General features: G+C 36.5%; 51 protein-coding genes, 1 pseudogene and 1 other annotated feature (2 of these 53 cut by a window edge). Of the genes and pseudogenes, 51 read left to right on the top strand and 1 reads right to left on the bottom strand.

Annotation, left to right across the window (positions count from 1 at the left end; all coding sequences use genetic code 11):
• From KQI83_RS17130 to KQI83_RS13955, 4 genes are all read left to right on the top strand, one after another.
• A protein-coding gene (locus KQI83_RS17130) for a GGDEF domain-containing protein (RefSeq protein ID WP_216559352.1) crosses the window boundary here: on the top strand, positions 1-287 show its 3' end. The gene continues 886 nt to the left of window position 1, outside the view; only the last 287 of its 1,173 coding nucleotides appear in the window; its start codon lies beyond the left edge, outside the window; the stop codon is at positions 285-287.
• Between the two features lie 84 nt (positions 288-371).
• Positions 372-572 (top strand) — a binding site (T-box leader).
• Between the two features lie 76 nt (positions 573-648).
• The gene (gene proS, locus KQI83_RS13965; protein WP_216559350.1) at positions 649-2,091 is read left to right on the top strand and encodes a proline--tRNA ligase; all 1,443 of its coding nucleotides are present in this window, start codon (positions 649-651) and stop codon (positions 2,089-2,091) included.
• 642 nt (positions 2,092-2,733) lie between these two features.
• A complete protein-coding gene (locus KQI83_RS13960; RefSeq protein ID WP_216559348.1) occupies positions 2,734-4,098 on the top strand; it encodes an MBOAT family O-acyltransferase in 1,365 nt (454 codons plus the stop codon).
• A 29-nt stretch (positions 4,099-4,127) separates the two neighbouring features.
• Positions 4,128-5,042 (top strand): GDSL-type esterase/lipase family protein, encoded by a 915-nt coding sequence (locus KQI83_RS13955; protein WP_216559346.1) that lies wholly within the window; start codon positions 4,128-4,130, stop codon positions 5,040-5,042.
• Positions 5,043-5,126: 84 nt separating this feature from the next.
• Here KQI83_RS13955 and KQI83_RS13950 read toward each other — a convergent pair whose 3' ends face one another.
• Positions 5,127-5,381: a TIGR03905 family TSCPD domain-containing protein gene (locus tag KQI83_RS13950; RefSeq protein ID WP_216559344.1), complete on the bottom strand. Its 255-nt coding sequence runs from the start codon at positions 5,379-5,381 to the stop codon at positions 5,127-5,129.
• Positions 5,382-5,612: 231 nt separating this feature from the next.
• Between KQI83_RS13950 and secA the strand changes: the two genes are divergently transcribed.
• The 47 genes and pseudogenes from secA to KQI83_RS13720 form a co-directional block, all read left to right on the top strand.
• Positions 5,613-8,177, top strand: a complete 2,565-nt coding sequence (gene secA / locus KQI83_RS13945) for a preprotein translocase subunit SecA (RefSeq protein ID WP_216559342.1) — start codon at positions 5,613-5,615, stop codon at positions 8,175-8,177.
• Positions 8,178-8,496: 319 nt separating this feature from the next.
• Positions 8,497-8,823 carry a DUF4176 domain-containing protein gene (locus KQI83_RS13940; protein WP_216559340.1) on the top strand — a complete coding sequence of 109 codons (327 nt, stop codon included), beginning with the start codon at positions 8,497-8,499 and terminating at the stop codon, positions 8,821-8,823.
• A 1-nt stretch (position 8,824) separates the two neighbouring features.
• Positions 8,825-9,262 carry a YwqH-like family protein gene (locus tag KQI83_RS13935; protein WP_216559338.1) on the top strand — a complete coding sequence of 146 codons (438 nt, stop codon included), beginning with the start codon at positions 8,825-8,827 and terminating at the stop codon, positions 9,260-9,262.
• Positions 9,263-9,300: 38 nt separating this feature from the next.
• Entirely contained in the window at positions 9,301-9,600 is a 300-nt protein-coding gene (locus tag KQI83_RS13930) for a DUF5344 family protein (protein ID WP_216559336.1), read from the top strand.
• Positions 9,601-9,624: 24 nt separating this feature from the next.
• Positions 9,625-11,304, top strand: coding sequence for a T7SS effector LXG polymorphic toxin (locus KQI83_RS13925; protein ID WP_216559334.1), 1,680 nt, complete (start codon positions 9,625-9,627; stop codon positions 11,302-11,304).
• A 14-nt stretch (positions 11,305-11,318) separates the two neighbouring features.
• Positions 11,319-11,813 (top strand): hypothetical protein, encoded by a 495-nt coding sequence (locus KQI83_RS13920; RefSeq protein WP_216559332.1) that lies wholly within the window; start codon positions 11,319-11,321, stop codon positions 11,811-11,813.
• Positions 11,803-12,024: a hypothetical protein gene (locus tag KQI83_RS13915; RefSeq protein WP_253295639.1), complete on the top strand. Its 222-nt coding sequence runs from the start codon at positions 11,803-11,805 to the stop codon at positions 12,022-12,024. The genes KQI83_RS13920 and KQI83_RS13915 overlap by 11 nt, the downstream gene beginning before the upstream one ends.
• 448 nt (positions 12,025-12,472) lie before the next feature.
• Positions 12,473-13,369, top strand: coding sequence for a hypothetical protein (locus tag KQI83_RS13910; RefSeq protein ID WP_216559328.1), 897 nt, complete (start codon positions 12,473-12,475; stop codon positions 13,367-13,369).
• Between the two features lie 266 nt (positions 13,370-13,635).
• Positions 13,636-15,618 carry an excinuclease ABC subunit UvrB gene (gene uvrB / locus KQI83_RS13905; protein ID WP_216559326.1) on the top strand — a complete coding sequence of 661 codons (1,983 nt, stop codon included), beginning with the start codon at positions 13,636-13,638 and terminating at the stop codon, positions 15,616-15,618.
• 23 nt (positions 15,619-15,641) lie between these two features.
• Complete coding sequence (uvrA, locus tag KQI83_RS13900) at positions 15,642-18,473, top strand: excinuclease ABC subunit UvrA (protein WP_216559324.1); 2,832 nt, start codon at positions 15,642-15,644, stop codon at positions 18,471-18,473.
• 409 nt (positions 18,474-18,882) lie between these two features.
• On the top strand, positions 18,883-19,875 hold the full coding sequence (locus tag KQI83_RS13895; protein ID WP_216559322.1) for a rod shape-determining protein: 993 nt from the start codon (positions 18,883-18,885) through the stop codon (positions 19,873-19,875).
• Between the two features lie 29 nt (positions 19,876-19,904).
• Complete coding sequence (locus KQI83_RS13890; RefSeq protein WP_216559320.1) at positions 19,905-20,705, top strand: flagellar hook-basal body protein; 801 nt, start codon at positions 19,905-19,907, stop codon at positions 20,703-20,705.
• A 17-nt stretch (positions 20,706-20,722) separates the two neighbouring features.
• Positions 20,723-21,541, top strand: a complete 819-nt coding sequence (locus KQI83_RS13885) for a flagellar hook-basal body protein (RefSeq protein ID WP_216559318.1) — start codon at positions 20,723-20,725, stop codon at positions 21,539-21,541.
• 30 nt (positions 21,542-21,571) lie between these two features.
• Complete coding sequence (locus KQI83_RS13880) at positions 21,572-21,919, top strand: rod-binding protein (protein WP_216559316.1); 348 nt, start codon at positions 21,572-21,574, stop codon at positions 21,917-21,919.
• A 168-nt stretch (positions 21,920-22,087) separates the two neighbouring features.
• Positions 22,088-24,292, top strand: coding sequence for an SF1B family DNA helicase RecD2 (gene recD2, locus KQI83_RS13875; RefSeq protein ID WP_216559314.1), 2,205 nt, complete (start codon positions 22,088-22,090; stop codon positions 24,290-24,292).
• A 101-nt stretch (positions 24,293-24,393) separates the two neighbouring features.
• Positions 24,394-24,591: pseudogene (locus KQI83_RS17235) on the top strand (double zinc ribbon domain-containing protein); the annotation flags it as partial.
• Between the two features lie 78 nt (positions 24,592-24,669).
• The gene (locus KQI83_RS16855) at positions 24,670-25,122 is read left to right on the top strand and encodes a ComF family protein (RefSeq protein WP_253295655.1); all 453 of its coding nucleotides are present in this window, start codon (positions 24,670-24,672) and stop codon (positions 25,120-25,122) included.
• An 11-nt stretch (positions 25,123-25,133) separates the two neighbouring features.
• Positions 25,134-25,538 (top strand): class I tRNA ligase family protein, encoded by a 405-nt coding sequence (locus KQI83_RS13865; protein WP_216559310.1) that lies wholly within the window; start codon positions 25,134-25,136, stop codon positions 25,536-25,538.
• A 160-nt stretch (positions 25,539-25,698) separates the two neighbouring features.
• Positions 25,699-26,112: a hypothetical protein gene (locus KQI83_RS13860; RefSeq protein ID WP_216559308.1), complete on the top strand. Its 414-nt coding sequence runs from the start codon at positions 25,699-25,701 to the stop codon at positions 26,110-26,112.
• Positions 26,113-26,114: 2 nt separating this feature from the next.
• Entirely contained in the window at positions 26,115-27,104 is a 990-nt protein-coding gene (locus tag KQI83_RS13855; protein WP_216559306.1) for a hypothetical protein, read from the top strand.
• A gap of 35 nt (positions 27,105-27,139) precedes the next feature.
• A complete protein-coding gene (gene cdaA, locus KQI83_RS13850) occupies positions 27,140-28,045 on the top strand; it encodes a diadenylate cyclase CdaA (RefSeq protein ID WP_216559304.1) in 906 nt (301 codons plus the stop codon).
• Entirely contained in the window at positions 28,011-29,378 is a 1,368-nt protein-coding gene (locus KQI83_RS13845; protein ID WP_216559302.1) for a CdaR family protein, read from the top strand. Before cdaA ends, KQI83_RS13845 begins: the two co-directional genes overlap by 35 nt.
• A 17-nt stretch (positions 29,379-29,395) precedes the next feature.
• Entirely contained in the window at positions 29,396-30,745 is a 1,350-nt protein-coding gene (gene glmM, locus KQI83_RS13840) for a phosphoglucosamine mutase (protein ID WP_216559299.1), read from the top strand.
• A 34-nt stretch (positions 30,746-30,779) separates the two neighbouring features.
• Positions 30,780-31,043 (top strand): HPr family phosphocarrier protein, encoded by a 264-nt coding sequence (locus KQI83_RS13835; RefSeq protein WP_216559297.1) that lies wholly within the window; start codon positions 30,780-30,782, stop codon positions 31,041-31,043.
• Positions 31,044-31,046: 3 nt separating this feature from the next.
• Positions 31,047-31,916 carry a dTDP-4-dehydrorhamnose reductase gene (gene rfbD, locus KQI83_RS13830; RefSeq protein ID WP_216559295.1) on the top strand — a complete coding sequence of 290 codons (870 nt, stop codon included), beginning with the start codon at positions 31,047-31,049 and terminating at the stop codon, positions 31,914-31,916.
• A 9-nt stretch (positions 31,917-31,925) separates the two neighbouring features.
• Positions 31,926-32,747 (top strand): glycosyltransferase family 2 protein, encoded by an 822-nt coding sequence (locus tag KQI83_RS13825; protein ID WP_216559293.1) that lies wholly within the window; start codon positions 31,926-31,928, stop codon positions 32,745-32,747.
• 78 nt (positions 32,748-32,825) lie between these two features.
• Positions 32,826-33,911, top strand: a complete 1,086-nt coding sequence (gene rfbB, locus KQI83_RS13820) for a dTDP-glucose 4,6-dehydratase (RefSeq protein WP_216559291.1) — start codon at positions 32,826-32,828, stop codon at positions 33,909-33,911.
• 82 nt (positions 33,912-33,993) lie between these two features.
• On the top strand, positions 33,994-35,307 hold the full coding sequence (locus KQI83_RS13815; RefSeq protein WP_216559289.1) for a DUF2142 domain-containing protein: 1,314 nt from the start codon (positions 33,994-33,996) through the stop codon (positions 35,305-35,307).
• Positions 35,308-35,414: 107 nt separating this feature from the next.
• Entirely contained in the window at positions 35,415-36,293 is an 879-nt protein-coding gene (rfbA, locus tag KQI83_RS13810) for a glucose-1-phosphate thymidylyltransferase RfbA (RefSeq protein WP_216559287.1), read from the top strand.
• A 16-nt stretch (positions 36,294-36,309) separates the two neighbouring features.
• On the top strand, positions 36,310-37,146 hold the full coding sequence (locus KQI83_RS13805; protein WP_216559285.1) for an NAD-dependent epimerase/dehydratase family protein: 837 nt from the start codon (positions 36,310-36,312) through the stop codon (positions 37,144-37,146).
• An 18-nt stretch (positions 37,147-37,164) separates the two neighbouring features.
• Positions 37,165-37,731 carry a dTDP-4-dehydrorhamnose 3,5-epimerase gene (gene rfbC, locus KQI83_RS13800; protein ID WP_216559282.1) on the top strand — a complete coding sequence of 189 codons (567 nt, stop codon included), beginning with the start codon at positions 37,165-37,167 and terminating at the stop codon, positions 37,729-37,731.
• An 8-nt stretch (positions 37,732-37,739) separates the two neighbouring features.
• Positions 37,740-38,513: an ABC transporter permease gene (locus tag KQI83_RS13795; protein WP_216559279.1), complete on the top strand. Its 774-nt coding sequence runs from the start codon at positions 37,740-37,742 to the stop codon at positions 38,511-38,513.
• Between the two features lie 23 nt (positions 38,514-38,536).
• Positions 38,537-39,268, top strand: coding sequence for an ABC transporter ATP-binding protein (locus KQI83_RS13790; protein ID WP_216559276.1), 732 nt, complete (start codon positions 38,537-38,539; stop codon positions 39,266-39,268).
• Between the two features lie 11 nt (positions 39,269-39,279).
• Positions 39,280-41,559 carry a rhamnan synthesis F family protein gene (locus tag KQI83_RS13785; RefSeq protein ID WP_216559273.1) on the top strand — a complete coding sequence of 760 codons (2,280 nt, stop codon included), beginning with the start codon at positions 39,280-39,282 and terminating at the stop codon, positions 41,557-41,559.
• 18 nt (positions 41,560-41,577) lie between these two features.
• Positions 41,578-42,327, top strand: a complete 750-nt coding sequence (locus KQI83_RS13780; protein WP_216559270.1) for a hypothetical protein — start codon at positions 41,578-41,580, stop codon at positions 42,325-42,327.
• Between the two features lie 8 nt (positions 42,328-42,335).
• Positions 42,336-43,376 carry an acyltransferase family protein gene (locus tag KQI83_RS13775; protein WP_216559267.1) on the top strand — a complete coding sequence of 347 codons (1,041 nt, stop codon included), beginning with the start codon at positions 42,336-42,338 and terminating at the stop codon, positions 43,374-43,376.
• A gap of 18 nt (positions 43,377-43,394) precedes the next feature.
• Positions 43,395-45,659: a rhamnan synthesis F family protein gene (locus tag KQI83_RS13770; protein WP_216559264.1), complete on the top strand. Its 2,265-nt coding sequence runs from the start codon at positions 43,395-43,397 to the stop codon at positions 45,657-45,659.
• Positions 45,660-45,664: 5 nt separating this feature from the next.
• Positions 45,665-46,546, top strand: a complete 882-nt coding sequence (locus KQI83_RS13765; RefSeq protein ID WP_216559260.1) for a rhamnan synthesis F family protein — start codon at positions 45,665-45,667, stop codon at positions 46,544-46,546.
• Positions 46,547-46,554: 8 nt separating this feature from the next.
• Positions 46,555-47,808 (top strand): rhamnan synthesis F family protein, encoded by a 1,254-nt coding sequence (locus KQI83_RS13760; protein ID WP_216559257.1) that lies wholly within the window; start codon positions 46,555-46,557, stop codon positions 47,806-47,808.
• A 15-nt stretch (positions 47,809-47,823) separates the two neighbouring features.
• A complete protein-coding gene (locus KQI83_RS13755; protein ID WP_216559254.1) occupies positions 47,824-48,771 on the top strand; it encodes a glycosyltransferase family 2 protein in 948 nt (315 codons plus the stop codon).
• Complete coding sequence (locus KQI83_RS13750) at positions 48,772-49,902, top strand: glycosyltransferase family 4 protein (RefSeq protein ID WP_216559250.1); 1,131 nt, start codon at positions 48,772-48,774, stop codon at positions 49,900-49,902. It begins immediately after the preceding gene.
• Between the two features lie 10 nt (positions 49,903-49,912).
• The gene (gene asnB, locus KQI83_RS13745; protein WP_216559247.1) at positions 49,913-51,775 is read left to right on the top strand and encodes an asparagine synthase (glutamine-hydrolyzing); all 1,863 of its coding nucleotides are present in this window, start codon (positions 49,913-49,915) and stop codon (positions 51,773-51,775) included.
• 76 nt (positions 51,776-51,851) lie between these two features.
• Positions 51,852-53,036, top strand: a complete 1,185-nt coding sequence (locus tag KQI83_RS13740; RefSeq protein ID WP_216559244.1) for a glycosyltransferase — start codon at positions 51,852-51,854, stop codon at positions 53,034-53,036.
• A 29-nt stretch (positions 53,037-53,065) separates the two neighbouring features.
• Positions 53,066-54,259, top strand: coding sequence for a polysaccharide pyruvyl transferase family protein (locus KQI83_RS13735; RefSeq protein WP_216559241.1), 1,194 nt, complete (start codon positions 53,066-53,068; stop codon positions 54,257-54,259).
• A 17-nt stretch (positions 54,260-54,276) separates the two neighbouring features.
• A complete protein-coding gene (locus KQI83_RS13730; protein ID WP_330622456.1) occupies positions 54,277-55,680 on the top strand; it encodes a lipopolysaccharide biosynthesis protein in 1,404 nt (467 codons plus the stop codon).
• Positions 55,681-56,931, top strand: a complete 1,251-nt coding sequence (locus KQI83_RS13725) for a Coenzyme F420 hydrogenase/dehydrogenase, beta subunit C-terminal domain (protein WP_216559235.1) — start codon at positions 55,681-55,683, stop codon at positions 56,929-56,931.
• Between the two features lie 13 nt (positions 56,932-56,944).
• Positions 56,945-57,671, top strand: the 5' portion of a protein-coding gene (locus tag KQI83_RS13720) for an aldo/keto reductase (RefSeq protein WP_216559232.1). It continues 1,691 nt past the right edge of the window; the window shows 727 of its 2,418 coding nt (coding positions 1-727); the start codon lies at positions 56,945-56,947; its stop codon lies beyond the right edge, outside the window.

The raw sequence follows: 57,671 nt of genomic DNA, 5'->3' as shown, positions 1-57,671 counted from the left end.
CATTAAACTGGGCAATTAAATTAAAAGAAAATGTAGAAAAATTGTGTATACAACAAGCAGACAGTAATTTTCTTCCCATTGTATCCATAAGTGTAGGAGTCACCTGGGGATATGCCAGAAAAAATGGAAGTTTCGCACAGATGCAGGAACAGGCAGACGAAGCTCTTTATGGAGCTAAGAAAAGCGGACGTGCCTGTGTATATATGGAAGAGAACTGCTATGGGAAGACAAGAACAACAGGAAAGATACAAGGGTACTATGAAAAGGCATTTCGTTCTTTGGGATAGTGTAGGCTCTTTCGTGTAGACTCTTTAGGATAGGTTCTTGACAAGAGAAGAAAATTGGAATAGAATAGCAATTACTGAATTATGATAGAGGCGAAGAAGAGGAATAGTACAGATTGGAACATGAACAGAGAGAGAATCAATGGTGGAAGATTCTTCATGGGAATATTTGGAACCTGCCTTGGAGCTGCATATGAAAATATGCCGTACATCTGCGATAAAGAGTAAGAGAGAAGTAATGTAATATTACTTAATCAGGGTGGTACCGCCGGAATTCCGGTCCCTTATAGGGATTAGAGTTTCGGCGTTTTTTCGTGCTCACATTTGTTAGAAATAGAAAGTAGAAAGAAAGAGGAGAAAGAAAATGGCAAAGGACAAAAAATTAGTAGAAGCCATTACATCCATGGATACCGATTTTGCACAGTGGTATACCGATGTAGTAAAAAAGGCAGAATTAATTGCATACTCCAGCGTAAAAGGCTGTATGATTATCAAACCGGCAGGATATGCAATTTGGGAGAATATTCAGAAAGAATTGGATAAGCGATTCAAAGAAACTGGTGTGGAAAATGTATATATGCCATTATTTATACCTGAGAGTTTGCTGGAAAAAGAAAAAGATCATGTAGAAGGATTTGCACCGGAAGTTGCATGGGTAACACAGGGTGGATTAAACGAATTACCGGAAAAACTTTGTGTAAGACCTACTTCCGAAACTTTATTCTGTGATTTTTATGCAAATGAGATTCAGTCTTACCGTGATTTGCCAAAATGCTATAATCAGTGGTGCTCTGTAGTACGTTGGGAAAAAGAGACAAGACCATTCCTTCGTTCCAGAGAATTTTTATGGCAGGAAGGACATACTGCACATGCAACAGCAGAAGAATCAAAGGCCAGAACACTTCAGATGCTGAATCTTTATGCAGACTTTGCAGAAGAAGTTTTAGCAATACCGGTAATTCGTGGTAGAAAGACCGAAAAAGAAAAATTTGCAGGTGCAGAGGCAACTTACACCATTGAAGCAATGATGCATGATGGAAAGGCATTGCAGTCCGGTACCAGCCACAACTTCGGAGATGGATTTGCAAAAGCATTTGGTATTCAGTATACCGATAAAGAAAATAAACTTCAGTATGTACATCAGACCTCTTGGGGAATGACAACACGTTTAATCGGAGCAATCATCATGGTACACGGAGATGATTCCGGACTGGTATTGCCACCAAGAATTGCACCGGTACAGGTAATGGTAATTCCAATCCAGCAGCACAAAGAGGGCGTTTTGGAAAAGGCTGCCGAAGTAAAAGAGGCATTAGCAAAAGCTGATATTCGCGTAAAGACAGACGAAACAGATAAGAGCCCGGGATGGAAGTTCTCAGAACAGGAAATGCGTGGTATTCCGCTTCGTGTAGAATTAGGACCAAAGGATATTGAAGCCGGTAAATGCGTATTAGTTCGTCGTGATAATGGTGAAAAGATTGAATGTGCATTAGAAGATGTGACAAAAGTTGTTCCTGAATTATTAGAAAACATTCAGAAAGATATGTTTGAAAGAGCAAAGGCACATAGAGATTCTCACATTACCGATGCGAAATCCTATCCGGCATTCAAAGATGCAGTAGAAAATAAGCCGGGATTTATTCGTGCAATGTGGTGCGGAGATATGGCATGTGAAGATAAGATTAAGGAAGATACAACAGCAACATCACGTTGTATGCCATTAGAAGATCAGGAACCGATTTCCGATGTATGTGTTTGCTGTGGAAAACCTGCACATAAACTGGTATATTGGGGAAAAGCATACTAGAATAAAAAGAAATAAAACAATATATAAAGAAGGCGGCATCCGATTTACCATATCTGATGCCGCCTTCTAAACTATGTTGTCCATTGGACTAATACCTCAACTTTCTTGAGTTCTTGAAATCTCAATTCTTTTCTTTTGAAATTTTGCTACCTTTGAATTCTGTTGGCATGTATCCATATCTGAATAATTCATCTGGAACATCACACCTATTTTCTTTTCATATTTTGATTCAAGGCTTCTACGGAAAATCCTTTTGATTTCTTTGTTTCCCAGAATTTTATATCTGGAAGATTCTTTCTTGTACCTAAAGCTTCAATTTCTTGAATTCATTAGGGGAATAAATTTAAGTTTCTGGTGGACTGTACCTCTCTTTCTTTTGATGATTTAATTATATCTAACAAAGGGTGAAAAGTCAATATATATTTAGAAAAATATAGTTTAATAATACTTATAACTGAAACAAGATAAATAAGCTGTAGAATATTCTGAAAATATAAAAACTGTGAAAAGAAACTTCATATTAATGTAAAATAATTGTAATAACATTTTGGAAATTTGTTTCATCTAAATGGTAAAAGAGTGCTATAATAGGCAAGCGGCTCAAAGGCGCATAACCAAAAGAAAGTAGAAAAGGAACAAAAGATGCTGTTTTGTAGTGAAACATTTATATTTGGATTTTTACCAGTATTTTTACTGATTTATTATATAGTGCCGGAGCGTTTCCGAAATCTTACATTATTTTTGGGAAGTCTTTGGTTTTATATTGCAGGAGAACGAACCTGGTTTTTCTTAATTGTGCTTACGTTGGGATTGCATTTTGCGGGAACCACGTTGATGAAAGGAAAAACACAAAAGTTACGAAAAGGGATATTGATTCTCTTATTGCTATATGACTTTGGAACATTATTCGTATTTAAATATCTGCCGTTTTTCGTGGGAAAAGAACATTTAACATGGTCGCTTCCTTTGGGAATCAGTTTCTACACATTCCAGATAGCAGCTTATGCTATTGATGTATATCGAAGACCGGAAGAATATGAACAGAATTTTGTAAATCTGGGAACTTATTTATGTATGTTTCCCCAGTTGATAGCAGGGCCGATTGTATTATTTAAGGATGTGGCGGCACAGCTTAAGGAACGAAAAGTGAATATGCAGGGCTTAGAGGAAGGACTCAAGATTTTTACCGTAGGACTTGGATACAAAATGCTGATTGCCAATGTATTAGGAAAATTATGGAATGAGATTCAAGTAGTTGGAATTGAAAGTATTTCTACCAGTATGGCATGGATGGGAGCGTTTGCATACTCCTTACAGTTATATTTTGATTTTAACGGGTATTCCCTAATGGCAATCGGACTTGGGAAAATGTTAGGTTTTACCATTCCCAGAAACTTCAATCACCCATACATTTCCGTTTCCATTACAGATTTTTGGCGTAGATGGCACATAACATTAAGCACCTGGTTTCGGGATTATGTGTATATTCCGCTGGGAGGAAACAGAAAGGGAAAGTATCGTACCGTTTTGAATTTACTGATTGTATGGTCCTTAACCGGAATCTGGCACGGAGCCGGATGGAATTTCCTGTTGTGGGGAATTTATTATTTTCTATTGTTAGTGGTGGAAAAAATGTTATGGGGAAAGTTTATGGAGAAGCACCATGGCATAGGTAGGTTATATACAATCATACTGGTGGTTGCCGGATGGGTAATTTTTGCCTTAGAAGATATAACGAGCGTTGGAATTTACTTAAAGAAGATGTTTGGCTGGATAGGAACAAAGAGTGCCTGGACATTGAATTGGCATGTAACCATTAGTGCTGTGGAACGGTATGGTGTGTTTTTTCTGGTGGCAATGTTGTTGTGTACTTATTTGCCGGAGAAAATTTATAAAAGATGTGAACATCAGGTGTGGTTTTTAGGTATATTGTTAGTGATATTTTGGGCAAGTATTTACCAGATTGTCACTTCAGCCACCAATCCGTTCTTATATTTTCGATTTTAATCAATAATAAAATATTGGAGAATAGACAAATGAAAAAATGGAAAAAGTATCCGTTCTTTTTGATGATAATAATAAGTAGTGTTCTTTATGGCGGCGGTCAACTGTTGGCGATAGGTTCCAAAGCAGAAACAGAAATGGTGTCGGTGAGTCAGCCGGCAAAGGAAATGCCGATAGGAGAAAAAAGAAAAGAAACAAAAGCGGTGAAAAAGCAGGAATCTGAGAAGGTAAATCCCAATCAGGGAGAAGCCGGAACAGAAAGCCAATCCGAAATAATAAGTGAGGTAGACCAGACAGGGCAGCAGCTGGGACAGATGGAAGTAGTACAGCAAACAGAAACTGCGGAGGAACAGGTTACACCCCAAACAAGGGAATTTCAACGTGTGGAAATGGATTATCTGGATGATGCACTTTTTATTGGAGATTCCCGCACTTCTACTTTGTATGAATATGCCGGATGGGAAAATACGGATTTTTTTGTGAAGTACGGACAAAGTGTGTGGGATGTATTTGATAATGATATGGACGGGGTTACCTTAGAGCAGATGTTGACCGGGAAACAGTATGGAAAGATTTATATTATGCTGGGCGTGAATGAACTTGGAACAGGAACAGCGGAAAGCTTTGCCGCACAGTTTGAAAATGATGTAGAGCGTATACGTCAGTTGCAGCCCAATGCCATTATTTTTATTGAATCTATTATGCATGTGACACAGAGTAAGGATGAAGAACACTCTTACATTAACAATCAGGAAATCAATACAAGAAATGATAAATTAAAAGAATTGGCAGATGGTCAGACAATATTTTATATTGATGAAAATGAGGCAATGGACGAGCCGGGGACCGGTGCGTTGAATGGAGAATATTCCTTTGATGGCGTACATATTCAGGCGAAATACATTGAGGTCTGGAGAGAGTTTTTACTAGACCATGGAATAAAATAAAGATACGGTAACATACGAAAAAGGAAGCTTAACCTTATAAATGACAGGGAGCTTCCTTTTGAAATATACGGATTATATGCAAATTTATTTTTGTGCTTCATATGCCTCACGACAGGCTTTTGCAAGCTGGTCACCACAAGAAGTTGGGCGTCCGTTACAGCGAATACCGCCGATTTTTTGTTCTACCTGTTCTACGGTAAGACCTTCCACTAATTTAGGGATTGCCTGTAGGTTTCCGTTGCATCCACCGGTAAATTTTACGTTTTTTACAACGTTTCCATCCAATTCTACTTCAATCTGTGTAGAGCAAGTACCTTTTGTTTTATATAAGTAACTCATACGCAAACTCCTTTCTGAGAATTATATATTTTGTAGAGAAAAATATTTCCTAGATTGGCATTATAGCACAAAAATTATCAATAGGAAAGAGCAATTAATAAAAAATTCACAATTCGTTCATGGGATTAAGTATTGTTTCTGCTGGGATAAAGTGGTACAATAAACGAAGTTGTCCATATGGGCAGAATAGAGCGGTAATAAGTTTTGCCGGATAGAAATAGGAGCGAATATATGGGTATTGTAAGTAAGATGTTCGGAACACATAGTGAAAGGGAATTGAAAAGAGTTTATCCTATCGTAGATAAGATAGAAGCTTTGCGCCCATCTATGGTAGAGTTGACCGATGAACAGTTAAGAGACAAGACAAAAGAGTATAAGAAGAGACTAGAAGAAGGGGAAACCCTGGATCAGCTTTTGCCAGAAGCTTATGCAACCGTACGAGAGGCAGCAAGAAGAGCCATTGGAATGGAACACTATCGTGTACAGTTGATTGGTGGTGTTATTCTGCATCAGGGACGTATTGCAGAAATGAAAACTGGTGAAGGTAAAACATTGGTATCTACATTGCCGGCATATTTGAATGCATTGGAAGGAAAAGGTGTACACATCGTAACGGTAAATGATTATCTGGCACAGCGTGATGCTGAGTGGATGGGAAAAGTACATGAGTTTTTAGGACTTACCGTAGGTGTTGTTTTGAATTCCATGGACAATAAAGAACGTAGAGAAGCATATGCATGTGACATTACCTATGTTACAAATAATGAACTTGGATTCGATTATTTGCGTGATAACATGGTTATTTATAAAGAACAGTTGGTACAGCGTGAGTTGAACTTTGCGGTTATCGACGAGGTCGATTCTGTTTTGATTGATGAAGCAAGAACACCATTGATTATTTCAGGACAGAGTGGAAAATCCACCAGCTTATATGAAGCTTGTGATGTTTTGGCAAGACAGATGGAACGTGGGGAAGATTTACCTGAGTTTTCTAAAATGGATGCCATCATGGGTGTAGAACAGGAAGAAACAGGAGACTTTATTGTTAATGAAAAGGATAAAGTAATCAATCTGACAGAACAGGGTGTAAAAAAGGTAGAACAGTTCTTTAAGATTGATAACCTTGCAGATGCCGATAATCTTGAGATTCAGCATAATGTAATTCTTGCATTGCGTGCACATAATTTAATGTTCCGTGATCAGGATTATGTAGTCCAGGATGATAAGGTATTAATCGTTGATGAATTTACCGGACGTATTATGCCGGGACGTCGTTATTCAGATGGTTTACATCAGGCAATTGAAGCCAAAGAGCATGTAAAAGTAAAACGCGAAAGCAAGACTTTAGCAAATATTACATTCCAGAACTTCTTTAATAAATATACTAAGAAGTGTGGTATGACCGGTACAGCGTTGACAGAGGAAAAAGAATTCCGTGATATTTATGGAATGGACGTTATCGAAATTCCTACCAATAGACCGGTTATCCGTAAGGATTTACAGGATGCTGTATATAAGACAAAGAAGGAAAAATTCCATGCAGTAGTGCAGGAAATCGAAGAAGCACATGCAAAGGGACAGCCCGTATTGGTTGGTACGATTACAATTGAAACTTCTGAACTTATTAGTGGGATGTTGAAGAGACGTGGAATTCCACATAAGGTGTTGAATGCCAAGTTCCATGAATTAGAAGCAGAAATCGTAGCAGAGGCAGGACGTCATGGTGCAGTTACCATTGCAACCAATATGGCAGGTCGTGGTACGGATATTAAGTTGGATGATGATGCAAAGGCAGCAGGTGGACTTAAGATTATCGGTACAGAGCGTCATGAATCCAGACGTATTGATAACCAGTTGCGTGGACGTTCCGGTCGTCAGGGTGACCCGGGACAGTCACAGTTCTTCATTTCCTTAGAGGATGATTTACTTCGTCTGTTCGGTTCCGAGAAGCTTATGGCAATGTTTGATACGCTTGGAGTACCGGAAAATGAGCAGATTCAGCATAAGATGTTGACAAATGCTATCGAAAAGGCACAGATGAAGATAGAGAGTAATAACTTTGGTATTCGTAAGAATTTGTTAGAGTACGACCAGGTTATGAATGAACAAAGAGAGATTATCTATGCAGAAAGACGTCGTGTGTTAGACGGTGAAAGTATGCGTGATGTAATTTATAAGATGATTACAGACCGTGTAGAAAATACAGTAGATACTTGCATTTCCGCTGATCAGGAAAGTGATGAATGGGATTTACATGAATTAAATGAACTGTTAATTCCGATTATTCCACTGAAGCCTGTTACAAAGGAAGATGTTAAGGGCATTAAAGCAAATGAATTAAAACATCGCTTAAAAGAGCAGGCAGTAAAACTGTATGAAGCAAAGGAATCAGAATTCCCGGAACCGGAAGCAGTACGAGAGTTAGAGCGTGTAGTTTTACTTAAAGTTATCGACCGCAAATGGATGGATCATATCGATGATATGGATCAGTTGCGTCAGGGAATTGGTTTGCAGGCATATGGACAGAGAGATCCATTGGTAGAATACAAGATGGCAGGTTATGACATGTTCGATGACATGATTGCCAATATTCAGGAAGACACCGTACGCTTACTGTTCCATGTAAGAATTGAGCAGAAAGTGGAAAGAGAACAGGTTGCGAAGGTAACCGGAACCAACCGTGATGAGTCTGCACAGCGTGGACCAAAGAAACGTGAAGCTGCAAAAGTATATCCAAATGATCCGTGTCCATGTGGAAGTGGTAAGAAATATAAGCAGTGTTGTGGAAGAAAATAAGATACCGGCGGTTGCAGGTATAAAAGTTTATCGGGCAGTGCCGGAATATCTGGCAACTGCCCAATTTTTGAAGTTAAGTAGTATAAGATGGGGGATTTTGAATATTCAGATTTGACAAATATTCCAATAATACTACAATAAACTGGAAAATGAGGGAGAAATATAGGGTGAGGGGATTTATCATTTTATCATAGGCATTATCGTTCGATAAGCCACTTATTCAGTAAGTTATTCCAATATGAGAGAAAAGTAATAATTAAAAGTATTAGTAAAAATAAAAGTATCATTAAAAACAATTAATTTCGAGAGGAGAAGCAGAATGGAAGAAAAGATAGACTATCTGCCACTGGGCAGTATCGTTGTGGTAAATGGAGGCGTAAAGAAGTACGTTATCGTTGCAAGAGGGATTCAGGTAAAGATAAACGGAGAAAATAACTTTTTCGATTATGGAGCATGCCTGTATCCAGAAGGAATGATGGGAGACCAGTTAATGTATTTTCAACATTGTAACATCAGCAAAGTGGTATTTCAGGGATTTTCCGATGAAGATGACAAGATGATGGTAGAAAATATTCAGAAGACTTATGAAAACATGCGTATTTCTCATGCGGATGTGAAGCAGTTAAAAAAGGGGATGAAGAATTAAGATGGCGAAAAAGTACGATGAGCAGGAATATAACAATCTGAAATCTCAAAAGCAGAGCAATGAAGGAGAACAGGCAGCATGTCAGGCAGAAATTGATACCATAGACGAGTGGATATCCAAACTTCGTGGTGCCTACAATGGGATAGATGATGCAAAAGAATCCATAGACGATATCAAGCGTATTCACAGTAACATGCCTACATTTTATGAATGCTTTTGGAAAGGAAGTAAAGCACAGCATATTTATGACATGTGTGAGAGCGGAGAACTGAAAACCAGCTATCAGGGATATGTGGATAACATTGATGCAGTGGAGGATGACATCAACTGGAAAATCAATGAGTTAAAGGAAAGCCAGAATGAAAGGTATGGAATCCTTTCCGGACTGGTAAATGCCTGGGAAGATTTGTGTACCAGAATCCGAAATTTCTTCAATTAAATAAAAAGAAAACATACGACATGAAAGAAGGAAAACAGATGGAAATAAAGTTAGATGCGTTAAATGCAAATGCCTATGTGGCGATGATGCGGACAAAGGCAGGAGAACTTTCCCTGACAGGTACCAGTACAGAGCTGGAAGGACAGTCAGAAGCACTGGAAAAGTTTCTAAGTATTTATCAGGATTTTTTCGATACCCTGTCTGCTTATCGGACGCTACTAAACAATGATATTCAGAGCATATCCAATGCCATGAATACACTGGAACAGGCAGACAGAAAGGAAAGTGAAAGGGTGGATAGCTTAGGTTTTATACTTAAACCGGCACAGACACCATAGAACATAAGACAGAGGGAGAGACAGATGAGCGGATTTGTAATCAAATACATTGACATTTATAACCTGTTGTGGGAATATAAAGAAAAACTGGAAACACTGATAGAAGACATTGGGTACTGTGAAAACAGTATCAATGATTTTATAACCAGTACAGCCTTTCAGGGAGAAGCTGCAAACTCTATCAAAAACTACATGAACGAAGTACATATCACCCTGCTTTCCAGTTTTAAGGTGACCGCCCAGAACATTCTGGACAACCTGATATTATATAAAGCAGGTTATTATGAGATAGACAGCAGTACCAACTTTGTACTTCCGGAGGAAGAAATCAAGGCATTTCGTACCAAATTAAATGGAAATGCGCTGGATACGGAAGAGTATGCAGATAAGGTAAACCGAAAACTGGGAGAGGTATCGGATATTTATCAGGTCAGTCACCCGGATACCAATGGCGTATTTAAAATACACCAGCAGATAGACCAGGAACTGTTAAATTTTCTTACGGATATTGAAACACAGGAGCAAACCACAGTGACAGCACTGGAGCAGTCAGCAGAGCTTTTGATAAGTGGATTGAAAAACTGTGTCAGCAAAATCGGAAGTATAGACATAACGAACTACGAAAGCAACAGCTTTTATCAGGATGCAGAGGTGTATGCCTTAGCCAGCCTTAGCCAGAACTGTTATCAGAACCATGAAACCTACAAAGGAATCTATGATGAAATCTGGAACAATGAACAGGGACTAAGGGATGCGGCAGATGCCAGAGAGACACAGGGAATCTGGAAAACGGTAGGAGGAGTATTCCTTGTGGTAGGTGGAACTGTATGTATTGTAGCCAGTGGTGGAGCCGCAACCCCAATCGTAGCAGCCGGCTGGACAGCAGGAGGTGGAACAATTGCCTTTGGAGTGGCAGATTCCATTGAAGGAGCACAGGATATCTATTATGGAAGCATAGGAGATATTGACAGCACCTCTATTAACTATCTGAAAAGTGTGGTATTTCAGGGAAATGAAGATGCGTATTACCTTACAGAAAATGTATTTGCCTTTGCTTCTTCGGCATTTATCCCAATCAGTCAGGCAGCGAGAGTAGGAAATCTGACGTTCCGTTCCGGAGTGACAACCGTGGCAAAGGAAGGAATAGCCATGATGGCGGGAGCAGGAGCTTCCGATGTCACCATGAGGGTAACCGGAAGTCAGACAGCTAGCGTGGTAGCAGGTATGATAGCCAGTGGAGCCACTGGACGGGGATTGAATGGAGTAGATGCGAGGTTTAATATTTCGGGGAATAGGGTAAAGAGTAATAATGATACTATTATATATAGACGAGTACAAGGGGGAAAGGGAAACAATGCAAGTCAAGTCAGAATAGAAGTTAATGAAGATGGAACAATTGCAATACCAAATAAAGATGCGAATTTAAGTATAAGTATTGATAATGGTGAGCATGCTGAGTATTTTTGGAACAAGAGAGGTGGAGATGCACAAATTGTAGAAGTAGAAGTCCCTAAATGGTTTGATGATTTTTTGCAAGAAAATGCGATTCCACAAATTAACTATAAGAGAAATCCATTAAATCAAGGAGGAACAGCACCCAAAATTACTGACGTTACAACTCCGGGAAAGTGTTATGAACTTCCTGCACCATGGATAGAATGGCTTGAAGAATATGGAGGAAATGCAAGAATAATAAATCCTTAAAGGAGGCATGAGATATGATGAAACCTATATATGCAGAAAATATTGTAGTAGCAATTAAACATGATGGTTGTATAGAATGGTATATTCTTGATAAAGATTTTTGCTTTTTAGATTATAGCAAGTTAGAGGAAGCATATCGTAAAAAGGGATATGATATTTTTGTTGATGATACTCTTAGATTTGGTATAAAAATAATTGATGAATTGACACAAAAAAAATTTTTGGATAATATAAAAGAGTATAGAGTAGCGGTTGGAGAATTAAAAAAAATGCTACTGAATGAAAAAAATTATAATGAAAAACTAGCATACAATCCTTCGATTTTAATAGATTTTGAAAATAAAGTTCTTAAGTCAAATTATGCGGAACCAGAATCTTTTGAGGATTTTGTCCCGGATGGATGGAGTGGAAAATATCAAAATTTTGAAGAGGAGATACCTCAAAATCAAAGATATTGGATTGATGAAAATGGTAGAAATTTAATAGGAGAGAATGGACATGGAGAGTAATACAGTTACAATTCTTAATGAAGAATTTGAAAATGATAAGACAGGAGAAAAAGTACAGGGAATAACAATTATTATAGATGGAAAATTAAAGGAAGTGGTTGATTTACTTATGAAAAATGATTCAAGTTATAATAATTATACAGAAGTTGTTAGAGATGCTCTTTTTAAGGGCATTAATTCAATGATAATTGAGAGTAAAAATAATTTGTAATAACGAAAACATTAGCACTCCGATTAAGAGGGGGGAGAAAGGGTAAACAATAGATATATTGTGTTATTAAAAATTCCACAAGTTTATGTGCAACTGATTTTTGGGGAAGAAAATTCAAAGTCGATATAGAAAGTGGAAAATTGTTAGATGTAGAGATGGTGCAGCGATATTCACTCAGAGCTATAATGGTTGCAGTTATTCGATTGAATATGTAAAGTAAAGAAAAGCGATTTGGAAATTTATATTTTAATATCCAAGTTGCTTTTTTGGCATTATGTTATAATAAACAACTTATATATGGTGTGTTAAATTACATTTCAAGTATCTTCTTTGAAGATTAGTCAAGAGTTATTGAATGATTAGTAATATTTGTTGGTTGAAGTACAAAATATCTGTATATAGCAAATATTATAAAAGAAGAGTAAAGAAATGAGTTAGGAGAAGGAGAATGGGAAATTTAGTAGGTGCAAAAGTGGAGAGTCAGGATTTGATAAAAAATAATAAATTTATTTATGAATCGAAAGAGGCTGCTAAAAAATATAAATGGTTGTATCAATGTACAAACATTGAAGCATTGAAAAATATATTGAAAAGCAAAGAAATATGGCTGTCTAATCTTAAGACTGTAAATGATGCAGAGGAAGTAAAAAGAATAAATGTTCCGGAATTTGAAAAATCATTTTTTGTGGCATGTTTTACATATGAGGATAATATTCTGAAGGAACATTGGGGGGAATACGGTGATGGAGAAAATGGTGTTCTTTATGGGTTTAAACAAGACTGGGTGCTAAGAGAAGCAGAGTTAATGTGGAGACCAGGAGAAAAGGTTGAAGATATTGATTTTAAAATATATAGTAAATTTGATGAGGCATTAGAGGCTGCATGCCTTATGTTGAAAAAGCACAAAAGGGTTTGCAATCCATATTTTTTCTGGGATTTTGGGTTTTATCAAATAGTGTATGATGATGAGTTAAAAAAAGAAATGTCAGGCGAATGTGCTTTGGATATAGGTGATGGTATTTTAAAAGGGGTAAGATTTATTACACCAAGTGTTGTAGGAATAATAAAAAATACGCACGGCTTATGTAAAGGGAAAAACTCAGAGGTATATGATAAGGATTGGACAACTGAAAAAGAGGTACGTTTAAAAGTGGGAATAGGAACAACTCATGATATATTACCAAAAGAATTGTTTTTTCCTAAAATGGCAATTAAATTGAAAGAAAATGCTTTTGATGAGTTAGTAATTCGTTTTAGTCCCACAATGACAGAGGAAAAAAGAAAAGAAAATATTAAGGAAATAGAGAAACTATTACCAAATGGGGTGATAAACGTGTTGCAATAAAATTCTATGCGTATATCTGAAAATGTATAAAATTAGAATGAAAGAGAATATTTGGTGATATAGATTTTTATAATTAAAGAAATGCATAGCCGACTGGTTCGTTGCTTGAATCAATCGGCTATGTATTTCTTTATCAGGTGAAACAGAACAAACATTCGAAAAATACTGTACTTTTTTTATTTTAAATGATATACTAGATGGGTAATAATACTAAGAGAATAAATATTAAAACGAATAGTACAAATATACAGAACTAGGAGTATTATATGGATCATTTTAAATTACATTCCCAGTATCAGCCCACCGGTGATCAGCCACGCGCTATTGAAGAACTGGTAAAGGGCTTTAAGGAGGGGAATCAGTTTGAAACCCTGTTGGGAGTTACCGGTTCAGGTAAGACATTTACCATGGCAAATGTCATTCAACAACTGAATAAGCCAACGTTAATCATTGCACATAATAAAACACTGGCGGCACAGCTTTACGGAGAATTCAAGGAATTTTTTCCGGAAAATGCCGTGGAGTATTTTGTCTCCTATTACGATTACTATCAACCGGAAGCCTATGTTCCGTCCAGTGATACCTATATTGCCAAGGACTCTTCTGTAAATGAAGAAATAGATAAATTACGTCTTTCTGCCACAGCAGCACTAATAGAACGAAAGGATGTTATCATTATATCCAGTGTGTCTTGTATCTATGGTTTGGGTGAGCCGGAGAACTTCGAGAAAATGATGGTTTCCTTAAGACCTGGAATGGAAAAAGACAGAGACGAAGTGATTCGCGCGTTGATTGATACGCAGTATACCAGAAATGATATGGATTTTCAGCGAGGAACCTTTCGTGTAAGGGGAGATGTATTGGAGATTTTTCCTGCTGATAGAGGAGAAACCGCAGTTCGAGTAGAGTTTTTTGGGGATGAAATAGACCGTATTACAGAAATTGATGTGCTGACCGGAGAAGTGAAAAATCGCCTGGAGCATATTAGTATCTTTCCGGCATCTCACTATGTAGTACCACAGGAAAAAATCAATCAGGCAACAGTTGAAATTGAAAAAGAACTGGAAGAACGGGTAAAGTATTTTAAAAGTGAAGATAAATTATTAGAAGCACAACGAATCGCAGAACGAACAAACTTTGATATTGAAATGCTGCGAGAAACAGGATTTTGTAGTGGAATTGAAAACTATTCCAGACACCTTGCAGGATTAGCACCGGGAGTACCGCCCAATACATTGTTAGATTATTTCCCGGAAGAATTTTTGATGATTGTGGATGAGTCCCACATTACAATTCCACAGATTCGTGGAATGTATGCAGGTGACCAGTCCAGAAAGAACACACTGGTAGATTATGGATTTCGTTTGCCGTCAGCCAAGGATAACCGACCTTTGAATTTCGATGAGTTTGAGGGAAAAATAGACCAGATGCTTTTTGTATCTGCAACACCAAATGTTTACGAAAAAGAGCATGAATTGTTACGGGCAGAGCAGATTATCAGACCGACAGGTCTGCTTGACCCGGAAGTAGAAGTCAGACCGGTAGAGGGACAGATTGATGATTTGCTGGGAGAAGTAAACAAAGAGATTGCGAAAAAGCACAAGATACTCATTACCACACTTACCAAGAAAATGGCAGAAGATTTGACAGATTATATGCGAGAAGTTGGAATTCGTGTCAAGTATCTTCATTCCGATATTGATACCCTAGAGCGTGCAGAGATAATTCGAGACTTACGTCTGGATGTGTTTGATGTATTGGTGGGAATCAACCTTTTGCGAGAAGGACTGGATATTCCGGAAATCACATTAGTAGCAATTTTAGATGCAGATAAGGAAGGATTCCTGCGTTCTGAAACATCATTGATTCAGACAATCGGACGAGCTGCCCGTAACTCAGAAGGACATGTAATCATGTATGCCGATTCCATTACGGACTCTATGCGGGTTGCTATAGATGAAACGAATCGACGACGCAGTATTCAGCAAAAATATAATGAGGAGCATGGAATTACTCCTCAGACAATCAAAAAGTCTGTAAGAGATTTGATTAGTATTTCTAAGAAAGTTGCAAAAGAGGAAGTGGAATTTAAGAAAGATCCGGAGTCTATGAGCAAGAAAGAATTAGAAAAACTGATTGCAGAAGTACAAAAGAAGATGCAAAAGGCAGCGGCAGAATTGAACTTCGAAGCGGCAGCAGAGTTGCGTGACAAGATGATTGAACTAAAGAAGAATTTACAGGATATGTAATGATATAAAAAAAGGAGTACAAAATGTCAGAAAGAAAATATATAAAAATACGAGGAGCCAATGAACATAATCTGAAGAATATTGACGTAGATATTCCAAGAAATGAATTAGTGGTGCTTACCGGATTAAGCGGTTCCGGTAAATCTTCTCTAGCATTTGACACCATATATGCAGAAGGACAGAGACGCTATATGGAATCCCTGTCCTCCTATGCAAGGCAGTTTTTAGGACAGATGGAAAAGCCAAATGTAGAAAAGATAGAGGGACTTTCCCCGGCAATATCTATTGACCAAAAGTCCACAAACCGCAACCCTCGTTCTACGGTTGGAACAGTAACGGAAATATATGACTATTTTCGTTTGCTGTATGCCAGAGTGGGTATTCCACACTGTCCAAAATGTGGAAAAGAGATAAAAAAGCAAAGCGTAGATCAGATGGTAGACCAAATCATGGCATTGCCGGAACGAACCAAGATTCAATTACTGGCACCGGTAGTTCGCGGAAGAAAAGGAACACACCAGAAGTTGTTAGAGCAGGCAAAACGTAGTGGTTATGTTCGTGTGCAGGTAGATGGAAATACCTATGAATTGTCCGAAGAGATACCATTGGAAAAGAACATTAAGCACAACATTGATATTGTGGTAGACCGTCTGGTAGTCAAAGAAGGAATTGAAAAACGTTTGACAGATTCTGTGGAAAGCGTGTTGGATTTGGCAGAGGGTTTGATGACAGTAGATGTAATAGGAGGAGAACCGATTCATTTTTCCCAAAGCTTTTCCTGTCCGGATTGCGGAATCAGCATCGATGAAATTGAGCCGAGAAGTTTCTCGTTCAATAACCCATTCGGTGCCTGCCCGGAGTGTTTTGGTCTGGGATATAAAATGGAATTTGATGAAGACTTAATGATACCGGATAAGTCTTTGAGTATTGCAGAAGGAGCCATACAGGTAATCGGATGGCAGTCTTGCACAGATCCTTCCAGCTATACCTATGCTACACTAAAGGCGTTATCAGAGGAATATAAGTTTGATTTAAATACACCTTATCAGGATTTACCAAAGAAAGTACAACACATGCTGATTCATGGAACGGATGGAAAGGTAGTAAAAGTATACTATAAAGGACAGAGAGGCGAAGGTGTCTATGATGTGGCGTTTGAAGGGTTAATTCGAAACGTACAGAGAAGATATCGGGAAACTGGTTCAGAGACCATCAAGCAGGAATACGAGACATTTATGCGAATTACGCCTTGTCCGGTCTGTGGGGGACAGCGTTTGAAACGAGAGTCGTTAGCTGTTACTGTTTCAGGGAAAAATATTCATGAAGTAACCTCTATGTCCATTAAGAATTTGCAGGTATTTTTGGAAAATATAGAGTTAACCAAACAGCAACATTTAATCGGTGATCAGATTTTAAAGGAAATTAAGGCAAGAGTTGGATTTTTGGTAGATGTAGGGCTGGAATACCTCACATTATCTCGTGCAACAGGAACACTTTCCGGTGGAGAGGCGCAGAGAATCCGATTAGCAACTCAGATTGGCTCCGGATTGGTAGGAGTTGCCTATATTTTGGATGAACCAAGTATCGGACTTCATCAGAGAGATAATGATAAGTTGTTAGCTACTTTGAAAAATCTTAGAGACTTGGGAAATACGTTGATTGTGGTAGAACATGATGAAGATACCATGCGAGAAGCGGACTACATTGTGGATATCGGACCGGGAGCAGGAGAACACGGTGGACAATTGGTAGCAGAAGGAACCGCAGAAGAAATCATGAAAAATCCAAACTCTATCACAGGGGCATACCTTAGTGGAAGAATTAAGATTCCGGTTCCGGAGAAACGAAGAAAACCTACCGGTTGGTTGAAAATCAAAGGAGCACAGGAAAATAACCTGAAAAATATTAATGTAAATATTCCTCTTGGCGTTATGACTTGCATTACCGGAGTATCCGGTTCCGGAAAGTCATCCCTTACCAATGAAATCTTGTATAAGCGATTGGCGCGTGATTTGAACCGGGCAAGAACCATTCCGGGAAAACATAAGGCAATGGAAGGACTGGAACAGTTGGATAAGGTGATAGATATTGACCAGTCTCCGATTGGCAGAACGCCACGTTCCAATCCGGCAACCTATACCGGTGTGTTTGACCAGATTCGTGACTTGTTTGCTGCAACACCGGATGCCAAGGCAAGAGGATATGCCAAGGGCAGATTTAGTTTTAATGTAAAAGGCGGTCGTTGTGAGGCATGTTCCGGAGATGGTATTTTAAAGATTGAAATGCATTTTCTCCCGGATGTGTATGTGCCTTGTGAAGTGTGTCATGGACAACGATATAATCGTGAGACATTGGAAGTAAGATATAAAGGGAAAAATATTTACGACGTGTTGAATATGACAGTAGAAGAAGCCTTGGAATTCTTTGAAAATGTACCATCCATTCATCGAAAGATACAGACGCTTTATGATGTGGGATTGTCCTATATACGTTTGGGACAGCCATCTACCGAATTGTCAGGTGGAGAAGCGCAGCGTATCAAACTGGCAACAGAATTAAGTAAACGCAGTACCGGAAAGACAATCTATATTTTGGATGAACCAACTACCGGACTCCATTTCGCAGATGTTCACAAACTGACAGAAATATTACAGCGTCTTGCAGAAGGCGGAAATACAGTAGTAGTCATCGAACATAACCTGGATGTGATTAAAACCGCGGATTATATCATTGATATGGGACCGGAAGGCGGCGATGGTGGCGGAACGGTAGTAGCGAAGGGAACACCGGAAGAAGTTGCCAAAGTGCCAGAGTCCTATACCGGAAAATATATAAAAAAATATTTGAAATCATAAGAAGAAAGAGTCCACTGGACTCTTTTGTTTTTGTGCAATAGGACGCAATTTTCTATTGTATAAAAAAAGCTGTCCATTACGGACAGCCATTACTTTCGGGGAGTACCTCCTGAGTTCTTACGAACCCAGGAAGCATGAGTTATGAAAAATTATATTAGCTTATTAGCTAGTACGTTTACAAGTATAACGGGAGAATGTGACGTATGTGTGAAAAAACAGAAAAAAAACTAGAAAAAGTATAAAAAATTCATAAACTTTTTTAAGAAACTATTTAGGGATATTTAAAAATAGACGTTTTTTTATATTTTAGAAAAAAATGCTTTAAAAATCCGTTGTTATTGTATATAATATAGATATATATGGAAAAATAGAATTAGTATGTTCAGATAGAGACGAAAGGGGAACAGACATGATTTCGACAGATATTGGAATTGACTTGGGAACAGCAAGTATCCTTGTATATATAAAAGGAAAAGGCGTTGTATTAAAAGAGCCGTCCGTTGTAGCTTTTGACAGAGATACACATAAGATTAAGGCAATTGGTGAAGAAGCAAGATTGATGCTTGGAAGAACTCCGGGAAATATTATTGCAGTAAGACCACTTCGCCAGGGTGTAATTTCAGATTATAAAGTAACAGAGCAGATGTTAAGATATTTTATCCAGAAGGCACTGGGTAAGAAAACTTTCCGTAAGCCACGCATTAGTGTTTGTGTTCCAAGTGGTGTAACAGAAGTAGAAAAAAAGGCAGTAGAAGATGCAACTTATCAGGCAGGTGCAAGAGCGGTAGAGATTATTGAAGAACCCATTGCAGCAGCAATTGGAGCAGGAATAGATATTTCTAAGCCTTGTGGAAATATGATTGTAGATATCGGAGGCGGTACAGCAGATATTGCAGTTATTTCCTTACAGGGAACAGTTGTAAGTACTTCTGTTAAGATTGCAGGAGATGATTTTGACGAAGCAATCGTACGTTATATGAGAAAGAAACATAATCTTTTGATTGGTGAAAGAACCGCAGAAGATATTAAAATAAAAATCGGAACCTGTTTCCCACTGGCACAGAATGACACCATGGATGTAAGAGGACGTAATTTAGTAACAGGTCTTCCGAAAACAGTTACTGTATCATCCGAAGAAACAGAAGAAGCATTAAGAGAGTCAACACTTCAAATCGTAGAAGCTGTTCACAGCGTATTGGAGAAAACTCCGCCAGAACTTGCAGCAGACGTTGCAGACAGAGGTATTGTATTAACCGGTGGTGGTGCATTGCTTCGCGGATTAGAGGAATTGATTGAAGACAGAACAGGAATTAATACAATGACTGCAGAAGAACCGATGACATGCGTTGCAATCGGAACTGGAAAATATGTAGAGTTTTTAGCAGGCAAAAGAGACGAATAAGCTTTTAACAAGGAGAAAGGAGTTTTTACATGGTAAAAGGGTTATATACAGCATACACAGGTATGGTAAATCAGCAGAACAGATTGGATGTTCTTACAAATAACCTGGCAAACTCAGCAACAAACGGATATAAGAAAGAGGGAACAACCTCACAATCCTTTGCTGATACTTTAGCGATTAAGATTAAAGATACTTCCGATTATAACTTGCCGAAAAAGTTGGGTGGTATTAGCCTTGGAGTAAAAATCGGAGAAAATTATACCGATTATGATCAAGGATCTTTCAGAGTGACCGATAATGTATATGACATGGCATTAGATGGGGATGGATTTTTTGCAATATCCTTTACAAATAAAAACGGAGAAACATCTGTGAAGTATACAAGAGACGGAGCGTTTACCGTAAATCGTGAAGGATATCTGGTGACAAAAGATGGTGACTATGTTTTGAACCAGGCAGCAGCCAATGCTGGAAATCCGGGACAGAATGGATATATCCGTGTAGACCCGAATGTAAAGCTTGTTGTGGATGAACAGGGTTATTTATATCAGAATGGTGTACAGCTTGGACAAATTGGTGTTGTTGATTTTGCAAACTATGACTATTTGGAAAAATATGGTGAAAATATGTATAACTTAGTCAACGGAGGTCAGGCAACTCCTTCTCAGGCAAAAGTGGTACAAGGTTCACTGGAAATGTCTAATGTAAATGTAGTTTCTGAAATGGTAGAGATGATTACAATCTCAAGAGCTTATGAAAGCAATCAGAAGATTATTCAGTCCATAGATGAAACTTTGGATAAAGCAGTTAATAATATTGGTAGTGTATAGAAAGGGGCCGAAGTAATATGATGAGATCATTATGGTCTGCGGCATCTGGAATGATTTCCCAGCAGACAGCAGTAGATACCATTGCAAACAATCTTGCGAATGTAAATACCGTAGGATATAAAAATGAAAAGGCAGAATTTAAGTCCTTGTTATATCAAACACTTCAGACAAGAACCACATCTGCGAATGGAGAACAAAAGCCGATTCCGGCACAGGTTGGATTGGGAACAAGAGTGGCATCTATCACTTCTAGCTTTAAACAAGGAGCTGTAACAGAAAGTGAAAGTGATACAGCTTTTGCAATTGATGGAGATGGATTCTTTGCAGTACGAGGAGCAGATGGCGGCACATATTATACTCGTAACGGAGATTTCAAATTAAGTGTAAATGCGGATAGATCCTTAACATTGGTAACTTCCGAAGGATATGCAGTATTGGACAGCAATGGAAATCCTATTAACATACCGGCAGGTGTAAATACCAGCAAGTTAGTGGTTTCCACAGATGGACAATTCGGATATCAGGATGCAGTGGGAAATTATGTTTCCTTAAACCAGCAGATTGGAGTATATCAGTTTAATAATCCGGCAGGACTTGAAAAAATGTCCGGAAGTTTATTGGCAGTTACAGATGCATCAGGTGTAGCAATCAATGAAGCAACAGCTGTAAATATTAAACCGAGTAAAGTGCTTGCAGGCTATTTGGAAGGTTCTAACGTTCAGGTGGCAGATGAAATGGTAAATTTGATTGTAGCACAGAGAGCGTATGAAATGAATTCAAAGGCAATACAGGCAGCAGATGATATGCTTGGACAGGCAAATCAGTTGAAGAGATAATTTCCATAGCGGAAAGGAAGTGCGATACATATGAGTCTTTCAATAGATAATATCAGTGCATTATATAATACAAATAATGTTTCTGAAAATACCAGTAAATTAGAAGAAACATTGAAGTCAGATTTTTCCAATGCATCTGATGATGAACTGATGGAAGTGTGTAAGGATTTTGAATCATATTTTACAGAGCAGATGTTTAAAGCTATGCAGAAAATGATACCGGAATCAGATGATGATACTTCTTCCTATACAAAGCAGATACAGGATTATTATAAGGAGCAAATGGTTCAAGTCATGGCAGAGAATTCAACAGAGGGTCAGGGACTTGGAATTGCCCAGACTTTGTATGAACAAATGAAACGTAATTATAATTTATAATAAAATAAAAGAGAAAAGAATTCCGTTTACGGAATTCTTTTTCTTATGCAATAGGAACTTAGTCATAAATGACACCGCTCGGGCGCGAAAGAGTCCGGCGAGCAGACTCTTTTTTATGCAATGGGAATGCAATAGGAAAAACATTTTTAGAAAGTGGAGAATATTACATTGGAAATATTAGCGGGTTATGTAGAACATATAGTATATCAGAATAGAGATAATGGTTACACAGTTTTGAATCTGGCATGTGAAGATGGAGAAGTAACCTGCGTGGGGATTTTTCATGGAATTTCAGAAGGTGAAAGTATCGAAGTCAAGGGAGAATATACCACACATCCTTCTTACGGATTACAGTTAAAAGCAGAGTCATTTGAAATAAAAGCACCGGAGGATTTGATGTCTATTGAGAGATATCTGGGTTCCGGAGCTGTAAAAGGTGTTGGAGTTGCCCTGGCTGCTCGTATTGTAAGAAGATTCAAAGAAGATACTTTTCGTATTATAGAAGAAGAACCGGAACGATTGGTAGAAGTAAAAGGAATTAGCGAACGAAAAGCAATGGAAATTGCAGAACAGGTAGAAGGAAAGAGAGAACTTCGCCAGGCAATGATTTTCTTACAGCAGTATGGAATTTCTCAGACATTAGCAGTAAAGATATATCAAACATACGGACAGGATTTATACCGCATTTTAAAGGAAAACCCATATCGTTTGGCAGATGATATTCAGGGAGTTGGATTTCGCATTGCAGACGAGATTGCATCGAAAATAGGAATTCACACAGATTCGGATTATCGTATTCGAAGCGGTATATTGTATACATTGTTGCAGGCAGCGGCAGAAGGACATACCTGCCTTCCTACGAAAGAGCTTACGGTTCGGGCTAGTGAGCTTTTAGATGTAGAACCGGAATATATCGAAAAACATTACATGAATCTTGCCATAGATAAAAAACTGGTATTAAAGGAGAATGATGGACAGCAGTATATATATGCAGCCACTTACTATTATATGGAAGCAAATACAGCAACCATGTTAGAACAGTTGGATGTTTCCTATGATGTTCCGGAAATCGAAATAAATGAGAGAATCAGAAAAATTGAACAAAGTACGGAAATGGAACTGGATGAACTGCAAAAAGAAGCAGTGAAAGAGGCGGTACGAAACGGTCTTGTGGTAATTACCGGAGGTCCGGGAACAGGAAAAACCACCACAATTAATGCGGTTATTCGATACTTTGAAATGGAAGGAATGGATATTTTTCTGGCAGCACCAACCGGACGAGCAGCAAAAAGAATGAGCGAAACCACGGGATTTGAAGCAAGAACCATTCATCGTATGCTGGAATTAAATGGCGGAATGGAAGAAAATGCAGGATTTGAAAGAAACGAGCAAAATCCCTTGGAGACAGATGTGATTATCATAGATGAAATGTCTATGGTGGATATTACCTTAATGTGTGCCTTGCTTAAAGCAGTGGCAGCGGGAACACGTCTGATTTTAGTAGGAGATGTGAATCAGTTGCCCAGTGTAGGTCCGGGAAGCGTGCTAAAAGATATTATTGAATCCCAACGTTTTCATGTGGTGCGTTTAAATAAAATTTTCCGTCAGGCAGCCCAAAGTGACATTATTGTAAATGCTCATAAAATAAATCGTGGTGAAGAAGTAGTTTTGGATAATAAGAGCATGGACTTCTTTTTCCTGAAGCGGTATGATGCCAATGTCATTATTAGTATTGTTATCCAATTGATTCAACAGAAGCTGCCTAAGTTTGTAGATGCTACCCCATTTGATATTCAGGTATTAACTCCCATGCGAAAAGGACTTTTGGGCGTGGAACGTTTAAATAGTATTTTACAGCAATATCTGAATCCGGCAGACGATAAGAAGAAGGAAAAAGAGCATGGTGGAGTTGTTTTTCGTGAGGGTGATAAGGTCATGCAGGTGAAAAACAATTATCAGATAGAATGGGAGATTCGTAGCAAGTATGGCTTGGCAATTGATAAGGGATTGGGAATATTCAATGGAGACATGGGTGTGATTCGCAGTATTAATGCTTATCAGGAAAACATGACCATTGAATTTGATGAAGGAAGAATGGTGGAATATTCTTTTAAACAACTGGATGAGTTGGAGTTGGCATATGCCATTACCATACATAAGTCCCAGGGAAGCGAGTATCCGGCAGTGGTGATTCCGTTACTGACGGGACCGAGAATGCTGATGAACCGAAATCTTTTGTATACGGCAGTAACTCGTGCAAAAAAGTGTGTGACGTTGGTTGGAAACGATGTAACCTTCCAAGAAATGATTGGAAACGTCAGTGAACAGCGCAGATATACCGGATTAAAAATGAGATTGCAGGAAGAAAGATAGAGAAAGAATTGCAAAGGTTAAGAAATATTAAGAAAAATTTTATAGAATATGCAGGAAAAATGTGTTAGTATCAAATCTGTTTGAGAGACTTTTGAAATGATATGAAAGTCAAAAAAGAAAATATCATACAGCTATTATTTCCTCGCAGGTGTCCCATTTGCGATAAGGCAATGTTTTCTTCTGTTTTTTTAGAAACACAGTCGTGTTGCTTAAAGTGCAGAGAAATACCAAAATACATACAGGAACCTGTATGTAAAAAATGCGGAAAACCTATAGAGAATCATAGGGCTGAGTATTGTTATGATTGTCAGAAACAGAGCAGAGTTTTTACGCAGGGAAAGGCGTTGTGGCTGTATGAAGGAAAAGTGAAACAATCCATGTATCGATTTAAATATCAGAATCGACAAGAATATGCTCGCTATTATGGCAGTGAAATAGTAAGGGTATATGGAGAATGGATTGAAAAAAACAGAATAGAAGCAATTATTCCCATACCGCTTCACAAGGCAAGAAAACGAAAACGTGGTTATAATCAGGCAGAGCTATTAGCAAGAGAAATCGGACGGGAAATGGGTATCACAGTATATCCTGATTATCTCAAAAGAGTAAGAAAAACAAGAGCTCAGAAGAATCTTGGAGATGGAGAACGCAAAAATAATTTGAAAAAAGCTTTTAAAACGCAGGAAAATAGAGTACAATTAAAACATATCTTATTAGTAGACGATATATATACTACGGGCAGTACGATGAATGAGGCTGCACTAGAGTTAAAAAGAACCGGTATAGAACAAGTTTATTGTGTGAGCGTCTGTATCGGAAGAGGATATTAGGAGGAAGAGATATGGAAGTAAAAAATTGTAAAGGGTGTGGAAGACTCTTTAATTATTTGCAGGGACCACCATTATGTCCGGCGTGTGTAGCTGATTTGGAAAAGAAATTTCAAGAAGTAAAAGAGTATTTGCGTGAGAATCCAAAGGCTCAGCTTAATCAAATTGCAGAAGACAATGATGTAACTGTGAAACAGATAAAACAGTGGGTAAGAGAAGAAAGATTAACATTTACGTCAGAATCACAAATTACAGTAGAATGTGAAAATTGTGGAGCACCAATTCTTACCGGTAGATTTTGCGATAAGTGTAAAACATCATTACATAATGAATTAAGTGGAGCAATTAAAAAACCGGTAAAGAAAGAGCCTAAAAAAACAACGCATGAAAAAGATAGAATGCGATTTCTTGATAACTAAGGAAAACTGCCGCCATAGCGGCAGTTTTTTATGCAATAGGACGCAATTTCCTATTGCATAAAAAACGCTCTTTGTTCAATCATAGGAAACTCTTTACCTAATGCGGGAATGTGTGCTATAATAAAAAAGAGTGACTTCAAAAAGATGGATGGTGAGACAAATGTTAGATGAAGAACGTATTTGTATTATGACTAGAATGGCATCTTATGAAGCAGGTGAAGGAAAAGAAGACATGCCTGTAAAGCAATATTATCGCAAGGATTATATCAGTTATCAGATGATAAGAAGTTTCATATCATCTACAATATCCTTTTGTATTCTATTATTGTTTTGGGGGATGTATAATATAGAAAATATAATGAAAAAAGTGGCAGCAACAGATTTGCCACGATTCGGTATTTTAATATTGGTATTATATATTTCCTTTATTGTTTTATATGAGATTATTACTGTGGTTGTATATAGTCGTAAATATACAAAAGCCACAGAGGAAATGAAAAAGTATCATGCAGATCTCAAAAAAGTAATGAAGCTTCAGGAAAAAGAAGAAAAATTACAGACGTTGGAGGACTGAAAATGACAAGCATATTAGAATTGCGCGAAAAGTTGCGAGATTTTTATGGAAAATATGAAATATATGTAGTAACTTGTGTAAAATTCATTTTAGCATTTATTGCATTTTGGCTCATTAATAGCAAAATGGGATATATGGAAGAATTAGATAATTTGGCAGTACCATTGATATTAGCATTGCTTTGTGCCTTTTTGCCAATCAATGGAAGTGTTATTATAGGAGTGCTGTTGATTTTGGTACATTTATGGTCACTGGGCGTTGAAGTGTGTCTGGTAGCAGTTGGCTTATTTGTTTTGATGTTTTTTATGTATTATAAGTTTGCGCCGAAGAATGGTTATAGTACTCTGATAACACCGATTATGTGTTCTTTCCGTTTGCCGGAAGCAGTACCGGTATCCTTGGGACTATTACGAGGACCATCTGCATATTTGTCTATGGTTTGCGGAGTGATTACCTTTTATTATGTAAAGGGTGTACAAAATAACATTGGAAACTTTACAGTGTCAGATGATAAGGAAAAAATTTCCAAGGCAACAATGGCACTGGAAATTTTAACAAAGAATTATGAAATGTTCTTAGTGATTGCAACTATGGGTATCACGGCTTTGACAGTATATGCAATTCGTAAAATGAACATCAATCATGCCTGGAGAGTAGCAACAATTGTTGGGAATGCAGTAGAACTTGCACTATTAACGATTGGATATCTTTTGATGCAAAATAATAGTGAGATTCCATGGGTAATAGGTGGAATTATATTATCCACAGTTGTGGCGTTGTTACTGGAGTTTTTCTTATACAATCTGGATTACTCCAGGGTAGAACGTGTGCAGTTTGAGGATGATGAATATTATTATTATGTAAAAGCGGTGCCAAAGGTGTATTTAGCGGAAAAACAGAAAAAGGTAAAACAAATCACACCGAAAAAAGAGAGAATTAATCGCAGAGAATTAGCAGAAGAATTAGATATAGACGAAGATTTATTTGATTAGAATTACAGAATATAAAATAGAAGGGAATGAGAAGAATGATAGATAATTTATTTGCGACTTTGAATGCATTTGCATCTAAGTATCTATTTTGGATTAATAGTCCGCAAATAGGAAAAATAGATGTTGTAGAAATTATTATTATTTCATTCCTGGTATATAAAATTCTGGTATGGTTTAAAAAGACGCGAGCATGGAATTTATTAAAGGGAATCATTGTAGTTGTTATGTTTGTTATGTTAGCAGCTATGTTCCAGATGAATACGATTCTGTGGATTGTTTCTAAAACCATTAACGTTATGGTGATTGCAATTGTTATTGTTTTTCAGCCGGAATTGCGAAGAGCATTAGAACAATTAGGACAGAAAAGCTTTTTTACATCGCTGTTTTCTTTTGAATCTCAAAAAAATCAGGAGCGTTTTAGCGAACGTACTGCAAATGAGATTGTTAAGGCATGCTATGAAATGGCAAAAGTAAAGACCGGTGCACTGATTGTAATTGAACAGAATATTGTGTTAGGAGAATATGAAAGAACCGGAATAAAACTGGACTCCCTGGTGTCCAGTCAGTTGTTAATTAATATATTCGAGCATAACACACCATTACACGATGGTGCTATTATTGTGCGTGGAGAAAGAATTGTTTCTGCAACATGTTATCTCCCGCTTTCGGATAACATGGGCTTGAGTAAGGAATTGGGAACAAGACATCGTGCTGCGGTAGGTATCAGTGAGGTGAGTGATGCGTTGACGATTGTAGTTTCAGAAGAAACCGGAAATGTATCAATTGCTATCGGAGGCGAATTGTATCGAAATGTAGATGCAGAATATCTGCGAGGAAAATTAAACTTTATCCGAAAAGGTTCTATGGATGTAGCACGTTTTAGAATATGGAAAAGGAGGATGAAGAATGTTCAAGAAACTAATGAAACGGTTGACAAATAATTTTGGCTTGAAGCTTTTATCCATCTTATTTTCTATTGCACTTTGGTTGGTAGTGGTCAATATTGCTGATCCGGATGGCACAAAGACATTTTCAGTTCCTGTAACAATCCAAAATAAGGATGTTATCGAAAAAATGGGAAAGGTACCGGATGTAGTAGGAGATACCGACGTAGCTAGCTTTTACATTACAGGTCCAAGAAGTTATGTGGAAGGTATGAATGCGGATGATTTTACAGTAACAGCAGATTTGAGCCAGGTGGATTTGGCAGATGAGGATGAAATAAAACTGGTACGAATCGAAGTAACTGCGAAGAAATATGAAAAATATATTACCATACATCAGAAGACAGTGAACATGCAGGTTACATTGGATGACTATGCGGAAAAGAACTTTGTAATATCACCGGTTACCACAGGAACACCGGCAGATGGTTGCGCAATTGGCGATGTAGAGGTAACGCCAAACTTATTAACGGTTTCAGGACCGGAGTCTGTTGTGTCCAAAATCAATAAGGTAACGGCTACCATTAATGTAAACGGAATATCAAGTGATGTAACAGATAATGTAGTTCCGGTACTTTACGATGAAGAGGGAAATGTAATTTCTTCAGATTTATTAGAGACGAATCAGTCTACGGTAAGCATTAAAGCCAATATTTTAGGAACCAAAACATTGCCGATACACTGCGATGTTACAGGAGAACCGGCAGATGGATACGAATATAAAGGATTGGAGTATGCACCGCAAAAAGTTACAGTAAAAGGTGAAGCGGAGATTTTAAATACCATGAGTGCAATTACTATTCCGGAAGAAGTGATTGACATTACAGGAGCAACCGGAAATGTAGAAAATACAATTGATATTACTACCTATCTTCCAGATGGGGTGTCTCTGGTGGATGATGAAGTAACCCAGATTGCAATAAAGGCATTAATAGTATCAAAGGAAACCAGAGTGTTTAATTTGCCGGTTGCCAATATATCGGTGGAAGGATTGCCGGATAGCTATGAATTAACATATAATTCCAATGTAACAACAGTTCCGTTGACAATAAGAGCGTCACAGGATGATATCGATTCCTTTGATATAGGAAGTGTACAGGCGAGTATAGATGCAAGTGATTTATCACCGGGGGCGCATACGGTTCAATTGGCACTTACAATTAATGGTGAAAAATATGAAATCATAGGAAATGTAAGTGTGCAGATTAACATACGGGATAAAGAAGCGGATAAAACTGAGGAAGATAATAGCAATAATACAGATAATAGCAATACAGATAATTCAAGTAATGATCAAAATAGTAGAAATACTTCCGTAGGTGGAAGATAGTAGAAGAGGTAATTAAAATGGCAAGAATGTTTGGCACAGATGGTGTGCGTGGTGTAGCAGGAACAGAATTAACAATTGAACTTGCAATGAAATTAGGGCAGGCAGGAGCTTATGTTCTCACCAAAGAAAAAGAACATCAACCCACAATTATTGTAGGTTGTGACACAAGAATTTCCGGTGGCATGTTGGCAAATGCATTAATGGCCGGCATCTGTTCCGTAGGGGCAAATGCTGTATATATGGGCGTTATACCAACACCTGCGATTGCATATCTTACCAAAAAGCTTAAAGTGGATGCGGGAGTTGTGATTTCAGCGTCACACAATCCGATGGAATTTAACGGCATTAAGTTTTTTAACGGAGAAGGATATAAGCTTTCTGATGTGTTAGAAGACGAAATAGAAGCACTGATAAAAAATGGAATGAAAGATGTGACAATGCCAATCGGTTCCGGAATTGGAAAGGTGTCTTATCGTTTTGATGCCAAAGAAGAATATATTTCTTTTATAAAAAATACCGTACCGATTGATTTAAGTAATTTGAAAATTGTTGCGGATTGTGCAGAAGGTGCGTCTTATTATACAGCAGTGGAAACATTGAAAGGATTAGGAGCGAACTTAGTGCCGATTCATGTAGAACCGGATGGAACCAATATTAATGCAAACTGCGGGTCAACACACATGGATGAATTGCGAGCAAGAGTTGTGTTTGAAAAGGCAGATGTTGGTCTTGCTTTTGACGGCGATGCAGACCGTATGCTTGCGGTGGATGAAAAAGGAAATATTGTAGACGGTGATCAGGTAATGGCGATTATCGGAAATTATATGAAAGATAATGGAAAACTTAAGAAAAATACCATTGTAGGAACGATTATGAGTAACCTTGGTTTTTCCATTATGGGAGAGAAAAACGGAATTCATATCGAACAAACCAAGGTTGGAGATCGATATGTACTGGAAAATATGAGAAAAAATGGTTATAATATCGGAGGAGAACAATCCGGGCATATTATTTTCCTGGATGAAAATACAACAGGAGACGGATTGCTCAGTGCTTTACATCTGTTAGAAGTGATGGTAAAGACCAATAAAAAACTTTCGGAACTGTCTAAGGTAATGGAAGTTTTACCACAGGCACTGGTAAATGCAAAGGTGCCAAACCATAAAAAAGAAAATTATATGGAATATCCTGAAATCGCACAGGCAATAGAAAATCTGGAAAAACGATTTGCGGGAGAAGGAAGAGTTTTGATTCGTCCATCTGGAACAGAACCGTTGGTTCGTGTTATGATAGAAGGAAAAGATCAGGCAATCATAGAAAAAGAGGCAGAACAGTTAGCAGATTTGATTATGGAAACAATGCTCTAAAGGGGCATTCAATGATATTATTGGAGGAAAATATATGGTAAGCCAAAAAGTAGTTATCAAAAATCCTACAGGGCTGCATTTAAGACCGGCAGGAGAATTATGCAAAGAAGCGGTAAAATATCAATCATCAATTAACTTTTCGTTTAAAGGTGGTACCGCAAACGCTAAAAGTGTATTAAGTGTACTTGGAGCATGCATCAAGTCAGGCGATACAATAGAATTTATATGTGAAGGCGAAGATGAAGAAGAAGCACTGAAAGCAGTAGTAGGTGCAGTAGAAAGCGGATTGGGAGAATAAAAGATGAAAAAGATATTGGTAACAGGATGTAATGGACAGTTAGGTCGTGCAATTCGTAAAGAATACGAAAATGATCAGATAGTATTTATTAATACAGATGTCGTAGAAGGAGACGGTGTTATTTCCTTGGATATTACGGATATTGAAGCTGTATTGAAATTGGCAAGAGAAAGAAAACCGGATGTTATTATCAATTGTGCAGCGCATACCAATGTAGATAAATGTGAAGAACAATGGGACTTGGCATATAAGATCAATGCGATTGGACCTAGAAATTTAAGCATTGCGGCAAGAGAATTAGATGCTAAAATGATACATGTATCTACAGATTATGTATTTGAAGGAAATGGCACTAAACCATATACAGAATTTGATGAACCAAATCCAGTAAGTGCATACGGAAAAACAAAGTTAGAGGGAGAAAAGTTTGTAAAAGAGTTTGCCCCGAAATACTTTATTTTAAGAACAGCATGGCTTTACGGAGAAGGAAAGAATTTTGTAAAAACAATGCTGAAACTTGCAGAAAACCATGATGAGGTCAGCGTGGTTTGTGACCAGCTTGGAACACCGACCAGTGCAGTTGAACTTGCAAAAATGATTCATTATCTGGAACAGACGGAAAACTACGGAGTGTTCCATGCAACTTGTGAGGGAGATACAAATTGGGCAGATTTTGCAGAAGAAATATTTAAGCTTGCAGGAAAAAACACAAAAGTAAATCATGTTACCAGTGTTCAATATAAAGAAATGAATCCTGCATCTGCCAATAGACCAAGTTACGGAATCTTAGACAATTATATGTTAAGACTTACCAGTGATTATAAGATGGCAGACTGGCATGATGCATTAAAAGTTTATATGAAAACATTATAGGAGAACGAAATGGAACCATTAGTAAGTGTGTGTATTCCGGCATATAACAATGCCGGTTACATTAAAGAAACCATTGATTCTATTTTGAACCAAACCTATCAGAATATAGAATTGATTGTTGTGGATGATAACTCAAAAGACAATACTTATGAGGTGATATCATCTATACCGGATAAGAGAGTAAAGGCATACAGGAATGAAAAAAATCTTGGAATGTCAGGAAACTGGAATCGGTGTCTGGAATTAGTATCAGGTGAATTTGTAAAGCTGATTTGTGCAGATGATTTGATTGAAAAAGATGCCATTGAAAAAGAAACAAGGGCATTGATAGAGAATCCTACAGCAGTACTGGCAGAGAGTGATTCCAAGTTAGTAGATATGCAGGGAAAACAACACGGAACTTATAAGAGATATCATAAATCTGGGTTGGTAAATGGAAAAAAAGTTGCCAGAAGTGGATTGCGTTCTCAAAATTATTTTGGAGCGCCACTGGCAAATATGATTCGAAAGAGTGCATTAGATAAAGTAGGCGGATTTGATACAGACTTTGTATATATTCTGGACTACGATTTTTATATGCGAATTGCAAGTCAGGGTGATATTTTCGTAATTCATGAGCCTTTGAATGGATTTCGAATCAGAAATGATTCCAATACAGGACAGGTTATGGGTGGAGGTAAGGAAAAGGCTTACATAGCCGAACATCGCATGTTGTTGGAAAAACATAAAGAAGAGCTGGGACTGTCTGGGTTTGCAGTATGGCAAAGTATGATGGCAAGAAGATTGAGAAGCTTTTTGATTAGCGTATATTTAAAGATATTTGCAAAATAAAAAGATAAATGCTATAATAAAACGATTTTAGTAAAATGATAATAAAAAATAAAATGTATGTAAAGGAGGAACTCTATAATGAGAACCTATTTAGTAACCGGAGGAGCTGGATTCATTGGCTCTAACTACATTCACTATATGTTTCGTAAATATGACAACGAAATCAGAATTATCAATGTGGACAAGTTGACCTATGCGGGAAATCTTGAGAACTTAAAAGACGTAGAAAACAGAGACAACTACACATTCGTAAGAGCTGATATCTGTGATAAAGATGCTATTATGAAGATTTTTGAAGAAAATGACATTGATCGTGTTGTTCATTTTGCAGCAGAAAGCCATGTAGATAGAAGTATCAAGAATCCGGAAGTGTTTGTTCAGACAAACGTTTTGGGAACTGCAGTTATGTTAAACTGTGCAAAAGCAGCTTGGGAATTACCGGACGGAAGCTTCAAAGAAGGTAAGAAATTCCTTCATGTATCTACTGACGAAGTATATGGTTCCTTGGAGGATGACGGTAAGAGTTATTTCTATGAGACGACTCCATACTCTCCACATAGCCCATATTCAGCAAGTAAGGCAAGCTCTGACTTTTTAGTAAAGGCTTACATTGACACATATCACTTCCCTGCAAATATTACTAACTGTTCTAATAACTATGGACCATATCAGTTCCCGGAAAAACTGATTCCATTGATTATTAACAATGCATTACAGGGAAAGAAATTACCGGTATATGGTGATGGTATGAATATCCGTGACTGGTTATATGTAGATGACCATGCAAAGGGAATCGACATGGTACAGGAAAAAGGACGTCTTGGAGAGACTTACAACATCGGTGGACATAATGAGAAGCGTAACATCGAAATCATCAATATTATTATTGATACTCTGTTAGAGATGCTTCCGGAAAATGACCCAAGAAGAGCAAATGTAAGCAAAGACTTAATTACTTATGTAGAAGATAGAAAGGGTCATGACAGACGTTACGCTATCGCACCAGATAAGATTAAGGCAGAAATCGGCTGGGAACCAGAAACCATGTTTGCAGAAGGAATCAAGAAGACAATTGCATGGTTCTTTGAACATGAAGACTGGATGAAGAACGTAACTAGCGGTGATTATCAGAAATATTATCAGGATATGTATTCTAATAAATAATAAAAACCGTGCAAAAGAGAAGAAGGAAGGTGAAAACCTTCCTTTTTCTTACGCAGGTAGTATGTGAAACAGGGAGTATGTAATGGAAAAATATAATAAAAAAATAGAAAAACTATATGTGATATTTATATTTTTATTTTTAATAATGTGGGCGATGGCAACAAGAGCCACATCGGGACCGGATGAAGCTATGAAGTATGATGTGTGTAATTACATTGCAACAAAAGACAGTTTGCCGGATGGAAGAGATCCGGCAATTCGTAATCCGGTATGGGGAACTTCATATGGATTTACGCCATTGGTATCTTATATTGTGAGTGCTGTGTTTTTGAAAATAGCATATTTATTCACGGAAGATGTACAACTATTATATGTGGCTGTGAGACTTACCAGTGTACTGTGTATTACAGGAATGGCAGCTGTTGTGATAAAGATAGGACATTTGCTTTTTGAAAAAACAGCTGTAAGATGGCTGTTTATACTTCTTACAACATTATTGCCGCAAGTGTTGTATTTGGGAAGCTATTTGAACAATGATGCTTTTGCTCTATTTACTATATCCATAATTATATATGCATGGGTTAAAGGAATTCGTAGCCAATGGGATAGGACAAGCTGCATCACGCTTGCAGTGGGAATTGGACTGTGTGCCTTATCCTACTACAATGCCTATGGATATATTTTATGTAGTATTCCACTGTTTTTCCTGTCTTGGAGAAGTGTTATGGAAAAGAGTCAAGAAAATACTCTGCGAATGTGGAAAATGGCTGCGGTAATTGCAGGAATTGCATTCCTCATTGCAGGCTGGTGGTTTATAAGAAATGGAGTGATTTATCAAGGAGATTTTCTTGGACTTTCCACTTCCAATCAATGTGCAGAAAACTATGCCCAGCCGGAATATAAGCCAAGTCTGCGTCCGAATCCGAAACATTTAGGATGGAGCTTTTATGAAATGCTGATATCAAACGAGTGGATAAAGATTTCCTTAATGACCTTTGTAGGAATTATGGGAACAGATGGAATCCCGGGCATGGGGAAAATTTATAAAATACTATGGATACTTATTGCAGGCGGCTATATAGGAGTGTTATGGAAGTTACTAAAAAGAGAAAAGTGGAAAGAAAGCAAAGTATTATATATTGTTTTTGCGTTTAGTATAGGAATTCCCATAATGTTAAGTTTTTATCATTCCTACTGGATAGATTTTCAGCCACAGGGACGTTACATTATGCCTATGCTAATTCCGTTTATTTATTTTGCGGTAGAGGGAATAACATATATATTAGAGAAAATTCCGAAGAAGTGGGAAAACAGGTGTTATGGAGTTTTGAGCATAGGGATAATAGCATCTGCATTTCTTTGTTTACATCAAATTCGAATGTTTGGTTTTTCTTAGTTTTTTCTTAAAAAACTGTGGAAACACGGTGAAAACTTGAATAATTAGAAAAAAAGTGGTAAAATAAGACGATTATGTATGAGCATGTATAATTAGGAGGATTTACAATGAAAGGTATTATATTAGCCGGTGGCTCCGGTACAAGACTGTATCCATTAACAAAAGCAATTTCTAAGCAGATTATGCCAGTTTATGATAAACCGATGATTTACTATCCGTTATCTACATTAATGTTAGCTGGAATCAGAGAGATATTGATTATCTCTACACCAAGAGATTTGCCGGTGTTCAAGGAATTATTAGGTGATGGAAGTCAGTTAGGAATGAGCTTCGAATATGCAGTACAGGACGAACCAAGAGGATTGGCAGATGCTTTTATCATTGGAGAAAAATTCATTGGAAAAGATGCAGTAGCATTGGTATTAGGAGATAATATCTTTTATGGCCAGAGCTTTTCAAGCGTACTGAAAAGAGCGGCAGATAGAACAGAAAGTCAGGCAGGCGCAACAATTTTTGGCTACTATGTAAAAGACCCAAGAGAGTACGGTGTAGTAGAATTTGACGAAGAGGGAACCGCTATTTCTATCGAAGAAAAGCCGGCACAGCCAAAGTCAAACTATGCAGTACCGGGATTATATTTCTATGATAATGATGTAGTGGAAATTGCTAAAAACGTGAAGCCATCTGCTCGTGGTGAAATTGAAATCACAAGTGTAAATAACGAATACCTCAAGAGGGGTAATCTTAAGGTAGAGACATTAGGACGTGGATTTGCATGGTTGGATACCGGAAATCATGACATGCTTTTAGCAGCAGCAGATTTCGTATCCGCATTCCAGAAACGTCAGGGATTGTACATTTCTTGTATAGAGGAAATCGCATACAAGCGTGGATTCATTAATGCAGAACAGTTGAAGAAACTGGCAGAACCATTGATGAAAACAGCATATGGTCAGTATCTTGTAGATATTGCCAATGGATTATAAGTTTGGAGGAACGATAATGAAAAGAGTGTTAGTAACCGGAGCAAATGGATACATTGGAAGACATGTAGTAGAAAAATTATTAGATTTAGGCTGCGAGGTCTATGCTTCGGACTTTGGTTTTGACGGAGTGGATGAAAGAGCAACCAAGGTAACAGTTCCAATTTTTCAGAAGGATAAGGATTTGTATAAAAAGTTGGGCGAACCGGATGCATGTATTCATATGGCATGGAGAAATGGATTCGTTCACAATGCAGATTCCCATATTGAAGATTTGCCACAACATTTTGAATTTGTAAAAACTATGTTAGAAGGCGGATTAAAGCAAATTGCTGTTATGGGAAGTATGCATGAGGTTGGATACTGGGAAGGAGCAATTACAGAAGATACTCCATGTAATCCAAAATCTTTGTACGGTATTTCTAAAAATGCATTGAGACAAGCAATATTCTCAATACCCGGAATTGATGATGTCTGTGTACAGTGGCTGAGAGCTTATTATATTTTAGGTGATGATTTAAAAAATAACTCTATTTTTTCCAGAATTGTTAAGCTTGAAGGTGAAGGAGCAGCAACATTTCCGTTTACTACAGGAAAGAATAAGTTTGATTTTATTTCTGTGGATGTATTGGCAGAGCAGATTGCAAAGACAGTGTGTCAGACAGAGGTAAAAGGTATTATTAACTGTTGTACAGGTAATCCGGTATCTCTTGCAGATAAAGTGGAAGAATTTATTAAAGAAAACAACTTTAAGATTCGTCCGGAATACGGTGCATTTCCAGATAGACCATACGACTCACCGGGAGTATGGGGAGATGCTGAAAAGATTAATCAGATTATGAAAAACTATAAATAATAGAATGGAGCAAGAAAAATGGGAAAGATTAAAGTAACAGATAATTGTAACGGAATCGAAGGATTAAAGGTAATTGAACCGGCAGTATTTGGTGATGAACGTGGATACTTTATGGAGACATATAACTACAATGATTTTAAAGAAGCAGGAATTGACTGTGAATTCGTACAGGACAACCAGTCTGCATCTAAAAAAGGTGTGTTAAGAGGTTTACACTTCCAGATTAACTATCCGCAGGATAAGCTGGTGCGCGTAGTAAACGGTGAAGTATTTGACGTTGCAGTAGACTTAAGAGAAGGTTCTGAAACATATGGTAAATGGTTTGGAGTAACTTTATCTGCTGAAAATAAAAAACAGTTCTTTATTCCAAAGAATTTTGCTCATGGATTCATTGTATTATCTGATTATGCAGAGTTCTGCTATAAGGTAACAGATTTCTATCATCCAAACGACGAGGGCGGATTGTTGTGGAAAGATCCGGAAATCGGTGTTGAATGGCCAATGCCGGAAGGAATGACAGAAGCAGACTTAACATTATCTGACAAAGATAAAGTTTGGCCGGGAATTGCATCTCTGAAAAAATAGGAGTTAACATGCGTTATATCGAAAATTTCAAGAAATATCTCCCATTACTTCAGGAATTGGTGAGTAGAGATTTAAAAACAAAATATAGACGTTCCGCCTTAGGGTTTTTATGGACGGTTTTAAATCCACTGGGAATGATGTTGGTACTTACCGTGGTTTTTTCCACGGTATTCCAACAGAGTATAGATAATTTCCCGGTGTATTTAATGTGTGGTCAGCTTATTTTTAATTTTTATAACGAGAGTAGTAGTATGGCAATGAATTCCATCGTGGATAATGCGGCATTGATAAAGAAGGTTTATTTACCGAAGTATCTTTTCCCAATGTCTCGTGTGTGTTCTGCGTTAGTTAATGTATTGACTTCATTTATAGCACTGTTGATTGTTATTCTGATTACGCAGACACCTATTACATGGACAATCTTTTTGGTGGTATTTCCGATTTTTTATACCTTATTGTTTTCACTTGGTGCGGGAATGATTTTGTCTGTAATGACAGTATCTTTTCGAGATATAAAACATTTGTATGGTGTTATAACCACTGCGTGGATGTATTTAACACCTATTTTTTATCCTATGAGTATGCTTCCGGCAAAGTTGGCTTCTATCGTCCAGAAGAATCCTCTTACAATATTCGTAGATATGATGAGAATGGTAGTGCTGTATAACAAGGTGCCGCCGGTTATTATGCATGCAAAATGCTGGCTTGTTTGTGGAGTAGTTGTAGTTATTGGATTTGTAATGTTCAAAAAGAAACAAGATACCTTTATTTTGAAGCTATAGGATATGAGAAAGGAATAGGACAAATGTCTGAAAATGTAATAGAAGTAAATGACGTTTCCATGGAATTCCGTCTATATAAAGAAAAGGTTGATAGCCTGAAAGAATATGCAATCAAAAGACTGAAACATGAATTAGAATACGATAATTTTTGGGCTTTGAAAAACGTAAGTTTTGAAGTGAAGAAGGGCGAAGCAGTAGGATTGGTAGGAAGAAACGGTTCCGGGAAAAGTACGATGTTAAAGGTGATTGCCGGAGTATTGAAACCTACTCTGGGAAGTGTGAGAATTGCAGGAAGTATTGCGCCGATGATTGAATTGGGAGCAGGATTTGACTTTGACTTGACTGCTCGTGAGAATATTTTTCTGAATGGAGCAATTTTAGGATATCCAAGAGAGATGCTGGAAGAAAATGTAGAGAATATTATTAAGTTTGCTGAGCTGGAAAAGTTTATTGATGTTCCGGTGAAAAACTTTTCTTCCGGTATGGTAACAAGACTGGGATTTTCCATTGCTACAGTTTATCAGCCTGACATTTTGATTGTAGATGAAATTCTGTCGGTTGGAGACTTTAAGTTCCAAAATAAATGTGAGGAACGAATACAAGAGATGTTAGAAAAAGGAACAACACTTTTATTGGTTTCTCATAGTACAGAACAGGTACGCAGAGTGTGTGATAAAGCAGTGTTATTGTATAATGGAAATATGCTGCTGAATGGTAATGTAGACGAGGTCTGCAATTTATATACGACGTTGTAAGGAGAAAATACATGGTATTACAGAGCAATGATGTAAAGCGTTTAATTATATATTTTATTTTTGATAAGAATGGTATTGTAGATGATTATATCACCTACATGTTAGAAGATTTGAAAAAGAACTCAACGGAGATAGCGGTAGTATGTAATGGAAAGCTTAACGTAGAGGGAAGAAAAAAACTGGAAAAAATTACATCTACCATCATAGTAAGAGAAAATAAAGGCTTAGATGTGTGGGCATATAAGACGGTTTTGGATTACTATGGATGGGAAAAACTCTGTTCTTATGATGAAGTAATCATGATGAATTATACAATTATGGGACCGGTATATCCGTTGCGTGAGATGTTTGAAACCATGGGACAGAAAGATTTGGATTTCTGGGGAATTACCAAATATCATGAGTATAAAGACGGAGATCCGTTCGGAACGATTGAGTATGGATATATACCGGAGCATATTCAGTCCCATTTTATTGCGGTCCGTAATAGAATGTTAAGAAGTATTGAATTTCAGGAATATTGGAACAATATGCAAGAAATTCATGATTATCGTGAAGCAGTTGGATGCCATGAAGCAATTTTTACGAAAAAGTTTTCAGAAGCAGGATTTGCATGGGATGTTTATGCAGATATGGGCGAAGGATACAATAATCACCCGATTTTGTGTGCAACCAGACAGATGTTGGAAGAGAAGAGATGTCCGATATTTAAGAGACGTTCCTTCTTTCAGGATTATACCAATATTATCAATGATACCGCAGGGGAATCTGCGCACGAAGCATATGAGTTCTTAGATAAGCATACCGATTATGATGTAAATATGATATGGGATAATATTTTACGTCTGGAAAATCAGGCAGATATTAAGAAAAATATGCAGCTTAATTATGTGATGGATGCACAGAATGGTATTGATATCTCAGAAATATTAAGTAAACGTAAGATAGCTCTTGTATTACATTTCTATTTTGAAGGATTGGCAGATTATTGCTTACATTACATGAAGTCTCTACCAAAGGAAGCAGATATTTATGTAACAGTAGGAAGTGAAAAGAAAAAGGCATTAATCGAAGAAAAGTTTGCGTGTCTGCCTAATAAAGTGGAAGTTATTTTAATTGAAAATCGTGGACGAGATGTAAGCGCATTGTTAGTGGGAACGAAAAAGTTTATTATGGACTACGATTATGTTTGTTTTGTACATGATAAGAAAGTAGTTCAGCTAAAGCCGGAAACAATCGGTGCAGGATTTTCTTATAAGTGTTTTGAAAATTTATTGCCTACCAAAGAATTTGTGGAGCATGTATTAGACACATTTGAACGTAATCCGAGAATCGGTTTGCTGACACCACCGCCACCATGTCATGGAGATTATTATATTACCCTTGGATTAGAGTGGGGCATGAACTATGAGGTTACCAAAGAACTGGCAGAAAAATTAAAACTTACAGTACCGATTGTAAAAGAAAAAGAACCGGTTGCACCACTGGGAACGATGTTCTGGTTCAGACCAAAGGCAATGAAGTTGTTGTTTGAACAGGACTGGGAATATAAGGATTTCCCATCGGAGCCAAATAAAATTGACGGAACACTTTTACATGCAGTAGAACGTATTTATAGTTATGTGGTTCAGCAAGAGGGATATTATCCGGGATGGATATTCTCTTCACATGGAGCTGCAATGGAAATTACAAACTTAAACTACATGCTGCGTGGTTTGAATGAAGAAATCTTTAATGCAGGTCCGGGAGCCGGAAAGTATGAGGAAGTGGTCAGAAATACCAAGAAGACTTTTGTTGAATGGAGAATGTGCCGCTCGGCATTAGGATATACCGAAGGAAGCATTATTAATGCAAAATTATATCCTAAGAAAAATATGGAGTATTCAGAAAAGAATAGTTTAGTTGTGGCAAATGAATCCGATGAAAATCTGTATGAATATAGCGGATTGGAAAAGTATGGCAATATCAACGAAGTTCGTTGGGATCCGGGCGAAAAGGCAGGAATCATTATCCACGATTTAAAAATGACAGTGATATTCCAAAATGAAAGAGAAGTACAACTTTCTATGAAAGATGCAATGCATAACGGAATTATGCTGGAAAATGAGCTGGTATTTTTGGGACCTGATCCCCAGTTATACTTTAATTGGAAAGAAACTTTACCAGTTAAGAAGATTTTAATAGAAGCAGATATTGTGGATCATATCACAGCAGAGCGTGCGGAGCACATATATAGAAAAATGAGAAAGAATAATATCTTTAAGAGAGTTGCAAGAAAGATTTTTCGTTAAAAAGTTGAGGTAATAAATATGTATATTTTGTTTTTTATTGAAATTGATGCCAACAGAGAATGTAAGTACAAGGAAGAATTTATACACGCGGTAGAGGAATGCCGTACAACGGGTGGACATGTAATAGCATCTAAGGAGTATGTTATGCTATTAGAACAGGAAGAATCTGTTGTATGGGAAATTCCGGAAGAGGTAATGACAGATATTAGCGCAAACCTTGAAAATGACTGGGATAGAGAGTATCTTTTGGTAATTCAAAGAAATCAGAAACTGGAACAGTGGTTTCAGAAGTGCCTGGAAGAACATGAAGTGAAAACCGGATTTATTTTGTGCTACAAAGAATACATTAGTGTAGGAAAAGTAGCGCAACAAAACAATATGGAGGCATACTGCCAGTATAATGATGGTGATAATGAAGTACAAAATGGTATGCAGCAGATGGTAGCTTCTATGCAAAGACAAATGGAAGCAGCAACCAAAAGAGAAAAAGAGCTGTTAGATCAGGTAGAGGGACTCAAGGAGTATATTACCTCAACTGAAAATTATTTAAAAGAATTGCAAAAACATGCAACAAATTTAGATAATGAATTACAGAAATATAAGGCTTTCTATGAAGAAAATTCAGGTGGAATAGAAGAGTTACAGAAAGAGCGACAGAAGTACATTGAATTGTATAAAAAGAGTGTAGAGGAACTTAATGAGGTTCGCACCAAATACCTTACATTACAGGAACAGGCGGGACATCATAAAAAACGGAAGGAACAATAAGAAATATAATGAAAAAAGAGCGAATATTCTATTTAGACTTTATTAGAGCGATAGCAGTTATTTCTATCTTGTTGACACATTATAATGCAACATTTTTATATATGCAGCCACAGCGATTAGATAAGGTTGTAGTAACCTGGAAGGTTTGTAATCTATATATTGGAGATTTTGGAGTATCCTTGTTCTTCATAATTTCAGGAGCAGCACTTATGTATGTATATGAGAAAAAGTGTGAACTTTTGAAATTTTATAAAAAGAGATTAATAGCGATTTATCCTATGTTTTGGATTACTTATATTATTGCATTTATTGTTCAAAATGCAGTATATCATAGAGAATTTTCAGGGATTCCAAAACAAAATTTCCTGCTGACAATTCTTGGATTTGATAGTTATTATGCAGGAGTTATGCCAACATTTTATTTAATCGGAGAGTGGTTCTTAGGATGTATTATATTGGTGTATGTTCTGTTTCCGCTGTTACGTTGGGGCGTTAACAAACATCCGGGATACTTTACGGCAGTAATTGTATTATTATATTTGTTAGCGATTTATTGTTATGCGACACCATTATCAAAGTCAGAACTTGTAGCGGTGAGAATTCCGGAAGTATTTTTTGGAATGATGTATATGAAATATTTTAAGAATACCAATTGGAAAGCAGCACTGTTTGCGTTAGCAGTATTGATTGCCAATACGGTGTTTGTCCCAAGTTTCAATAGTAGTATTCAGACTACATATGTAGGAATTATGGCATTTTTAGTATTGACTTATATAGGAAAGTTTGTAGCATTTCGATGGGTAAAGGCAATATGTAGCTTTTTGAGTAAGTATTCTTATGCAATCTTTTTGGCGCATCATTATATTATTTATAGAGTGACAGAGTGTGTAGATTACGGAAAGGCTTCAACAGCAGAAAGTTATGGAATATTTGCAATTTGTGTAGTAATTATCTTGCCGGTATCAATGGCAATTTATTATATAGATAAGGTGATTAAAGCCGGAACAGGAAAGATAAAGGAAAAAGTATTTGCAAAGAATGTAGCATAAGAAAAGATAGGTGGAAGGATGAGGTTAAACGAGAAGGGAAACATAACCCGATTAGGGATATTTTTCTTTTATGATAACGATGGGATTGTAGACGACTATGTTATGTATATGTTGGAGGATATGGTCTTAAATACAACTCATAATATTGTGGTTTGCAATGGAAAATTAACGGAAGAAGGCAAAAAAAGATTTGAAACTTTGCCAAATACAGATATTTTAGTAAGAGAAAATAAGGGATTTGATGTTTGGGCATACAAATCTGCTTTAGAATATTATGGCTGGGATGTGCTTGATACCTATGACGAAATTTTTATGTATAACTTTACAATCATGGGACCGATAGGACATTTTAGTACCATGTTCCAGGAAATGGATCAAAGAGATTTAGATTTTTGGGGAATTACCATTCATAACGGTGCTCCATTTGACCCATGGGGAAATATGGAGGATGGGACAATCCCTATTCATATTCAGTCGCATTTTATTGCAGTGCGTAATGAGATGATTCGAAGTGAGAAATTTCATAAATATTGGGATGAACGGCCGATGATTAATCGTTATGAAGATGCGGTTGGACTTCATGAGGCTATTTTCACGGGGATTTTTGAAAAAGCAGGTTATAAGTGGGACGTTTATGTAGATACTGAGGATTTAGTGGAACAAACATTTTATCCTCTTTTTAATATGCCTGTAGACTTGGTTAAAAATCGAAAGTGCCCAATATTTAAAAGAAAATTATTTATCAATGATTTAACCGGAACCATTCAGGAAAATGCAAATTTGCCGGCAAGAGAATTGTTTGATTATTTGGATAAAGAAACCGACTATAATACGGATATGATAATAGAGCATCTGTTAAGAAGTGCTAATTTGCGCGATTTAATGAATGGATTGAATTTGAATTATATACTTGAAGATACACTTGGTGAAAAGAAAGTAAATAGAAAAAATAAGTGTGGTATTTTTATTTCTACAATAGGATGGGAAAACCATTTTCACGAATATTGTGAGTTTTTAAAGAATATTCCGGATGATGTAGATGTATATTTGGCAGTAGAAGAGAAAAATAAACAATACGAGGAAGGAAAAATTCAGATTTGTTGTATTGAGAAAGATGCGGAAAAATTTGAATTATTAGCGTATTTTGAAGATAAAATCAAAGCATATGATGTGGTATGTTTGATAGATAGTTATGAGGAAGATTTTTTTGCAGCATATAATGTATTGTCCGCAAAAGAACTTTTATATCGTGAAATGTTAGAAAGCAGGGGATATATAGAACGGGTGCTTTCGCTATTCGAGGAAAATCAAAGATTGGGAGTGCTTATTCCCAATGCTCCGGTACACGGCGAATATCAATCTTTAGCAGAAGAGGATTGGAAAAGAAGCTATAAACAGGTAAAAGAGTTTGTCAATAAGCATCAATTAGGGGTAGATGTGAGAAAAGAAAAGGAATCTCCCGTTGCAATGGGAAATTGTTGCTGGGTAAGAACAGATATTTTAGAAGCATATCTTCAAATGCACAAAGGGGCAGTAAAAGAAGAAATAGCAAAAAATAGAAGGAACTGGAGTTATTTATTGCCGCTAATAGCGCAAAGCAGAGGAAAATTTACTGCTAATGTGTGTCCGAAGTTGATAGGACAAAATTTACTAAATACATTTTACGGATATAAATATGTAAGTAGAATAAATGTCAATTACTATAATATAGCTGCTGAGGTATATTATGATGTAGGGGAAGGTTTTAAGGTAGAGGAAGTAAAAAAAGTTGCATACAAGGCAAAGGTATTCCATAAGGAAAAAGTAGAAATAAAATTAAGAGTTCCTGATAACACAAAGTATATTCGCTTTGACCCATGTGAAGGGTTTATGTGTGTATGCAGTAATATAAAGTGTAATGTAGAGGGAATTAAGATTCATAATACCAATGGAATACGATTTGGCAAAGAAGATTTGTTTTTGACAAAAGATCCACAATATATTCTTGAAGGAGATTTCTCAAATACGAAGGTACTTATAATCACTATGGAGAATATATCTATTTTCTGGAGCGAAAATGGACTTGAGAAAGAGATGAAAGATATATTTAAGGAAAGAGAAGAACTGATTGGAGCAGTGCAGCATCTATTAAAAGACAGAAAAAAACTAGATGATGAAGCAAAAACAGCCAATGTAACTATAAATGAATTAAAAGAGAAAAATAAGCAGTTGGAAAATGAGATTTCAGCGATCAAGGCTACAAAAAGTTGGCGTTGGACTTCTTGGTTTAGGAAAGGAAAATAATAGTTATGAAGAGGTTGGGAATTTACTTTTTTTACGATAAAAACGGAATTGCAGACCAATATATAGATTATGTATTGCAGGATTTTTCACAACATTTGGAAAAACTCATTGTTGTATGTAATGGAAAATTAACATCTGAAGGAAGACAGCTATTCGGAAAATATACAGAATCTGTCATTGTAAGAGAAAATAAAGGATTCGATGTTTGGACATATAAAACAGGGTTGGATAGCTTAGGCTGGGATGAATTAGTGAAGTATGACGAAGTTGTTTTGATGAATTATACCATTATGGGACCGATTTATCCCTTAAGAGAAATGTTCGATGAAATGGACAAGAGAGAAGAACTGGACTTTTGGGGAATCACAAAATGCTTTCAGGAAGATTCACCGGTTGCTCAGGAAATGTGGGATAACCCTTATGGGTATATTCCGGAACATATCCAGTCAAGCTTTATGGTATTTAGAAAAAGTATCGTTTCTTCACAACTGTTTCAGAAATACTGGGATGAGATGCCGGAAATACATTCCTATTATGAATCCGGCGGTAAACATGAACAGGTTATTACCAAGTACTTTGCCGATAATGGTTTTAAATGGGATTGTTATACCGATTATGAAGGTTTAGACCCTCAAATCTCAGGATGTTGTCCGTTAATTACCGTTCCGTTAGAAGTAATCAAGGAAAGAAAATCCCCATTCTTTAAGCGCAGAACATTTTTTACTACAAAGGAAGAATATAATGCTACCAGTCCGTTTGTTAAGGAATTTTTAGAGTTCCTTGAAAAAGAGACAGATTATGATACAGATTTTATTTACTCAAATTTAATCAGAACTTGCAATCAACGAGATTTGGTTGAGAATTTTTTATTATTCCATGTTATGTAGGAGGAATTATGGTGGAAACAAAAGAAAAGAAAGTTGCCATATTTTTAAACATAAAAAATATTGTGCAGAAAGAAATGGTGGAAAAAAGATGCCATGAATTTCGGGAAGTTGCAGATGTCTATATTGGAAAAAGAAGGAGCAATTGTATTGAGAGTCTTGGAATAGATATAGAAGCATCTTATAAAGATTATGAATATGTTGTTATGATAAATCCATTTGAAGCAAGAGAATTTGAAACGGAAGGAAGTATTGTGCAACGAGAATCTTTTTATATAAACAATTTGCTGGGAAGTGTTTCAGAATTAAAGGAAGAAATTGAACTATTAGAAAAAAATAAGTTTGAGGGAATGTTAGTCTCAAGAATGGATTATATCAAGGCATATGCTGTAAGTAACTATGAGAAGTGGAAAGATTACTATGAAGCGGTAGATGCATTTAATGAAGAAAATGAACTTCAGGTGATACTTTCTGAGAAAAAGGCACCGATTCAAGTGGAAAACGGATGTGCCATTATTAAAACCAAGGCATTGGAAGAAATTGAGAAAACAAAGTATGGAGAATTGAGTACGGAACTGTTAAGTTATGTATTACCGGTGTATATGCAAAGCAGAGGATTTTTGCCCAGCTATTTTATGAGAAAGGATTTATTAAAGAACAATAATATCGGCTATACAGCATTACACCATTATTCAGAAACAAATGTGGGACATAACCTGCAAATATGCAGTAGATATTATTACGATTTCGGTGAGGGATTTGTAGAAGACGAAGAGAATGAGATTAAAAAAATTATAAAGTTCTGGACAAAGGATAAAGTTGCTTTTAAAATACCGGTTCCGGAAGGAGTAAAAGCCATTGGATTTCATCCATGTGATGGATTTATGTGCGTGTGTGCGGAAACCTGCGTAGAAGAAGAGGGCGTGGAGATTCAAAATGTAAATGCACAGCATTTTGAAAAGGAAGATGTGTTTTTGACGCATAAACCAGAGTATGTTCTCACAGGTGATTTTCAGAAATACGATATGCTTACGATAACTATGGAAAATATTTCTGTATTTTGGAGTGAACATGATTTCAAATATGAAATAGATAATTACATAATGGGAAAAGAAAATGAAATAAATCACAAGGCATGGGCGATTGAAGAGTTGCAAGGAAAGTTAGAAGAGGCAGAAACTGAACTTGCAACCATTAAAAACAGCAAGGCATGGAGATTTATTTCTGGTTATCGCAGAATGAAAAATCGGATTTTTAGGAAGTAAGGAAGGCAATGGAAAATGGAAGGAATTTCAGTAGTAGTACCTGTTTTTAACGAAGAGGGAAACGTAAAAGAACTCCATAGAGAAATTTATGAAGTGTGTACAAGGGAAAAATATAATTTTGAAATTATATTTGTGGATGACGGTTCAAAAGATAAAACTCCGGAATTGTGTAAGGAATTACATCCATTAAAATATATTCGTATGCGTAAGAATTTTGGACAGACCGCAGCAATGGATGCGGGCATTAAAGCATCAAAATATGATTATATTGTAACAATGGACGGAGACAGACAAAACGACCCGGCAGATATTCCCAAATTAGTAAAATATTTAGAAGAAAATGATTTGGATATTGTTTCCGGATGGAGAAAGAACAGAAAAGATACAGTTATGAAGAAATTTACGTCAAGAGTAGCAAATTTCTTGCGTGGAATTATCGTAAAGGATAATATCCATGACAGTGGATGTTCTTTAAAGATATATAAAAAGGAGTGTTTTGAACACATCAATTTATATGGAGAAATGCATCGTTTCATTCCGGCATTGTTGAGAATTAAGGGATTTCGTGTAGGCGAAGTAGTAGTAAACCACAGACCTCGTACAGCAGGAGTAACCAAATATAACTGGAAACGTACCGTAAAGGGATTTGTGGATATGATTTCCTTATGGTTTTGGAGTAAATATGCGGTAAGACCATTACATATCTTAGGGGCAGGAGGGATGATTTGCCTGTTTCTTGGAGGAATTTGTGGTGTCTGGTCTGTGGTTTTGTTTGCTATAGGACGAAAAATGTCCAGCAATCTTATGCCACCATTGCTTACGGTATTCTTTATCATTACCGGACTTTTGATGTTTGTATTTGGATTAATGAGTGATATGATGAGTAAAACATACTATGGATCGGGAATTGATAGTTCTTATAGTATCAAAGAAGTGATAGAGAATCAGGAAGAGGAAGCATAAATGAAGATATTGGTAGTATCCCATGAATTTCCACCAATTGGTGGAGGCGGAGCAAATGCTTGTTATTTTCTGACAAAGGGACTGGTAGACAAAGGGCATGAGGTAACAGTGGTTACCGCTAATTACCGGAATATGCCACAAGAAGAAAAAATAAATGGTGTAAATATCATACGGGTGAATGCATTACGCCAACATAAGGAACATTGTAGCTTTAAAGAGATGCTTAGTTATCTGATGAAGGCATATCCGGTTGCAAAAAAGCTACATAAAAAGGAAAAATTCGATAATTGTCTGGTATTCTTTGGTATTCCCAGTGGGCCAATCGGGTATCTGCTGAAGAAAAAGTACAAGCTGCCATATGTGATTCGCTTTGGCGGCGGAGATGTTCCGGGATTTCAGGAGCGATTTACGAAAGTATATAAAGTAATAGCTCCGGCAATAAAACTTATATGGAAAAATGCAGATGCATTGGTTGCAAATAGTCAGGGGCTTAAGGATATGGCGCTTGACTTTTATCATAAGAAAAATTTTGAAATTATATGCAATGGAGTAGATACAGAAATGTTCTATCCAATAGAAAAACAGGAATCTCAAGAATTTACCATACTTTTTGTTTCCAGACTAATAGAAAGAAAGGGACTTCAGTTTGTTATTCCGAAATTGCAACAGATTCAGGATAGTACAGACAAGCAAGTGAAATTAGTTGTAGTGGGAGATGGACCATATCGTGGGGAATTAGAGCGATTGGTAAAAGAACATCACATAGATAATATGGTTCAATTTGAGGGACAGAAGGATAAGAGTGAGATTGTACCTTATTATCAGAATGCAGATTTATTTATTTTGCCGTCAGCAAAAGAAGGAATGCCAAATGTTGTGCTAGAAGCAATGGCGTGTGGATTACCCATTGTGATGACTCCTTGTGAGGGAAGCAAAGAGCTTATTACCGATAATGGATTCATTGTAGAGAACACAAAATTTGCAGAAAAAATAATTGCGTGTTGTCAGAATTACAAAATGACAAAGAAATTTGCACAGGCTAGTAGAGAAAAAGTATTGGATAAATTTTCATGGAAGAATGTAGTTGATAGTTATGAAGAATTATTAATGGGAAATAAAAGAGTGGACTGAGGAAAGAAGTATGTGCGGAATATGTGGTTACATAGGGAATCAAATATCAGAAAATCAATTGATAGAAATGAATAATACAATGTATCATCGAGGTCCAAATGATGCGGGAATTTGGCAGACGAAATTTTGTGGAAAAAGTATGGGGCTAGCCCAGAGAAGGTTAGCAATATTAGATTTGTCTGAATTAGGACATCAGCCAATGCATTATAATAATGGGGATTTTGTCATTGTGTTTAATGGGGAAATTTATAATTATAAGTTATTGCGAGAAGAGTTAAGAAAACAGGGGCATCATTTTGTATCAGATTGTGATACAGAAGTAATTTTGGCAGCCTATGCTCAATGGGGAGAGCAGGCGGTATATAGATTAGAGGGAATGTTTGCTTATGCTATTTATGATAGAAAGAGAAACAGGGTTATTCTGGCAAGAGATAGAATTGGTAAAAAACCTCTATATTACTATTGGGATGGTTTTAACTTTATATTTGGTTCGGAATTAAAAGCGATTGTAAAATCCCCTTGGTTTCAAAAGGAAATAAATACAGAAGTTATAGAAAAGTACTTGTGTTATCAATATATTAATGAACCGGATACAATCTATAAAAATACATTTAAATTACCAGCTGCACATTATATGATATTTGATGGAGAAAATATTGAAATTCAGAAATATTGGGATTTATTTGAAAAATTTACAGAAGGAAAAGAACAGCAAATATTAGATTATGAAGAGTGCAAAAAAGAATTAAAGAAAACAATTTATAAATCAGTGGAAGATAGATTAGTGGCTGATGTACCAGTAGGAACTTTTTTGAGTGGTGGAATTGATTCTACATTGGTTACAGCAGTTGCAAATGACATTATCGGCGGAAGTGTAAAGACATTCACGATTGGTTTTGATGAGAAAGAGAGAAATGAGGCTACTTTTGCCGAGGAGACAGCAAAATATTTACGAACAGAACATACAGAGTTATATGTAACAGAGAAAGATATGTTAGATATGATTCAGGATGTATGTGTTTATTTTGACGAGCCGTTTGCTGATCCATCAGAGATTCCAACAATGTTAGTATCAAAACTTGCAAAAGAAAAAGTGACAGTGGCATTATCCGGAGATGGAGGAGATGAATTTTTCTGCGGATATTCCATGTATGATTTTGTATATTATGCTCAGAAATTAGATTTATTGGCCGGAGTTGGAAACCGAATACTGAATAATAAGTCGGGAAATAAAATAAAACGTAAGTTGCCGCAGGAAGCAGTTGCTTTACTGGAAAATAGAGAAAAGACAACGAAGGTACAGCTTTTTGAGGATTTACCGGAAAAATTTGTAGCACGAATGTTAAAAAAAAGTAATGGGCAGATAAAATATCTTCGGGAAAGTGAGATAAATGTGCACAATTGGCAAGAAAAAAGGATGTTATTGGATATGTATACATACTTGCCGGAAGATGTTTTGACAAAGGCAGACAGAGCATCGATGAAATATTCGTTAGAGATGCGTTGCCCGTTATTGGATCAAAGAGTAATGGAGTGTTCATTTAGAATTCCCCATAAATATAAATACCATTCGGGAAGTAAAAAGTATATTTTAAAGGATATCTTGTATGATTATGTTCCAAAAGAAATGATGAATAGACCGAAAAAGGGATTTGGAGTTCCACTAGGAAAGTGGTTACGAATTTATTTAAAAGAGGAAGTTGCAAGAGTATCACAGAAAAGTTTTATAGAAGAACAAGGATTTTTTAATTATGATGTTGTTCAAGAATTAATAAGCAAAGTAGAAAAATCAGATAAAAAACCATATCCGAAGATTTTATGGGCATATTATATATTTCAGTTGTGGTATATGAAATATTGTTCTCAGATATAAGAAACGATAGGCAACATTCCAATGTGCTTTAAGAAAACGAAAGCAAATGTGATAGTTAACAAGGAAGGAGATTTGTATGAAAATAGCCATTGTGGTATCGACACTTGATTTAGGAGGAGCACAGCGAGCAGTATCAAATATTGTAATGAATTTGCCAACAGATTGTGAAATAGATTTAATCCTTAACAGTCGTGAACATATTGTTTATCCTTATAGAGGAAATATTATTTCTTTAGATTTAGAACCTCAAGAGAACAGAAGTGGATTATTATATCAGGGAAAAGTATTTTTTAAAAGGTTACGATTACTTAGAAAATTAAAAAGAGAGAAAGGGTATAATGCAGTCATAAGTTTTCTGGATAGTGCTAATATTGCCAATATTCTTACAGGGAAAAAGTTTTGTAAAACAATTGTTTCCGTGCGTACTAGATTATCGGGGGAAAATAATTGGAAATATAAAATAATAGTAAGTAACCTGGTAAAGTTGCTTTATAATAAGGCAGATAAAGTGGTTGCTATATCGGAAGGTGTACGTCAGGATTTAATTGATAATTTTAATATTAAAAAAGAAAATGTATGCACGATTTATAATTGCTACGATGTAAAGGAAATACAAGAAAAAGCGGTAATGCCATGTGAGGAGGTAGAGGTTGAACAGGATAGTTTTTCAATTGCAACCATGGGAAGATTTGTGCAACAAAAAGGACAGTGGCATCTGCTAAGAGCCTTTAAAGAAGTGTTAAAGGAAGAACCAAAAGCAAAATTGTATATCTTAGGAGAAGGTGAGTTACAAGATTATCTGTATAAAATGGTAGACGAACTTGAAATGCGAGAATCCGTTATATTTTGCGGATTTTTGAAAAATCCGTTTTCTTTGATTTCAAAAGTAAAATTATTTGTATTTCCATCACTGTGGGAAGGATTTGGAAATGCATTGGTAGAGGCAATGGCGTGTGGAGTTCCGTGTATCGCATCAGATTTTAAATATGGTGCAAGAGAAATTATGCAGGATAATGCAGATATTAATCTGGAGTGTAAAAAAGTAGAGACGGTAGATTACGGAATACTTACACCGGTTTGCTCTAATGTTTACAATGCACCAAAGGATATGTTAGAAAAAGAAGAAGAATTTCTAAAAGAAGCAATTTTAAAAGTTATGTCAGAAGAGACAGTACAGGAAGTATATGCTCAAAAAGCCATAGAAAGAGCCGGATATTTTACAGCAGAAAAGACCGTAGAACAGTGGTTAAAACTAATTTAGGGAATAGGAAAGGATGCGTAAATAGAGATATGGAATATGTAGTAATTGTGGGAGGAGGAGTAGCTAATAAGGGTGCTCAGTCTATGACATTTCAAATCATCAAAGAAATACGGAAACATATGCCGGGAAAAGAAGTTGTTGTTTTTTGTAATTCTAAGACAAACGATGTTCCTAAAATGGATTTAGAATATAATGTTAAAGTAGTGCCTTTTGATGCAAAAGATATTTTGTATTTTACAGGTGGAATAAAAAAAGTCGCTTCCGTACTATTAGGAGAGAAGAAGGAAAGGATAAAGGAAATTCAGGAGATTTTAGATAATGCGTGTCTGGCATTTGATATTAGTGGATACTCTTTTTCATCTGAATGGTCTGCATTGAATTCCGTAAAATATTTATATCGAATTCAGATAATGAAAAAGAAAAAAATTCCAATGATAATAATGCCGCAATCTTTTGGACCATTTCATTATGCAAAGTTCTGGAAAATTTATATAAAGAGATTAGCAAGTGGACTCTTAAAATATCCTATGGCAATATATGCAAGGGAAGAAGAATCTTATAAAGAGTTAACATCACAATATAAGTTGGATAACTTATATTTGTCTGTTGATATGGTATTGCTTGGGGGAGAAGTGAATAGAGATGAAATCTACAAAGAAAAAATACAACCGAAGCATTTTGAAATATTAGAAAACAGTGTAGGAATTATTCCAAACAAAAAGGTGTTGGAACACAGCAAAGAAGAAGAGATTATTAACTTATATAAAGGGATAATTGACAGATTGCTGCAAATCGGAAGAAACATATATATTGTACAACATTCAACGCCGGATCAGGAGTTTTGCAAAAAACTGAAGGAGATATATAAGAATCATAAGAAAGTATATCTTATAGAGGACGAATTGGATTGTTTAGATTATGATGAGCTGGTTGCTCAGTTTGACTATGTAGTAGCTTCTCGATACCATTCGATTGTACATGCATATAAACGGCATATCCCGTGTATTGCTGTTGGATGGTCATATAAGTATCAAGTGCTTTTAAAACATTTTTCACAATTGGATTACTTAATAGATGTAAAAAATATGCAGGAAGAATGTGCAGTAAAGTGCGTAGATGAAATGCAGGAAAAATATAAACAGGAAAAAGAAGTAATTCAGTCAGAAATGGATACATTAAGAAAAGAAAAGTTTTATGATGAACTTTTTAAGCTGATAGGATAGAAGGGAATTTGAAAATTGTGTCGCGCGAGAAGAGTTTAATAAAAAATACCGTTATTTTAGGAATCGGATATGTGATTCCGGGTCTGGTATCATTTTTAACACTACCGATATATACGGCAATGTTAACCAAAGCAGAATACGGAACCTATGATTTGATAACCATTCTGGTGTCATTACTATTGCCTATAGCAAGCTTACAAATTAAAATGGCAGCATTTCGGTTTGTACTTGAAAGTCGGGGTAATGAGGAAAAGATAAAAAAATATATATCCACTATTTGTATTTTTGCAGTTATAATTATCGGAATCTGTTTAGTAATTACAAGTGCAGTATTGCCGGGAATAAGTACAATAAACAGGGTGTTGATTGGACTGTACCTTTTCCAAGAAATGATAGTAGATTTATTAAAGCAATTGGCAAGAGGTCTTGGAGTACTGAAAAAGTATGTTATGGCAATTTCAATCAATTCAGTGCTTACATTAATTTTTGCTGCGGTATTATTGTCGGGGCTTGATAAAGGACTGCCTGGATTGTTGTTAGCATTAAATATAGCGTTGCTTTTTGCAAATATATATTTAATTGGGGCACTGAAAATTCCTCAGAGAGTTTCTTATCGCTATTTTAGTAAAGAATGTTTAAAAGAAATGCTTGCTTATTCTGTACCGATGATTCCTAATGCAATATCTTTATGGGTGGTAAAATTATCAGACAGAGTAATCGTAACATGGTTTTTGGGATTGGAAATGAACGCTATTTATGCGGTTGCCAATAAGATTCCTTATTTGTTGAGTGAAGTTACCGGAGTATTTAATCTTGCCTGGCAGGAAAATGCCTCCTTGGCAATTGAAGATGAAGACGCAGAAGAATATTATAGCAATATGAGCCAAACCATTATCGAAGTACTAATTGGGGGAATGGCAGTATTAATTGCAGGTACTCCCATTTTGTTTAAGATATTTATTAATGAATCATATGGAGATGCATATAATCAGATTCCAATTTTATGTTGGGGTATTTTTTTTGCAAGTTTATCAAATTGTTGCGGAAGTATCTATATAGCATTAAAAAAGACGAAGATAATTGGAGTTACATCTGTTGCGGGAGCTATGATTAATCTTTTGGTAAACGTAGCATTAATTGGGAAAATAGGTCTTTATGCAGCATCTCTTTCTACCGCTGTAAGTTATGTAGTTATATATTCTTTTAGGGTGTTACAACTAAAAAAGTATGTAAATATAAAATATAACTGGAAGAAAAATACAGTTTCCTTTTTGATGCTTTTTGTGATAAATATAATATATTACAAAAAATATTTGGTTACCGATGTAATAAATATAGGAATTGCAATTATTTTTGCAATCGTATTAAATAAAAAGTTATTGCTAACAATGTATCATAAATATCGAAAAAAGGTGATGTAGATGAAACAGATTGTTGAAAAAGAAAAATGTACCGGGTGTGGCGTATGCGTTGCTGTATGTCCGAAAGAAGCAATTACTATGAAAATGGACAAAAGTGGATTCTACTATCCGGTAATTGATAACGATGTATGCATAGAATGTGGAAAATGTCAGCGTTCATGTCATTGCTGTATAAAAAGAACAAAAGATAACGTATATGATAAAAATAAATATTATGCAGTAGCAGCGAAAACAGATAAAGATTTGATGTCTGTATCATCAGGGGGAGTCTTTTTTAAGATTGCAGAGCAGTTTATCGTAAACGGAAATATTGTATATGGTGCAATGCAGGAAGGGGTAGGCGAAGTAACACATGTAAGAGCAGATTCTATTGAGAGTGTTAAAAAGTTAAGAAGGTCGAAATATTTGCAGTCCAAAACCACGGATATTTGGAAACAGGTGCAGCAGGACTTAGAGACAGGAAAGAAGGTTTTGTTTAGTGGTGTTGGATGCCAAACCGCAGCGTTGTATGCATTTTTAGGTAAAGATTATCCGAATCTGTACACCTGTGAAGTTATTTGCCATGGAGTACCATCTTATTCGGTATTTGAGGAATATTTGAAAGAAACAAAAGAAGGGCTTGGAAAAGAAGTCCAGGAAATTTGTTTTAGGGATAAACGCCTGGGGTGGAAAAATAATCAAATATCTATGAAAACGGATGGTGGAAAAGACATCGTATGTGCAAGCGGTATACATCCGTTTCATAAGGGATATTTGAAAGGATATTATAGCAGGGAATGTTGTGCAAATTGTCAATATGCCAATTTACAGCGTAATGCAGATATTGTTTTAGCAGATTTTTGGAAATATGCAGGGGAGAAGCTGGGAGCATATAAGAAAAAGGGAATATCATTAGTATGTTGCAGAACCAATAAAGCAGACGAATTGTTAAGGAAAATTGAGAATCAGGTAATGCAGGAAGAAGTAGGGGAAGAGGAAGCTATAAAAAGTTGTAGGCACTTGACACACACACCAAAACAAAGGAAAAGAAAATTGTTTTTTGAATTATATGAAAAGTCTGGTTTCTTTATAGCACAGTGGTTATGTGAAAAGCCAAGAGCAGTGCAAAAGCTGTTTTTACATATAGTGGAAAATCAGGTATATAGAAGGGCAATTCAAAAAAAATTAGCAAGAAAACAAATTGGTGTTAGCATGAAAATCCAAAGCAAGTACAGAAAAAGACTTGAGGATTTTGTAAAAAAATACAAATAAAAGGATGAATCAGATGAATATAAATACAACATTTATAAGATGTTTAGAAGAATTAAATAGAGTTGGAGTATCATGTTATTTTTTCCATAGACCGGCAATGGTAAAAGCAAAATTTTATGACAAGAATGCCAGATATCGTATGAGACATCGGATATCTTTTCCGAAAATTGCAGAAAATCCTTCTAAGTACAGAGAAGTATATAAGTGTGTTTTGGGAGAAGCATATGATGATAAAGAAATAGAAAAATTAAGTGCCATTCCGCCAGTGATAAAACAGGGGGGAAAGGTTTGTCATGCCAATGTACAGTCAGAATATGTGAATGTAGAAAACGGATATCGAAAAACAGCCTATCAGACAGAGGAAAAGCAAAACAGAATTTTTATGTATGGAAGATGCGGTGTGTTTGGTTATGCTGTTAAAGATGAAGAAACAGTACCTTCACAGTTACAAAAAAAATTATCAGAAGAAGGAATTTCGGATTATTCTGTAAAAAACAGGGGATTATGGGGAGCTGATACAGAGAGTATTATCAACAATTTTATAGCAGATGTAAAAAAGAAAACATTTCATGAAAATGATGTTATTATTTTTTATATGCATAAATTAAAAGATGATGTTATGGATAGTGCAAAAAAAGCAGGAATGTACTATGAGAATACCACTGAGGAGTTTCATACCTATGATGCAAGTAAGGGATGCTTTTATGATAAGCCGGGGCATATGAATGCAGCCGGATACA

The sequence above is a fragment of the Roseburia sp. MSJ-14 genome (genome assembly GCF_018918225.1).
Taxonomy (GTDB): domain Bacteria; phylum Bacillota; class Clostridia; order Lachnospirales; family Lachnospiraceae; genus Petralouisia.
The sequence above is the reverse complement of the archived record's forward strand: the minus strand, read 5'-3'. Positions and strand labels throughout refer to the sequence as shown.

Bases quoted from the DNA above. Each gene is read 5' to 3' on its own strand.
- proS (WP_216559350.1), top strand. From the start codon at position 649: ATGGCAAAGGACAAAAAATTAGTAGAAGCCATTACATCCATGGATACC.
- KQI83_RS13960 (WP_216559348.1), top strand. From the start codon at position 2,734: ATGCTGTTTTGTAGTGAAACATTTATATTTGGATTTTTACCAGTATTT.
- KQI83_RS13955 (WP_216559346.1), top strand. From the start codon at position 4,128: ATGAAAAAATGGAAAAAGTATCCGTTCTTTTTGATGATAATAATAAGT.
- KQI83_RS13950 (WP_216559344.1), bottom strand. From the start codon at position 5,381: ATGAGTTACTTATATAAAACAAAAGGTACTTGCTCTACACAGATTGAA.
- secA (WP_216559342.1), top strand. From the start codon at position 5,613: ATGGGTATTGTAAGTAAGATGTTCGGAACACATAGTGAAAGGGAATTG.
- KQI83_RS13940 (WP_216559340.1), top strand. From the start codon at position 8,497: ATGGAAGAAAAGATAGACTATCTGCCACTGGGCAGTATCGTTGTGGTA.
- KQI83_RS13935 (WP_216559338.1), top strand. From the start codon at position 8,825: ATGGCGAAAAAGTACGATGAGCAGGAATATAACAATCTGAAATCTCAA.
- KQI83_RS13930 (WP_216559336.1), top strand. From the start codon at position 9,301: ATGGAAATAAAGTTAGATGCGTTAAATGCAAATGCCTATGTGGCGATG.
- KQI83_RS13925 (WP_216559334.1), top strand. From the start codon at position 9,625: ATGAGCGGATTTGTAATCAAATACATTGACATTTATAACCTGTTGTGG.
- KQI83_RS13920 (WP_216559332.1), top strand. From the start codon at position 11,319: ATGATGAAACCTATATATGCAGAAAATATTGTAGTAGCAATTAAACAT.
- KQI83_RS13915 (WP_253295639.1), top strand. From the start codon at position 11,803: ATGGAGAGTAATACAGTTACAATTCTTAATGAAGAATTTGAAAATGAT.
- KQI83_RS13910 (WP_216559328.1), top strand. From the start codon at position 12,473: ATGGGAAATTTAGTAGGTGCAAAAGTGGAGAGTCAGGATTTGATAAAA.
- uvrB (WP_216559326.1), top strand. From the start codon at position 13,636: ATGGATCATTTTAAATTACATTCCCAGTATCAGCCCACCGGTGATCAG.
- uvrA (WP_216559324.1), top strand. From the start codon at position 15,642: ATGTCAGAAAGAAAATATATAAAAATACGAGGAGCCAATGAACATAAT.
- KQI83_RS13895 (WP_216559322.1), top strand. From the start codon at position 18,883: ATGATTTCGACAGATATTGGAATTGACTTGGGAACAGCAAGTATCCTT.
- KQI83_RS13890 (WP_216559320.1), top strand. From the start codon at position 19,905: ATGGTAAAAGGGTTATATACAGCATACACAGGTATGGTAAATCAGCAG.
- KQI83_RS13885 (WP_216559318.1), top strand. From the start codon at position 20,723: ATGATGAGATCATTATGGTCTGCGGCATCTGGAATGATTTCCCAGCAG.
- KQI83_RS13880 (WP_216559316.1), top strand. From the start codon at position 21,572: ATGAGTCTTTCAATAGATAATATCAGTGCATTATATAATACAAATAAT.
- KQI83_RS16855 (WP_253295655.1), top strand. From the start codon at position 24,670: ATGTATCGATTTAAATATCAGAATCGACAAGAATATGCTCGCTATTAT.
- KQI83_RS13865 (WP_216559310.1), top strand. From the start codon at position 25,134: ATGGAAGTAAAAAATTGTAAAGGGTGTGGAAGACTCTTTAATTATTTG.
- KQI83_RS13860 (WP_216559308.1), top strand. From the start codon at position 25,699: ATGTTAGATGAAGAACGTATTTGTATTATGACTAGAATGGCATCTTAT.
- KQI83_RS13855 (WP_216559306.1), top strand. From the start codon at position 26,115: ATGACAAGCATATTAGAATTGCGCGAAAAGTTGCGAGATTTTTATGGA.
- cdaA (WP_216559304.1), top strand. From the start codon at position 27,140: ATGATAGATAATTTATTTGCGACTTTGAATGCATTTGCATCTAAGTAT.
- KQI83_RS13845 (WP_216559302.1), top strand. From the start codon at position 28,011: ATGTTCAAGAAACTAATGAAACGGTTGACAAATAATTTTGGCTTGAAG.
- glmM (WP_216559299.1), top strand. From the start codon at position 29,396: ATGGCAAGAATGTTTGGCACAGATGGTGTGCGTGGTGTAGCAGGAACA.
- KQI83_RS13835 (WP_216559297.1), top strand. From the start codon at position 30,780: ATGGTAAGCCAAAAAGTAGTTATCAAAAATCCTACAGGGCTGCATTTA.
- rfbD (WP_216559295.1), top strand. From the start codon at position 31,047: ATGAAAAAGATATTGGTAACAGGATGTAATGGACAGTTAGGTCGTGCA.
- KQI83_RS13825 (WP_216559293.1), top strand. From the start codon at position 31,926: ATGGAACCATTAGTAAGTGTGTGTATTCCGGCATATAACAATGCCGGT.
- rfbB (WP_216559291.1), top strand. From the start codon at position 32,826: ATGAGAACCTATTTAGTAACCGGAGGAGCTGGATTCATTGGCTCTAAC.
- KQI83_RS13815 (WP_216559289.1), top strand. From the start codon at position 33,994: ATGGAAAAATATAATAAAAAAATAGAAAAACTATATGTGATATTTATA.
- rfbA (WP_216559287.1), top strand. From the start codon at position 35,415: ATGAAAGGTATTATATTAGCCGGTGGCTCCGGTACAAGACTGTATCCA.
- KQI83_RS13805 (WP_216559285.1), top strand. From the start codon at position 36,310: ATGAAAAGAGTGTTAGTAACCGGAGCAAATGGATACATTGGAAGACAT.
- rfbC (WP_216559282.1), top strand. From the start codon at position 37,165: ATGGGAAAGATTAAAGTAACAGATAATTGTAACGGAATCGAAGGATTA.
- KQI83_RS13795 (WP_216559279.1), top strand. From the start codon at position 37,740: ATGCGTTATATCGAAAATTTCAAGAAATATCTCCCATTACTTCAGGAA.
- KQI83_RS13790 (WP_216559276.1), top strand. From the start codon at position 38,537: ATGTCTGAAAATGTAATAGAAGTAAATGACGTTTCCATGGAATTCCGT.
- KQI83_RS13785 (WP_216559273.1), top strand. From the start codon at position 39,280: ATGGTATTACAGAGCAATGATGTAAAGCGTTTAATTATATATTTTATT.
- KQI83_RS13780 (WP_216559270.1), top strand. From the start codon at position 41,578: ATGTATATTTTGTTTTTTATTGAAATTGATGCCAACAGAGAATGTAAG.
- KQI83_RS13775 (WP_216559267.1), top strand. From the start codon at position 42,336: ATGAAAAAAGAGCGAATATTCTATTTAGACTTTATTAGAGCGATAGCA.
- KQI83_RS13770 (WP_216559264.1), top strand. From the start codon at position 43,395: ATGAGGTTAAACGAGAAGGGAAACATAACCCGATTAGGGATATTTTTC.
- KQI83_RS13765 (WP_216559260.1), top strand. From the start codon at position 45,665: ATGAAGAGGTTGGGAATTTACTTTTTTTACGATAAAAACGGAATTGCA.
- KQI83_RS13760 (WP_216559257.1), top strand. From the start codon at position 46,555: ATGGTGGAAACAAAAGAAAAGAAAGTTGCCATATTTTTAAACATAAAA.
- KQI83_RS13755 (WP_216559254.1), top strand. From the start codon at position 47,824: ATGGAAGGAATTTCAGTAGTAGTACCTGTTTTTAACGAAGAGGGAAAC.
- KQI83_RS13750 (WP_216559250.1), top strand. From the start codon at position 48,772: ATGAAGATATTGGTAGTATCCCATGAATTTCCACCAATTGGTGGAGGC.
- asnB (WP_216559247.1), top strand. From the start codon at position 49,913: ATGTGCGGAATATGTGGTTACATAGGGAATCAAATATCAGAAAATCAA.
- KQI83_RS13740 (WP_216559244.1), top strand. From the start codon at position 51,852: ATGAAAATAGCCATTGTGGTATCGACACTTGATTTAGGAGGAGCACAG.
- KQI83_RS13735 (WP_216559241.1), top strand. From the start codon at position 53,066: ATGGAATATGTAGTAATTGTGGGAGGAGGAGTAGCTAATAAGGGTGCT.
- KQI83_RS13725 (WP_216559235.1), top strand. From the start codon at position 55,681: ATGAAACAGATTGTTGAAAAAGAAAAATGTACCGGGTGTGGCGTATGC.